This is a genomic window from Halopenitus persicus (genome assembly GCF_900107205.1).
GTDB lineage: Archaea > Halobacteriota > Halobacteria > Halobacteriales > Haloferacaceae > Halopenitus > Halopenitus persicus.
This window is the reverse complement of record NZ_FNPC01000010.1, coordinates 56,707-102,057: the sequence shown is the minus strand read 5'-3', so window position 1 is coordinate 102,057 and position 45,351 is coordinate 56,707. Positions and strand designations below refer to the sequence as shown.

General features: G+C 61.4%; 58 protein-coding genes and 2 tRNA genes (1 of these 60 only partly in view). 15 read left to right on the top strand and 45 right to left on the bottom strand.

What is annotated here, in order from left to right; all coding sequences use genetic code 11:
- From BLV25_RS14280 to BLV25_RS14270, 4 genes are all read right to left on the bottom strand, one after another.
- The coding region (locus BLV25_RS14280) for an outer membrane protein assembly factor BamB family protein (protein WP_092734545.1) at positions 1-953 on the bottom strand (953 nt) is incomplete at its 3' end.
- Between the two features lie 122 nt (positions 954-1,075).
- Positions 1,076-1,987 (bottom strand): DUF3267 domain-containing protein, encoded by a 912-nt coding sequence (locus BLV25_RS14275; protein WP_092734523.1) that lies wholly within the window; start codon positions 1,985-1,987, stop codon positions 1,076-1,078.
- 59 nt (positions 1,988-2,046) lie between these two features.
- Positions 2,047-2,220, bottom strand: coding sequence for a hypothetical protein (locus tag BLV25_RS17520; protein WP_176819503.1), 174 nt, complete (start codon positions 2,218-2,220; stop codon positions 2,047-2,049).
- A 167-nt stretch (positions 2,221-2,387) separates the two neighbouring features.
- Positions 2,388-2,669 carry a hypothetical protein gene (locus BLV25_RS14270; protein WP_092734520.1) on the bottom strand — a complete coding sequence of 94 codons (282 nt, stop codon included), beginning with the start codon at positions 2,667-2,669 and terminating at the stop codon, positions 2,388-2,390.
- Positions 2,670-3,321: 652 nt separating this feature from the next.
- On the opposite strand from BLV25_RS14270, the gene BLV25_RS14265 reads away from it, so the two are divergent.
- From BLV25_RS14265 to BLV25_RS14255, 3 genes are read left to right on the top strand one after another with little or no spacing between them, the layout of a single operon-like run.
- The gene (locus tag BLV25_RS14265) at positions 3,322-4,212 is read left to right on the top strand and encodes an ABC transporter permease (RefSeq protein WP_092734517.1); all 891 of its coding nucleotides are present in this window, start codon (positions 3,322-3,324) and stop codon (positions 4,210-4,212) included.
- Entirely contained in the window at positions 4,209-4,970 is a 762-nt protein-coding gene (locus BLV25_RS14260; protein ID WP_092734514.1) for an ABC transporter ATP-binding protein, read from the top strand. The genes BLV25_RS14265 and BLV25_RS14260 overlap by 4 nt, the downstream gene beginning before the upstream one ends.
- On the top strand, positions 4,967-5,542 hold the full coding sequence (locus tag BLV25_RS14255) for a hypothetical protein (RefSeq protein ID WP_143114468.1): 576 nt from the start codon (positions 4,967-4,969) through the stop codon (positions 5,540-5,542). Before BLV25_RS14260 ends, BLV25_RS14255 begins: the two co-directional genes overlap by 4 nt.
- Positions 5,543-5,692: 150 nt before the next feature.
- Here the strand turns inward: BLV25_RS14255 and BLV25_RS16980 are convergent, their stop codons facing one another.
- The 3 genes from BLV25_RS16980 to BLV25_RS14240 form a co-directional block, all read right to left on the bottom strand.
- The gene (locus tag BLV25_RS16980; protein WP_143114467.1) at positions 5,693-6,367 is read right to left on the bottom strand and encodes a hypothetical protein; all 675 of its coding nucleotides are present in this window, start codon (positions 6,365-6,367) and stop codon (positions 5,693-5,695) included.
- 68 nt (positions 6,368-6,435) lie between these two features.
- Positions 6,436-6,795 carry a hypothetical protein gene (locus BLV25_RS14245; protein ID WP_092734505.1) on the bottom strand — a complete coding sequence of 120 codons (360 nt, stop codon included), beginning with the start codon at positions 6,793-6,795 and terminating at the stop codon, positions 6,436-6,438.
- A gap of 153 nt (positions 6,796-6,948) precedes the next feature.
- The gene (locus BLV25_RS14240) at positions 6,949-7,155 is read right to left on the bottom strand and encodes a hypothetical protein (RefSeq protein ID WP_092734501.1); all 207 of its coding nucleotides are present in this window, start codon (positions 7,153-7,155) and stop codon (positions 6,949-6,951) included.
- A gap of 284 nt (positions 7,156-7,439) precedes the next feature.
- Between BLV25_RS14240 and BLV25_RS14235 the strand changes: the two genes are divergently transcribed.
- The 4 genes from BLV25_RS14235 (at position 7,440) to BLV25_RS14220 (ending at position 9,236) form a co-directional block, all read left to right on the top strand.
- Positions 7,440-7,709, top strand: coding sequence for a hypothetical protein (locus tag BLV25_RS14235; RefSeq protein WP_245710137.1), 270 nt, complete (start codon positions 7,440-7,442; stop codon positions 7,707-7,709).
- Positions 7,710-7,978: 269 nt separating this feature from the next.
- Positions 7,979-8,440 carry a hypothetical protein gene (locus BLV25_RS14230; protein WP_092734498.1) on the top strand — a complete coding sequence of 154 codons (462 nt, stop codon included), beginning with the start codon at positions 7,979-7,981 and terminating at the stop codon, positions 8,438-8,440.
- Positions 8,433-8,744 (top strand): DUF3784 domain-containing protein, encoded by a 312-nt coding sequence (locus BLV25_RS14225; protein WP_092734495.1) that lies wholly within the window; start codon positions 8,433-8,435, stop codon positions 8,742-8,744. Before BLV25_RS14230 ends, BLV25_RS14225 begins: the two co-directional genes overlap by 8 nt.
- A gap of 201 nt (positions 8,745-8,945) precedes the next feature.
- A complete protein-coding gene (locus tag BLV25_RS14220; protein ID WP_092734492.1) occupies positions 8,946-9,236 on the top strand; it encodes a hypothetical protein in 291 nt (96 codons plus the stop codon).
- A 1,591-nt stretch (positions 9,237-10,827) separates the two neighbouring features.
- On the opposite strand, the gene BLV25_RS14205 is transcribed toward BLV25_RS14220, so the two are convergent.
- Complete coding sequence (locus BLV25_RS14205; protein ID WP_092734489.1) at positions 10,828-11,535, bottom strand: YqjF family protein; 708 nt, start codon at positions 11,533-11,535, stop codon at positions 10,828-10,830.
- Positions 11,536-11,699: 164 nt separating this feature from the next.
- On the opposite strand from BLV25_RS14205, the gene BLV25_RS14200 reads away from it, so the two are divergent.
- The 6 genes from BLV25_RS14200 to BLV25_RS16965 all read left to right on the top strand — a co-directional run bounded on the left by BLV25_RS14200 (position 11,700) and on the right by BLV25_RS16965 (position 17,873).
- Positions 11,700-12,557: a CPBP family intramembrane glutamic endopeptidase gene (locus tag BLV25_RS14200; protein ID WP_092734486.1), complete on the top strand. Its 858-nt coding sequence runs from the start codon at positions 11,700-11,702 to the stop codon at positions 12,555-12,557.
- A 79-nt stretch (positions 12,558-12,636) separates the two neighbouring features.
- On the top strand, positions 12,637-13,086 hold the full coding sequence (locus BLV25_RS14195) for a DUF6653 family protein (protein ID WP_092734483.1): 450 nt from the start codon (positions 12,637-12,639) through the stop codon (positions 13,084-13,086).
- 696 nt (positions 13,087-13,782) lie between these two features.
- On the top strand, positions 13,783-15,072 hold the full coding sequence (locus tag BLV25_RS16975) for a hypothetical protein (protein WP_143114466.1): 1,290 nt from the start codon (positions 13,783-13,785) through the stop codon (positions 15,070-15,072).
- 477 nt (positions 15,073-15,549) lie between these two features.
- Positions 15,550-16,386, top strand: a complete 837-nt coding sequence (locus BLV25_RS14185; protein WP_092734477.1) for a ParA family protein — start codon at positions 15,550-15,552, stop codon at positions 16,384-16,386.
- Entirely contained in the window at positions 16,383-16,823 is a 441-nt protein-coding gene (locus BLV25_RS16970; RefSeq protein ID WP_143114465.1) for a hypothetical protein, read from the top strand. Before BLV25_RS14185 ends, BLV25_RS16970 begins: the two co-directional genes overlap by 4 nt.
- Positions 16,824-17,339: 516 nt before the next feature.
- Positions 17,340-17,873, top strand: a complete 534-nt coding sequence (locus tag BLV25_RS16965) for a hypothetical protein (protein ID WP_143040839.1) — start codon at positions 17,340-17,342, stop codon at positions 17,871-17,873.
- A 275-nt stretch (positions 17,874-18,148) separates the two neighbouring features.
- Here BLV25_RS16965 and BLV25_RS14175 read toward each other — a convergent pair whose 3' ends face one another.
- From BLV25_RS14175 to BLV25_RS14045, 27 genes are read right to left on the bottom strand one after another with little or no spacing between them, the layout of a single operon-like run.
- Positions 18,149-19,273 (bottom strand): tyrosine-type recombinase/integrase, encoded by a 1,125-nt coding sequence (locus BLV25_RS14175; protein ID WP_092734471.1) that lies wholly within the window; start codon positions 19,271-19,273, stop codon positions 18,149-18,151.
- Positions 19,270-19,890 carry a hypothetical protein gene (locus BLV25_RS16960; RefSeq protein ID WP_143114464.1) on the bottom strand — a complete coding sequence of 207 codons (621 nt, stop codon included), beginning with the start codon at positions 19,888-19,890 and terminating at the stop codon, positions 19,270-19,272. Before BLV25_RS16960 ends, BLV25_RS14175 begins: the two co-directional genes overlap by 4 nt.
- Before the next feature lie 52 nt (positions 19,891-19,942).
- Entirely contained in the window at positions 19,943-21,409 is a 1,467-nt protein-coding gene (gene secY / locus BLV25_RS14165) for a preprotein translocase subunit SecY (RefSeq protein WP_092734464.1), read from the bottom strand.
- Between the two features lie 2 nt (positions 21,410-21,411).
- Complete coding sequence (locus BLV25_RS14160) at positions 21,412-21,903, bottom strand: uL15m family ribosomal protein (protein WP_021074738.1); 492 nt, start codon at positions 21,901-21,903, stop codon at positions 21,412-21,414.
- Positions 21,900-22,364, bottom strand: coding sequence for a 50S ribosomal protein L30 (locus tag BLV25_RS14155; RefSeq protein ID WP_021074739.1), 465 nt, complete (start codon positions 22,362-22,364; stop codon positions 21,900-21,902). The genes BLV25_RS14160 and BLV25_RS14155 overlap by 4 nt, the downstream gene beginning before the upstream one ends.
- Positions 22,364-23,011 (bottom strand): 30S ribosomal protein S5, encoded by a 648-nt coding sequence (locus BLV25_RS14150; protein ID WP_021074740.1) that lies wholly within the window; start codon positions 23,009-23,011, stop codon positions 22,364-22,366. The genes BLV25_RS14155 and BLV25_RS14150 overlap by 1 nt, the downstream gene beginning before the upstream one ends.
- Positions 23,004-23,561: a 50S ribosomal protein L18 gene (locus BLV25_RS14145; RefSeq protein ID WP_092734461.1), complete on the bottom strand. Its 558-nt coding sequence runs from the start codon at positions 23,559-23,561 to the stop codon at positions 23,004-23,006. The genes BLV25_RS14150 and BLV25_RS14145 overlap by 8 nt, the downstream gene beginning before the upstream one ends.
- Positions 23,561-24,022, bottom strand: a complete 462-nt coding sequence (locus BLV25_RS14140) for a 50S ribosomal protein L19e (RefSeq protein WP_021074742.1) — start codon at positions 24,020-24,022, stop codon at positions 23,561-23,563. Before BLV25_RS14140 ends, BLV25_RS14145 begins: the two co-directional genes overlap by 1 nt.
- On the bottom strand, positions 24,019-24,717 hold the full coding sequence (locus tag BLV25_RS14135; RefSeq protein WP_021074743.1) for a 50S ribosomal protein L32e: 699 nt from the start codon (positions 24,715-24,717) through the stop codon (positions 24,019-24,021). Before BLV25_RS14135 ends, BLV25_RS14140 begins: the two co-directional genes overlap by 4 nt.
- Positions 24,718-25,254 (bottom strand): 50S ribosomal protein L6, encoded by a 537-nt coding sequence (locus BLV25_RS14130; protein ID WP_092734458.1) that lies wholly within the window; start codon positions 25,252-25,254, stop codon positions 24,718-24,720.
- A 4-nt stretch (positions 25,255-25,258) separates the two neighbouring features.
- Positions 25,259-25,651, bottom strand: coding sequence for a 30S ribosomal protein S8 (locus BLV25_RS14125; RefSeq protein WP_021074745.1), 393 nt, complete (start codon positions 25,649-25,651; stop codon positions 25,259-25,261).
- Between the two features lie 2 nt (positions 25,652-25,653).
- Positions 25,654-25,839: a 30S ribosomal protein S14 gene (locus tag BLV25_RS14120; RefSeq protein WP_021074746.1), complete on the bottom strand. Its 186-nt coding sequence runs from the start codon at positions 25,837-25,839 to the stop codon at positions 25,654-25,656.
- Complete coding sequence (locus tag BLV25_RS14115; RefSeq protein ID WP_021074747.1) at positions 25,836-26,348, bottom strand: 50S ribosomal protein L5; 513 nt, start codon at positions 26,346-26,348, stop codon at positions 25,836-25,838. Before BLV25_RS14115 ends, BLV25_RS14120 begins: the two co-directional genes overlap by 4 nt.
- Complete coding sequence (locus BLV25_RS14110) at positions 26,345-27,055, bottom strand: 30S ribosomal protein S4e (RefSeq protein ID WP_092734455.1); 711 nt, start codon at positions 27,053-27,055, stop codon at positions 26,345-26,347. The genes BLV25_RS14115 and BLV25_RS14110 overlap by 4 nt, the downstream gene beginning before the upstream one ends.
- Positions 27,052-27,408: a 50S ribosomal protein L24 gene (rplX, locus tag BLV25_RS14105; RefSeq protein WP_021074749.1), complete on the bottom strand. Its 357-nt coding sequence runs from the start codon at positions 27,406-27,408 to the stop codon at positions 27,052-27,054. The genes BLV25_RS14110 and rplX overlap by 4 nt, the downstream gene beginning before the upstream one ends.
- A 2-nt stretch (positions 27,409-27,410) precedes the next feature.
- The gene (locus tag BLV25_RS14100) at positions 27,411-27,809 is read right to left on the bottom strand and encodes a 50S ribosomal protein L14 (RefSeq protein WP_021074750.1); all 399 of its coding nucleotides are present in this window, start codon (positions 27,807-27,809) and stop codon (positions 27,411-27,413) included.
- Positions 27,809-28,153: a 30S ribosomal protein S17 gene (locus tag BLV25_RS14095; protein ID WP_039401920.1), complete on the bottom strand. Its 345-nt coding sequence runs from the start codon at positions 28,151-28,153 to the stop codon at positions 27,809-27,811. The genes BLV25_RS14100 and BLV25_RS14095 overlap by 1 nt, the downstream gene beginning before the upstream one ends.
- Positions 28,144-28,656, bottom strand: a complete 513-nt coding sequence (locus BLV25_RS14090) for a ribonuclease P protein component 1 (protein WP_021074752.1) — start codon at positions 28,654-28,656, stop codon at positions 28,144-28,146. The genes BLV25_RS14095 and BLV25_RS14090 overlap by 10 nt, the downstream gene beginning before the upstream one ends.
- 40 nt (positions 28,657-28,696) lie before the next feature.
- Positions 28,697-28,906 (bottom strand): 50S ribosomal protein L29, encoded by a 210-nt coding sequence (gene rpmC, locus BLV25_RS14085; RefSeq protein WP_021074753.1) that lies wholly within the window; start codon positions 28,904-28,906, stop codon positions 28,697-28,699.
- 2 nt (positions 28,907-28,908) lie between these two features.
- A complete protein-coding gene (locus BLV25_RS14080) occupies positions 28,909-29,907 on the bottom strand; it encodes a 30S ribosomal protein S3 (RefSeq protein WP_021074754.1) in 999 nt (332 codons plus the stop codon).
- Entirely contained in the window at positions 29,907-30,386 is a 480-nt protein-coding gene (locus BLV25_RS14075; RefSeq protein WP_021074755.1) for a 50S ribosomal protein L22, read from the bottom strand. Before BLV25_RS14075 ends, BLV25_RS14080 begins: the two co-directional genes overlap by 1 nt.
- A gap of 3 nt (positions 30,387-30,389) precedes the next feature.
- Positions 30,390-30,815 carry a 30S ribosomal protein S19 gene (locus BLV25_RS14070; protein WP_021074756.1) on the bottom strand — a complete coding sequence of 142 codons (426 nt, stop codon included), beginning with the start codon at positions 30,813-30,815 and terminating at the stop codon, positions 30,390-30,392.
- Positions 30,812-31,534 carry a 50S ribosomal protein L2 gene (locus tag BLV25_RS14065; RefSeq protein ID WP_092734452.1) on the bottom strand — a complete coding sequence of 241 codons (723 nt, stop codon included), beginning with the start codon at positions 31,532-31,534 and terminating at the stop codon, positions 30,812-30,814. The genes BLV25_RS14070 and BLV25_RS14065 overlap by 4 nt, the downstream gene beginning before the upstream one ends.
- The gene (locus tag BLV25_RS14060; protein ID WP_021074758.1) at positions 31,535-31,789 is read right to left on the bottom strand and encodes a 50S ribosomal protein L23; all 255 of its coding nucleotides are present in this window, start codon (positions 31,787-31,789) and stop codon (positions 31,535-31,537) included. It abuts the gene before it with no gap.
- Complete coding sequence (gene rpl4p, locus BLV25_RS14055; protein ID WP_021074759.1) at positions 31,786-32,532, bottom strand: 50S ribosomal protein L4; 747 nt, start codon at positions 32,530-32,532, stop codon at positions 31,786-31,788. Before rpl4p ends, BLV25_RS14060 begins: the two co-directional genes overlap by 4 nt.
- Before the next feature lie 3 nt (positions 32,533-32,535).
- Positions 32,536-33,552, bottom strand: coding sequence for a 50S ribosomal protein L3 (locus BLV25_RS14050; RefSeq protein WP_092734449.1), 1,017 nt, complete (start codon positions 33,550-33,552; stop codon positions 32,536-32,538).
- A 10-nt stretch (positions 33,553-33,562) separates the two neighbouring features.
- Entirely contained in the window at positions 33,563-34,414 is an 852-nt protein-coding gene (locus tag BLV25_RS14045; protein WP_049817772.1) for a putative RNA uridine N3 methyltransferase, read from the bottom strand.
- Positions 34,415-34,762: 348 nt separating this feature from the next.
- On the opposite strand from BLV25_RS14045, the gene BLV25_RS14040 reads away from it, so the two are divergent.
- Positions 34,763-34,833 (top strand) — tRNA-Gly (locus tag BLV25_RS14040).
- A 228-nt stretch (positions 34,834-35,061) separates the two neighbouring features.
- Here BLV25_RS14040 and BLV25_RS14035 read toward each other — a convergent pair.
- A tRNA-Leu gene (locus tag BLV25_RS14035) sits at positions 35,062-35,145 on the bottom strand.
- 81 nt (positions 35,146-35,226) lie between these two features.
- Here BLV25_RS14035 and BLV25_RS14030 point away from each other — a divergent pair.
- Entirely contained in the window at positions 35,227-35,535 is a 309-nt protein-coding gene (locus BLV25_RS14030; RefSeq protein WP_021074763.1) for a hypothetical protein, read from the top strand.
- A 42-nt stretch (positions 35,536-35,577) separates the two neighbouring features.
- Here the strand turns inward: BLV25_RS14030 and BLV25_RS14025 are convergent, their stop codons facing one another.
- From BLV25_RS14025 to BLV25_RS13985, 9 genes are all read right to left on the bottom strand, one after another.
- Complete coding sequence (locus tag BLV25_RS14025) at positions 35,578-36,072, bottom strand: phosphopantetheine adenylyltransferase (protein WP_021074764.1); 495 nt, start codon at positions 36,070-36,072, stop codon at positions 35,578-35,580.
- Between the two features lie 70 nt (positions 36,073-36,142).
- Positions 36,143-36,796, bottom strand: coding sequence for a winged helix-turn-helix domain-containing protein (locus BLV25_RS14020; protein ID WP_092734446.1), 654 nt, complete (start codon positions 36,794-36,796; stop codon positions 36,143-36,145).
- Positions 36,797-36,883: 87 nt separating this feature from the next.
- Positions 36,884-37,195, bottom strand: coding sequence for a divalent-cation tolerance protein CutA (cutA, locus tag BLV25_RS14015; protein WP_092734443.1), 312 nt, complete (start codon positions 37,193-37,195; stop codon positions 36,884-36,886).
- 8 nt (positions 37,196-37,203) lie between these two features.
- Entirely contained in the window at positions 37,204-37,392 is a 189-nt protein-coding gene (locus BLV25_RS14010; protein ID WP_021074767.1) for an HEWD family protein, read from the bottom strand.
- Positions 37,393-37,441: 49 nt separating this feature from the next.
- Entirely contained in the window at positions 37,442-37,645 is a 204-nt protein-coding gene (locus tag BLV25_RS14005; protein ID WP_021074768.1) for a hypothetical protein, read from the bottom strand.
- A 121-nt stretch (positions 37,646-37,766) separates the two neighbouring features.
- Positions 37,767-40,442: a hypothetical protein gene (locus BLV25_RS17515; protein ID WP_092734440.1), complete on the bottom strand. Its 2,676-nt coding sequence runs from the start codon at positions 40,440-40,442 to the stop codon at positions 37,767-37,769.
- Entirely contained in the window at positions 40,435-41,418 is a 984-nt protein-coding gene (locus BLV25_RS13995; protein ID WP_092734437.1) for a hypothetical protein, read from the bottom strand. The genes BLV25_RS17515 and BLV25_RS13995 overlap by 8 nt, the downstream gene beginning before the upstream one ends.
- Before the next feature lies 1 nt (position 41,419).
- Positions 41,420-44,644: a hypothetical protein gene (locus BLV25_RS13990; RefSeq protein WP_092734434.1), complete on the bottom strand. Its 3,225-nt coding sequence runs from the start codon at positions 44,642-44,644 to the stop codon at positions 41,420-41,422.
- Positions 44,645-45,351, bottom strand: partial view of an FtsZ/tubulin family protein gene (locus BLV25_RS13985; RefSeq protein ID WP_021074772.1) — the 3' portion only. The gene runs 520 nt beyond the window's last position; 707 of the gene's 1,227 nt are visible here — the last part of the coding sequence; the start codon falls outside the window, past its right edge; its stop codon occupies positions 44,645-44,647.

Here is a 45,351-nt window from a genome sequence, read left to right as displayed (position 1 = left end):
CTAATCCCGCGGGTTGCGCTTCCGGATTGCTGCCAGATCGTTGCGCCGTCATCGATCGAAAGAGCGACGATTTCCTGACTTCGTGTTCCGAGGAACGCGGTCCCATTGCTGACAGCGGGCGGTGTTCCGAGGCGGTCGCCAAAGGTACCGAGTGAGCGTACTCGCGTCCCGTCTGCCGGGTCGTGGACAGCAAGTGTTCCTTGGTCGGTAACGAGTAACTCGTCGTTGGCGACGACTGGCTCAGTGTCCGGATGGTCGAGTTCGGTTTCCCACAGCAAGGAACCATCTGCGGTGGAGAGCGCGCGGAGTACACCGGTATTGCCATCCTGTAGGTAGCCTGTGACGTAGACGCGGTCGTCATCGATTGCGGTTGTCCGCGCTGCGAGTGTCGGGTGGCCCCAGAGTCGATCGCCGGTTGTTGCGTCGTACGCGATGAGCCCGGTTTCGCCACGGCGTCCAGTGAGGGAGAGCGTGATGATCGAGGAACCAGCAGTAAGTGAACCCTCAGCGGGACGAGGGAGAGAGCGTGTCCACTCTTCGGAGCCATCGCTTCGGTTCAGCGCGACGATTTGTTGTTCTGCGGGGATGAGTAGGTGGTTGTCCGTTACTGTTGGTGTCGGACCTGTTTGAGCCGAAAATTCGTATTCCCACTCTTGGTCGCCAGTCTGTGCGTCGAGTGCGGTCGCATTAGCTCCGACGGAATATACCATTCCATCAGCGACGAGCGGTTCGATGCTTCCTGCGTCACCGGCGTCCCATGCTTGATTCCCTCGATCTGGAATGGCGACATCGGATGCGCCGGTGTTACGACTGTCGTGGGCTTGTTGTCGCCAGTCACCGGTGGGGTCGTTCGGGAGCGATTGATTCGACGTGCCGAAGCACCCAGCTATCGCGCCTACTGACGTGGCTGTCGCAGCGAGAAACGCTCGCCGTTGCATAGCGATGCCGTCCATTCGACTCTTACCTGGTGGTACGAACAGTCCGCCCAACAATAGATGTGTGGCGTCTACTAACTAATCAGAACGAGTGCCTCGGGACTTGATCCCGATGTTGTTCACCACTTGCGCGTCCTCGATCAATTATTCTTCGTCGATGTCTCATCAGGTGAGCGAGCGCGTCGATAGCTCCGCACAAATGCGTATAGCACCCCGACGGCTGCCCCAATACCGAGTACTCCAGAGCCGACACTCATCGAGATCTCGGTAGGCGTTGACGTGAATGAGAACAGGAAGCTGAAAGTGTCGGGCGTGCCGATCGTGAGTGAATCAACGCCGAAAGCATCTAGGACAAGCGGACCGCCAACTGCCAACAAGAGAAATACGCTGACAGCGGCGACGGCTGCGCCGGCGAGTGCATCCCAGACAACGGCAGTCACCGACAACGTTCCTCGACGGTCGCTTTCGCGGCCGAGTATCCGAACCCCCTTGGGATGGTCTTCGAGACGGACATCCGCGGGATAGGCAAGCAGCGTCATCGTCATCCAGAGGTCAGCAATCGCTCCAGCGGCGTTCGCGGCCAGCGGGACGATAAGCCAGCCCCACTCGAAGACCAGCATCGCCGGGACACCGATGGCGGTCAGCACAACTAGTGGCGTTATGAGGACGACGATGAACTGGTTACGAGTGAATTCGTGGTCAGTTGTGGCGTAGGCGTACGGGAGAATGAAATGTGCGATCCCGACGCCGTATTTCGCCTCGCCGCCGTAGTACCGGATGGCAAGGCCGTGCAGCCACTCGTGAGGAATGACGAAGACAGTCGCCAATACCAGAATAATGAGAACGTCAAGGGCGTTGGTCCACCAACTGATTCCGGATGCGAACCGGAATGACGCCGGATGCCCAGTACCGGCTTGGTAGAGGCCGCTTAGTGCGACCGCTGTAATAACGAAGCCGAGTGTGGTGAGCGCGGTCATCTGGATGGTAAGTCCGCGCGTCAATTGAAGATCCGCGAGTAGCGTCTCCGGATCACTGGTATCGGCCGAAGCCATACTATTGAATCACTTATCAATCGGTTAACTGTACGGGTCAGCAGATCTGTCTCGGCAGCTTACTGACCGGCAGTGTAGACTTCTGCCCAGAGATATGCGGTTCCAATAGCTGCGTAGAGGAGCCCCAAAACCATCGGTAGCCAGTCACTTTGTAGGGCGAACGATCCCGCTTGGAAAAGCCCTAAGCCGACCATTGCCACCCCAATAAGCGTCTTCAGCTGTTTCTGTTCCATATATTCAATGTGGTTGGCTTTATTGAAATTCTCAGCAGGTGCTACCTTCTGGCCCGGCCTCGGTCAGTACAGGCTATTCGCTGGGAGTGCACCGTTGCGTGTCCCAAACGACAGCATACGTTGAGCGGGTATCGGACGTAGCGCGGACGCGGGTCGGTTGGCGTCGTCTACGCTAGCGCGATCCCGGCACCGACAGCGATACTCGTCAGCGCGAGGCCTGCGAGCGCGACTGTTGTCCGGTCGTGGTGTCCATCGAGGGCGTCGTCGGAGTCGAACCCACTGAGGCCGGTCAGAACGCTGAGGCCGACAGCGACCGCGGAGAGGCCACCGGCGAGCGCCAGCGTCGTCCAGATTTCGAGTCCATTCTGTGCGACTTCTCGTGTAGCCGTCCCGGCGAGAAGGACGCCAGTTGCTATCGGGGCCGCGGCTGTCGCTTTGTTGGAGGGCATCAATTGGGTTTCCGACGCAATTCTCAAAGTTGTGACGATGCTGCTCCGCGGACAGCGGTCAGTACAGGTGATGCCAATGGAGTGAACTTATTTATGGTTGAGGATTTAGCAGTGACTATGGAAAACTTACCCAAAATCCGTCTCGGGGTGATTTGTCTATTGATAATTACCTATCTCGTGGCGTTAGTCGGGTATACATCCAATAATGATTCCCTGATGCACCTTGGTGTTATGTCCTTATTCGTAGCTATCCTTATCTCAGCAGGTTTTGTTGGATATACGAAAAACCGTGAACCGGAGCCGCACTCAAACGCATAAAATTTCGGTTGACATTCTCGCCAGTTTCGGTAGTCGGGGACGTTATCTATGCAGGCTTAAGCGAACGGATGTTTCAGTCCATAGCAGATCTGAAGGATAGGATTTCAACAGATCCGGAAGGTACTCACTCAGTACAGACAGGTCTAGCTCGTTATAGTACTGGCCAAGTACCGGGGAATGAGAGACTATGTAACAGCGGGATCTGCGTGATGGTTTCGATAGATGAGCAAGATGAGCGCCTCGGGGATTGACTTCAAGGCGGTTCACTGGATGGGTGAAAGATGAGATCTAATCTACAGAACACCTAAGGGGGACGGCTGGGGATGTCGGTTTAATGCGTTGGTCCCCGCTTGCACGCAAAGAAGCACGAACAGTTGTAACGTCGAAAGGCGTCTGGCTACTTGCCGTGCTTATGGTTCTTTGGGGGTATCGGCCCAGCTATATTGGGTGGGATGGTCTCGGTGCGAATATTACTGCCGGGTACGTCCAGATCGCCGGGACAGTGCTCCTTCCGTTAGGAGTGCTTCTTTTAACTTATCAGTCGATCGTCGGTGAACGCACCTCTGGAAGCGTGAAATTCATACTTGGACTTCCGCTGACGAGAACAGACATTCTTCTTGGGAAAGTGGCCGGACGAACAGCTGGTATCGCTGGCCCCGTCGCGGTCGCGTGCCTTGTTCTCGGTATTCTCGGATTGGTTGATCACGGCGTGTTCAATCCAATCTTGTTCCTTGGGATGGTTCTCAGCACGATTGTGTACGTCGGAGTTCTCGTGTCGATTGGGACGGCAGTATCGGCTGTCGCTAAGCGAACAGTCACAGCTGCCGGGACTGTGTTCGGCGTGATATTTCTGCCACTAGTGTTGTTCTGGACGCAGATCAGTACGGCTCTTTTCACGCAGGTGACTGGCACGCCCGTCAATCCGTATGAACCGCCAGCGTCCGGCCCGCTGTTTTTGCTGCTTCGCTTGTCTCCTGACGGCGCGTATCGTGTTGTCTCAAACTGGCTGCTCGGTGTCGGGAATTCCGCCAACACGTACAGTCACGTCCTCACAAAACTGGAGCCGCAGACACAGACGAATGCGTACGTCGTTGAAGCGACGTTCGCGCCTGGGACAGCACCACTGTATCTCAACGAAGCAGTTGGGCTACTCATTCTACTCGTGTGGGCAGTCGTGCCATTGGGATTCGCTCGATATTACTTCTCCCGGGGTGATGCTGTGTGAGTGATCCTGCGATACTGATCGAGGGACTGACGAAGCAGTACGGGTCAACAACAGCCGTTGACGATCTCACACTGACCGTTGCAAGCGATGAAATCTACGGGTTCCTCGGACCGAATGGCGCAGGGAAGTCAACGACGATCGGGATGCTGATGGACTATATTCGTCCGACGACAGGCTCAATTAGCGTTCTCGGCCAAGACCCACAACGCGATGTCATCGACGTTCATTCCCGCGTCGGTATTCTTCCAGATCGGTACAGTCTCTACGATAGGCTTTCTGCGCGTCAACATCTTGAATTGGTTATTGACACGAAACGAGTCAGTGAGTCACCAGCGGCGCTGTTAGACCGGGTTGGACTAAACGATGTTGACGGGCAGTCAGTCGGGACGTTCTCGCAGGGGATGGAACAACGACTGGCGCTTGCGATGGCCCTTGTCGGTGACCCTGATCTGCTCGTGTTGGACGAACCGTTTACTGGGTTGGACCCGCATGGCGTTCGTACCGTTCGAGAAATCGTTCATGAGGAGAACGACCGCGGTGCTGCTGTCTTTTTCTCCAGCCACGTACTCGGGCAAGTTGAGCTTGTGTGTGATCGGATCGGGATCCTTCACGAGGGACGCCGCGTGGTCGAAGGGACAATCGATTCCCTGCGTGCGGAAACACCCGTCGGCTCCGATGCGACAGTTGAAGAGATATTCGTCGCAGTGACGGGCGGGTCTGGACAATCCGACGAGCCCTCTTCGGAGACCACACAATGAAGCGACGAACGCTTCTCAGCGTTACAAGTGCGTCGATGGTTAGCCTCACAGGGTGTCTCGGCGCGACAGAGTACACTATCACGGACGTGAACGCAGAAACGACTACGCCACTCGGCATTTCGATAGAGATCGTCGAACCGAATGCCGTTATTGAACATCCGGCACAAATGGCGTTCAGCGTGACGAACAAACAGGAGTCCCCTATCGAGATCCGGAATACGGGGATTTGGCCGTTTGGTCTCTTGGAACTCGTCCCATCGCTTGACACGCAAGACGGCGGATCAGGGACGATACTCTGGACCGATCGATATGAAGAAAGCCGGTACGTTGATGCTGAGTCAAGACAGAGTTATGGAGTTGAGTCAACACCGCTCGTACGAACGCTCGATGCGGGTGAGACGGTCACAGAAACGTACGACGTACACGGCTCCGACATCATCGAAACTGGAACTATGTACGTCCGGGGTAGATTCGAGCCACCGATTCTTGAATATACAACAGAAGAGAACGAGGAATGGGATTCATTCTCACCGGAGATCACCGTCAAACTGGGAGAGCAAAGCCTGATCTAAGAGGTTTCAAATAGCCGTTAGGAAGTAGACGCGGATCGCAGTATCAGCAGGATTTGCATCCGGCTATGACAAGCACTGATGTTCGAGATTATCCGATGTTCCATATTCCGGTTGATGTGACGTTAGGTTCGATGTCATCTCGGTCGTCTGCTAGGCGTTGATGGAGTGTCGGTGGGGCCGATTGCTGGAATCGAGTGCGAACTTTAGATGTGCTTTCTGACGAACGACGAGTTCGGGAAGAACGCCCTTGACTGGGATTGTACGGCCTTGTTTGTGAACTGTATCGGCGCTTGGTTGAACATTCAGATCAAGCACGTCTCGTGGGTACTCGTCGATGAGTTCCGCCCAGTAACGTCGCTGGTGTTGGCGGAGCGTCGATTCGTCGTCTGAGTGGGCAGTCGTATCGGGGACATCACGATTGAATCTGAGAGAGCTGAGGTCACCTGCGGAAATTCGAACACTGGTTTCGACGACTTTGAGATCTAGTCCAGTTGTCTGGGGTGCGAGCCACGCCACAGTTTCGTAGATACGTGAGTCTAGCTCGGCATCCGTCAACCAGACGAGCACATCTGCGTCAGCGAGGTTGCCATAGAGGAATAGCATTCTCAGGTGGTTCAGGGCGCTTCCTTTGTTGCGGTCGAACTTGGCTTCGACTATCACGTCAACGAATTGGTCACCGTCGTATCCGCGTGCGATGATGTCAGCTCGGTAGCCGCCGTACTCGCCGTCGTATCGTACTTCTGGTTGTAGGTTCCAGAGTTCAACACCGATCGTCCGTTCAAATTGGTCTAGTGACTCCGTTGAAATCCTATCCTTCAGACACATTCTCGTCTGAAACAGCTGTTCACTAAATACTGCTCTTCTAGTGTTTCTCGGTGTGAGAACGTACAGCGTTACTGCTGGTAGCCTGAACGCGTGACATTGGTTTGGTTGCGAAGTTCGACAGCAAGACCGAGAACTCCGCCGAGGACGAACAGAACGGCGAGCAGGAACCACTCTCCGTCCAGATACTGTAGTGTCCCGATCACGATGAACCCACCATACACGAGTGGCTGGTAGAGTGGATGGCTTCGAACTCCAGTCACCGTTGACGCCAACAGCATCGGAACGACGATTATCCAGAGAGCGACGGAATACAGCGTCGGGGAGTTGTAGTACACAAACTCGAAATAGGTAGCCGCCACAATGAGGGTAGACATAACCAGCAGTGCCGCCGGACGGATCCGTTTCCGAAGGGTGTGGAGGGCAGTCATCCAGAACTCGATTCGCCGCTTAGATTTATATAGATTGTCTGTATTGACCGCAGATTAGTTGTAGGTTCACCGGCAGAGGATTTCAATAGAGCTGCTTTATTGAAATTCTTAGCAGGTGCTACATTTGCCCCGGCTCGGTTCAGTACAGTCCCATCATGTTGTAACAATACTGAATGCCTTGTTCAAAACTGGAGTAATAACGATAAATCCGATGAAGATTGCAATAACGTAGGAAATAAATTCGACACCAATCGTGACTGGGTCAGCGATCTCGCCCGTGTAGGTATTGTAGAGCGTGAAAATGGTCGCAGCAACTACGGCGTTTGGAAGGTGATCGGAGACCAACTTTCGTAACTCCATAAACGAGATTGTTCGGCGAATCTTCAAATTCGTATCGGTTAGGACCTAGTGCCAGAGAATGTATACGAGTCCTATGTAGCTTCCAACTTTGCACGACGCCCGAAACCAGTCCTCTTGTGAGGATTTCAACAGAGCCAATCTTCCGGCTCTGCTGAAATCCTATTCTTTAGATATGTTCTCAGCTGAAATAGTCGGTTGCTGAAGAGAGCGAATTTATCAGCGTCCTGCTCGTCGCGTTCCTCGTCGAAGAAAATATATGCCGATAAGGACGAGGGTTATAGATAATGAATAAAGTACGTCTCTATTATATATCGTTAGCCGTCTGTGGAGCTATTCTCGGAACGATGGGTCTTTCTAGCGTCGTCTCTGGAAGTATAGCTCTCATCCCAGTACTGCTCTCAATTGGCGGAATCGGAATAATTGTGGGAGTAGTCTACGAGGTATTCATCTCGTCGAACTCCATCGATACCGTCCCTGACGATAGGTTAGTGTGGTTTATGGTCTCTATGGCGGTGATCGGCGTTGTAGCTGGGATTTGGTCTCTGGTCGGATAGTACCAAGCGATAACTTCTCACCGATACTGAACGATTCGTGAGTCCCCTGTATTGACCACAGCCGGGTCAGAACGTGTCCTCTGTTGAGGACTTCAATAGCGCCAATTTTCCCTCTATACCCTTCAATCTTCGTCGGGTTCGTGGTTATTAGTGTAATTTTCGATAGAGAGTCCGACGCCCGTGGGGTATGAGTTTCTTATACGGAGTGCTCCTACAGTAGAGTTATCGAACGTGAACAGTATTCTGTGATACAGTCGTAGAATAGAGATATGATTCCAGGTCTCCGCACAGTACTCGTCGGTCGCTCCCGAAGCCGCTTCCAGTGGACGGTCGACGTACTCATTGCCCTCTTAGTTCTCGTTGGGACGTTCGGGGCGTACGCGCTTGATGTCTTTCAGGTGTCTGGTGGTGTGATTGTCCTGCCGGGGGCGGCGACACTCGTCGGATTCGTCGTCGCCGTTGGTGTCGGCGCTCGACGGAGTGGGTTGCTCGTGGCGTGGGTCAGCCTGTTCGCAGCCTACATCGGATTTCAAGCCGAGTGGGCGTTCTTGGGGCTTTCGAGCCACTCGCTCGGCGGGAAACTCGCGTTCCTCTTTGATCCGGTCGGACTAGCGGTGCTCGGCGTTGCAAGCCTCATCATCGGTACCGTTGGCTTTGCCGTCGGGTCTCTCGGTCGATTGGGTATCGAGCAATTCAGAAACCGAACAGGGTCTCAACAGTCCCATGAGTGAACACGCAGTAACCACTATTGCAGCGGGAGTTTTCGTCGGTATTCTCGGTGTCCTGATCAAGTACGTCGGTGTGATGGAGTTGATCGCTGGATACGACCCTGAGACGGTGACAGATGAGGAAGGTCTAGCTGATTTTATTGGAACGAATGCACTCTACGTGGCCGTTTTGACGATCGGCGTCGGGATACTGGAACTCCGAGCCGCGACTGCCGACAGCGGGTGGTACTGGATCGTGTTCATACTCGCCGTCGCTGCTATCGCTGTCCGGATGATTCGCGGTGCTCGACGTTTTGAATCAACTTGAACAACTCTGTTGAACTCCGAGTAGTCCGATACATTCTATACCGAAACAGTCGTTCGGTGGACATACAGATCTAAGGCTCTGTTGAGATCCTCAGAAAGTGATATGTTATGACCCGGTGAGGGTCAATACGAGGAGAGAGATACTATAGACTACTTTTCAGTCATCCGGACGCTTTATCGGGTCGAACTCTTGCCTGTACGTATGGGGATATTCCAGCGGATGGTGTTTCGTAAGCCAGATGGACGAAGGAAAGGACTCATCTTTGTGTCCTTATCGTCCATCTGCCTCCTTGCGTGGGTGTACACTGGTATCGTACTCAATAGTTCCCACTTCTTCCTCTTTACTGGTCTCGCGCTTGGATTCTCTGGGTTCGCCGAATCGCTGCCCCCGGAGCGACGACGGTCAGCCGGGATACTTCGAATAGTAGCCGTTGGTATTCTCGTTATGTTCCTCGGTCTCCTCGCATCAGTTCCTGAATTACTATTCGAGTAGGGACAGTGCTCGGTTTGGGTAGGTGTCTGAAGTATTTCGGTGGTATTCTGAGACGGTCGGGAGCTCTGTACCTTTCAGTGACCAGTTGTTTCAAGCGAGCATATGTCTCACGAATAGGATTTCAACAGAGCCAGATCAACAAAAAGAGACATCCCCTCGCCGATGATAATTATGTGTATGGACATTCTACGAGGTCTGTACCGACGGCTAGACAATCGAGTACGTGGCCTCTCTCGTGTCTCTTACGCTCTTCTTGTTGGTTTGGTCTCCGCTGTGGGCGTATTCGCTGTGAGACTCCTACTGCCGGGTGATGGAAGTTTTGGACCAGTAGTAATGGGAATCACAATGGCTGTCGTCTACTACGCCTTTGACCCGAATAACAAGAGCTGATGTCAACCGCCTCAGGGTCAAGTGGTTCGAGACGCGGAGCGTCTCGTCATCACGGAAGACTTCGTCTTCCGAACGACCCCGAGGCTTGTCAGTGGAGTCCCGTTCTACCCGAGTAGTTCGGCAGGCGTGAAGTATTACGAGAATCCCCTTACTGGATCTACTGGGATGTCGTTCTGAAGAGCCGGTGATCAATATCCCACGCAAGGGCCAAGCTTAGAAGTACGGCGAGTACACCGAGTAAATTGAATGGTGACCGTTGTGTGAGAGAGAGCGGGATTCCAAACGCGAATAGCGTCCATCGGATTGCCTTTCGGTTGTTTCTGGATCGGTAGTGAGAGATGATTGATGGTACAAGCAAGATGCCACTGATGAGGCCGACTATGACGGGTGTCCGGACAGTTATCTCTTCTACCGATAGTGTCGGGACTTGAGTGACAACGATAGCTCCGACGGCTATGAATACGGTGAGGGCACCGGACCTCAAGAGAGTGGATCTACTTGGTGGCACGTACAAGTAACCGGAAGAATTTCCAACGACATAGAGATTTCCTTGAGGGCCTCTTTCGTACCAAAGTGGTCATATGTGCTGTGTTGAGCGATTCCTCTGTAGGTGTGGCAACTCTTCTTTGATACTCTGAAGTCCACCAAACGCTACGATCTATAGTATAAGACCTGTATAGCTCAAAGTGGGTTTTAATCGTTAGCCGATTTCTGTATCCGTCAGTTCTTATGCTCTCCTGCCGGCAGTATTCCTGTCGGTCCGGTGCCCGCTCCCCACACCCCCTCTCTCCATCCCTGCTCCCCCCTCTTGCTATCGGTGAATCAGATAGAGAACAGATGGATAATGGAGTCTGCGGGCAGATTCCTCAACTGGTGAGTTAGTCTGCGTACGGTGTGGCCAGGATAGATTGTAACTCGTTCACTCTGAGCCTGAATGACGCCGCAACTCATTGAGAAGTGTCGGGAGAATAATCCCGATTCCGAAAAGTGCCCCAAGCTCCAGTAACTCGTTTTCTGCGAATGTTTGAACGAGGTACCATGCTGTGAGCCCGAGAAACATGAACACGAGCGTGATCTTCGTTTCGGGGGCCAACAAGGGATCACGAGTCACGTACCGAACACCCCGCACTGCCTCTACGTGTTATGGCGCCATAGTTCTCTAAACTCTCTTTTTGTCGATCCCACAGAGATGTGAACGCGGTTAAACGCGTGCCGCTTGCAGGCGCTTGCTTCGTGAGGCAACCACGTCCAAGCCTGGGCTGTAATAGTATACCGGCTCCTCGTCTGGCATCTGGAATCCGTGTGCCGAAAGTAGCGTGTTCGTTTGAATCTCGGCGGCGGCAGGGTACAATGTCCACGGTTCGTGTTCCACATCGGTGTATCGGAGGCTCCCATCTTGGGCTTCGGTGTAGAACCGATACCGTTCAACCAGAAACTCTCCGAACGGATCGGTCGGCGCCGAAAATGGCTCGTCGACTGGCCAGTACGTTCCCTCGTACCGGGCGGGACGGGCTCCTGGATGACGACGATGGCTCCTGAATCTGACTCGTCCGTCAGTCCAGGTCAGTGAGATACGTGCGTAGTAGTATGGAAGGTGATGGAAGACACGTGCCCCGAGGACGCTCGTAATCCCTTGTGCATCGAGGCTGAAGAAGTAGACTGCCGGAACGTCGTCGTCGTGAGTGACGTACGTCCTGACGTTGAGTTCCGGGAGTTGGATGCCAAGCGGTTCGGGTACTCCTTTTGGCCGAACGGCGACGTTGGTGAATGGGACGATCGACAGCCACGCTGACCCATCGTGCTCATCGGGTTCTAGTTGATCTGGGAGATGGGCAGTCATCACAGCCGGATCGATTGGCCAGTTCTCGAATAAGAGATGGCGCCAACTCATCTCCAGGGGAACGACCATACATAAATTCCGTAGCGCTGACGCAAATACCTTTGTTGCGGACGAACCAATTACCTACACAGAATACAGAGTTACCGTGGAGCCTCGTTACTTGAGACGGGTTTCAAGCGAGCCAGTTATTCTTTTTTGTGCTGGGGGCGTGTTGTTCAGGATAGTGATGTCGAATGCCAAGTCCTGATAGAACCCGTCTCGCGCTGTTTGTCAGTATCCTCGGTGTCTTTGCCGTCGTGCTCTATGTCGTCTCCGGAACCACCGCGATGAGTCCGATCGCGCTTGCGCCAGCATATATGTTCTCACCGATGATCGCAGGCCTCATTGTTTGTGTCCGCCGGGATATTTCGCTGTCGGCAGTTGGTCTGCGAATCGGCCGTGTTCGATGGCTTGCTGTAGCTGCCGTGGTTGCCCTGCCACTCGTGGGATTGACGCTTCTCATCGCGGTGGCCGTCCCTGGTGTCGGGTTTGATCCGGCTGCCAATCCGACGCCGGGGCTCGGATTGCCGTCGGGAGTGCTTGGTGTGGTGGCGACATTCGGGCTTGTGCTTGGACTCGGGGCGACCGTGAACGCGGTGTTTGCCTTTGGCGAGGAGTTCGGCTGGCGGGGGTATCTGCTGTGGGAGTTGGCTCCGTGGGGGTTCTGGAAAGCCTCAGCTGCTATCGGTGCGCTCTGGGGTGTCTGGCACGCGCCGGTCATCGTTGCCGGCTACAACTATCCTTCGTTCCCCGTAATCGGCGTCGTTGCTATGACGATTGCCTGTCTCTCGTTTTCGCCAGTCTATACGTACCTTGTCATCCGCTCGGAGTCCGTGCTTGCAGCGGCGTTACTCCACGGGGTGTTCAACGGATCTGCCGGTCTCGTTATTGCGTATGCCGTCACGGACAATGCTGTGCTGAGTGAATTAGTCGCCAGCCCGGTCGGGGTTGCCGGTGTTATCGCGTTCGGACTCGCTGCTGTCGGAATCGCGCTGTCCGGAGCCCCGTCGTTGACGCGTGAGTTCGCCCACGACACGGCCAGGTCTGCATAGATTCACGACAAGTGACGGTCGAAGACGGGTACCCGGGACGCGTACTCAGGTATTTGTGATCTGAGAACCGTACGTGTGTATGGAATCGGTTGGCGAGTTCAGCGAGACGTTCTGGAATCGGCATTCGAACCCGAAAAGCGGGTGGAGCCGAATGCTCGTCTTCCCCGTGCTTCTGTATGCCGTGTATCAGCGACGATGGAGAGTCGCCGGTGCTGCTGTCGTCTTCACCGCCCTCAATCCGATTCTGTTCTCCCCGCCGACGGATGACCAGGCGTGGATGACGCGCGTGGTACTGGCCGAACGGTGGTGGACGACAGAGTATGGACAGCCGATCTTTGAGCTGTCCTATCCAAACGTCCTCAACGTCCTCAATATCCCTGTGGCTGGATACGCATTCATCGCTGCATATCGGCAGCGCCCACGTCACACTATGCTCGCAGGTGTTGTTTCGATGGCGCTGAAACTGTGGTATGTCGCGGCACTCGTCCGTCGATACGATGCGGAGAAAGAGAAAACACGAGGCAAATGAGTCATCCGACTGACTGTTTGACCGTCCCCAGAATTATCGTCACAAGCCCCCGTGCTCAGTATATAGTAACAGTCGGCTCTGTTGAAATCCTATTCTTCAGACATATTCTCGCCTGAAACAGCCAGTCGCCGAGAGCTGCTTACTGATACACCCGTTCGAAAACAGATTGTACAGCGATTATGGCAACGACGACAATTGTAAACCTCAACAACAACCCAAAATTCGTCAATGTCCGAAGGGCGACAAGAACAGCAAGGGCTACCACAGCAGAGGCGACCAGCTTCTGATTCTCGTGGGAAACCATATCGCAAATCCAGAGAATCGAGCAAAGTACCTACCGAAAAGTGGTCCCCTGTACTGACCGATCCGTGAGTCCGCTGTGTTGAGCGATTCCTCTATAGGTGTGGCAACTCTTCTATAGCACTCTAAAATCCACCGAACGCTACGATCCACGGTATAAGACTTGAATAGCTCAAAGCGGATTTTAATCGTTAGCCGATTTCTTTATCCGCCGGTTCTCATATGCTCTTGCGGGCAGTATTACAGTCGGCCCGTTGCCCGCATTCCCGACCCCCACGTTTCCCACACTCTCCCCCCTTTTCATCGGTGGTTCACTCGTAGTCGTGACGAGCGTCAACTGCCGCTGTGTTCCCACATATGGCTTATCCTTTTAAGCGAATGACGGTTACCGTCTATATGTCGACTGGACCCCCGTTCACCCCGGATGACTCCGGGGCCGATTGGGATGACTGGCGCGAGAAGACAAGACGGTTAGACTATCCTGGGAGAGACATCCGTACTATATTCCCAGAACAGCCCCGTGGAACTGTCCACGAGCTAAAGTCCCAACCGGCAGACTTTGGAGACTTCAACCCGAATCCGGACGATCCAGACCCAAATGTCTGGCCGCTACAAGGATTTGATCCCGGGTATCCGGCTGACGTGGATGAACTGTTCTTGATCCAGAATTCGTTTCCAGCGCCGCACGTTGCGTGGGTGACCGAGGAGTACCTACAAGCGCGATATGGTTATAATCCGATCCGCCAAGAGATAGACGTAGAAGAACTCCCACCGTGGGCCCGTCCTGAGCGAACTCCGGCAGACGGGACCGTCGAAATCAACGCGACGAATGATTACACCCAACCGGTTTCCCTGACCACAGATCGGAAACAGGCACTACAGCGACTGGCGCACTTATGGAATGGTGACGAAGTGCGTGGCCAGCACTTGTTACTGGACAAGTGTCCTGACTGGATGGCTCTATTTGGAGATCTTGATCAGGGAGATCTGCGGCGATTGGTGGTTGATCCGCAGGCTGACCCTAAGCTCGCTGCAGCCTTTGGTGAATATGACTGGTACGAGCAGGAGCAATCTACCTATCTGAAGCCGGTACGAATCCTGCGGAAGAAAATCTGGTACGCACCGACCCAACGCTGTCGTACCCTGATCAATCGACATTCTGACTTCCCGGAGCTACGTGGTGACCTGAACGAAGGACTAGTTCACCGATTCTCTGTTGGGCTGACAGCACTCCAGGAAGTCTGCCGCGGTCGAAAGGTTGAGACATATTATGATCTCGCTGGCTACAAAGTTGATATTCTCAGCCAGGATGAAGACGATCAATTATATGCCGGTGAGGTGATGACTGGTCATCATAACTGGAAGCTCCATCGGCGAACGTATGAGAAATTACGCGACTTGAGCAGACGAGGAGTCATTCCGTATGTGGTGTTTGATTCGCGGAAAACCGCATACCGCATCTTCAATCACTGGCACAAGAAGGGTCTTGGTCAACTCCCACGCGGTCCCTTCAACTCTGACTTCAAAATTGCTGATGGTCAAAAACAAATCCGACAGGCGTATCAAGCCCAGGAGCACGACTGGGCTGTTTCGGATTGGGAGACAACTACCACGCTGTGGCGGAACACGCTCGGCCGGGATGGCCCTGGAATTGATGCTGATCGCGTAACCTCAATTTCCTGGTAATTCTACTTCCGCACGTTTCGTTCTACCCTCTGAATGGGGTCTATAGTATGTATTATACTGGTTTTCAGGAAGCTCTGCGTTCCACTATATTCGGGGGGTACACCCCATTCCGCACTTGGTTTCAACTCCGGAAGATGCTCCCTCTCACCGGTTCTATCAGTAATAGTTCACAATATTTGTATTAAGAATTCCTCAACAATGGGTGACAGAGGTGGAATTGGGTTGTTATAATTATAGTGTGTTTTCTATAGATCTCCACGATGGCGCGGTGATAACAACTTCTAAGTAGAAAGTCGATTTGTTGGTCATATTTCTTCCCCGTTCAACTCGTTATTTCGGGCTTGTTTAGTCCAACTGGTGCTTGTTGGTAGTTGGTATAACCTATTAGTTTAACTACTCAGTATAACCTGTTAGTCTAACTATTCAGTATAACTTGTTAGTCTAACTTTTAAAAGTGTCTGGGTCTTATTCGTGTCTATGCTCACGTATACTACGTACTCCGAGGCGGGGGGAGTCGGGAAGACGACCCTCACGGCGAACCTAGCCGACGCCCATACCCAACAAGGGCGAGATGTACTTGTTATCGACCTGGATCCACAGCAAGGATCGCTGACGTACCTACTTGGCATCCCAGCATCCCGTGATGATGGTGAAGCTGATAATATCGCTCGGCACCTCATTGATCGCCCGAAAGGTGAGTTCAGTGATCTGATCCAAGACACTCCGTATGACTTCGATGTCATCCCATCACACGATATGCTTGAGAACTTGCCACAACTGCTCACGAAGGCGCAGGAAATAGCCGAGGATCTCGATGAGGAGTTTGCTCCGAACGATCAACTACGGCAAGTCCTTTCTGCTGCCGGTATCCCGGACAAGTACGATACGGTTATTGTAGATCCACCGGCAACAGCTGGACCCCAGTTGTATAACGCTGTGTCAGCAACACGCTCGTTGGTACTTCCTGTGGAACCAACAGGGAAAGGGATACAATCAGTTGAGGGCCTTGAGGATATGGTAGTGAATCTTGAAGATACGCTCGGTTTCAACGTAGGCATTCTTGCAGTTGTTCCGAATGGGATTGGTAGCACATCCAACCAAGAACAGTATCTTGCCGAGATTCAGGACCTCGGGTACGACGCACCTGTCGCGCTACGTGATCGGTCCTCTCTCTTTGAGGGGTGCTGGGATCAACAATGTACTGCGTTTTACTACGTCGGTTATCACCGATCTGGGCGGCGCGACTACGAGGTCGAGACATTAGATAAACTACGTGACCTTGCAGCACACATCGAAGAGGTGGGAGATCAATGACGGACGGAATGAAATCAGGAGCAGGCAGTGACCCGTTTGCTACTGATACCGACGACGACGAAAAGCAATCAAAAGAATCCGAAGAACCGAATGAAGATGTGGGTGGGACAGCCGGTTCGTCTCCGCAGCCGAACGTCGGTACTGACTCTTCGCCTGATCAAGAACTACAGCCGACTTCAACGGAAGAGAGTGTGGAAGATCTACCCTATATCTTCGACCGATCGAGCGTCAAAAGTGAGCGGAAAGCAACTCAGTACTTTCTACGCGAGGAGACACAAGCAACTGAGAAAGATGCCTTACGAGCCGTTGAACAGGAGCTTGGGTCCGATGTCTCTCTTATTGATCTTCGAGAGGCTTTGGTTCGAGTTGGGGCTGAACATCTCGATGAAGTTGCTGATGAACTCCGCGAGTGGGGCTACCGATTCCGCGAAGAGTAGAAGAGACAATTAGCACGAAGATTACAGAGTGATTCACTAGAGCGACTCTATTGAAATCCTCAGCAGTTGGAGTCTTCCACACATTCAATTACCCAGTATAGGGGGCTCATAGATCGCTCACTACAGGGTTCACGGCTACTCTCGAGCTTCCCAAAGCGCAATCAAGACTGCCGCAAGACCGATCCCAGTTTTTTCCCATCCCATAAACCACGAAGTGGCTACCAACGACACAACGACGACTACAAGTCCTATCCAAGAAATTTGTCTGCTTGGCGTCTCCAGTCGGTTACTCATACTTCTGCGTCAGGTCGCCGGTAGTATTTTGACGGCGTGAACGCATTCGTTCACATGGGGCCATCAGAATATCAGCGTCCGGGAGCGATCTTAACCCGGCAACAACGCGACTATCTCCGAGGGAACGTTGACAAGTCAGGTGATGCTGACCGAGCGTTCCGGTACAAAATCAGGAAACGGCTCCGGGCCGCTATCCACGATCTATCACTCATCTATGAGCAAATGCCAACACGCGAACTTCGAACAACGTTTGAAGACGAGCACAGACCAGAGAAACCTGGAGATGATCCTATACCTGGGTATGCTCCGCGGGATACGTACGGGATGGTAGGGCATGGGTATGAAGACGAGCTAGGAATTCCACGTGAAGGTGATCTTGCCTCTGGCTTCCCTGGTGGAAAAAGTATTATTGAAGCTACTCTTGAACATCTTGTCGAATCTAATCCTGACCATTCGAAAGCGAACCCGGCGATGCAGCGGTCATTACGTGATTCTGTTGCGTGCCTGTGTAGGGCAGCTACTGCCGCACAGATCCGGCCTGAACTTGTCCTTGAAGAGGGATACAATACGTTCCTGCAAGATTATGAACAGATGGACTGGGTAGGGTATGTTCGGAGAGACACTGAAGGCACAAAGTATGGTGAAGCACTGGAAATAATCCGATCACCGGGGAAAATCAATTTGAAAAGACAGCATATCCGAGCTATTAAACAGCGTGGAAGAACAGTAGAGGATTTGGTGGAGCGGTATGATTAACTCTGGTTTCATCTGGGCTAAACCAAATTTGGTTCTGTGAACGACAGTACTGATCGCTATCCGTCGTTGACTTCTGCACTTTGGTCAAGCTCTTTCGCCCCACCTTTGCTTGGCGTTTCCATCTTCATCGGTCGTTGTAGCTCCCTTATCTGCAATCTGGATGAATTTGGCGTCGCCATCATCTCCCGTTTCTGTACACTCATACGTCACTCCTAGTGCGGGACGAGCAATATCCTAACGCTTGGGAAACTGCGCCGTTAACGGCGCAGAAGATGTCATCGCATCGCTTTCTGATAGTCTACTGCTATCTGGTCGTCATCATCTTCAACATATTCCATTGTCTGCTCAATACGAGCATGACCGGCGATTCTTCTCACCTGATGAAGACCCAATGACTCACAATCGTTCACCCAGTGTGAAATTGCAGATCGTCGGATGCGATGGGTGGTTACAAACCACTCTTTGACTTCGTCATCTGGATCAGGATTAGGTGGGCGTAGCGGTCGCTGGACCTCTGCGTTCCGAGCTGCTTTCTTGACGACATCATTGATCTGGGGACCAGACATCTCATCGTTATGAGTTGTGACGAGGATATTCCCAGAATCCGGCATAGCTTCTGCCGAAAATGCGTGCCGGATTCTTTCACACCACCGTTTTAACTGGAACCTGAACTCCTCTGGGAAGTACACATCACGGCGAATCAATCCGCTGTTTTCTTTCACGCTTAATTTTGCGCTCCTAACATCAATACTGCATTCTTCCCAGTCGATATTCTCAATCTTTAGGCGCGACAGTTCCACACTACGACATCCGGTATACCAGTTTAGCCGGACTGCGATCTCGTTTCGAAGCTTTGCTTGAGGCGTTTTCCCCGGGACGGCATCAAACAGAGACTCCACCTGTTCCGGCTTGAGTGCTAGGACCTCACTCGTACCTTCCCGCAATTCATCACTATTGCTCGCAGTGAGGTCATGCTGGATCTTGTACTCGGCTTTATTTTCATAGATGTTATAATCATCCTTCAGATCAATCGTATTACTATCCTCACAAGGATGTCCATTAACGAGCTCAAGCTGATCGTCTCTGGCGTCATTCGCAACGATGCTGTAAAACGATTGTACTGACCGATAGTACGAACCAACAGTCGTATCGGCCAGATTAGAATTCAATTGGATATACCCTCTGACATCCTCGGTAGTGGCAGCAAGGGGGTCGATGTCGTTCGATTCGCAGAAGGCTAACCAGTATCGTACTTCACGCCGACGTGTATTGACCGTCGAATCCTTTGTCCGGTCTTTTTGCTCCCGTAAGCTTTCGAGGTACCGTCCGAGTAGCTCTTCCATTTCCCCCGAAATCTGTTTGTCTGCGGGACTCGCGTACTGGCCTTTGTCGTTTCTCATAGCCGCATCCAGTGACGGGTACCATCAATGATCGCGCTGTGCACGTTCTCTGTCGTGCTGTTTTCGAGATAACAGAGTGCCTCTTTGACGAGGTATGTTGGTTCCCTTATTTCGGATGAGAGCCTTTGAGCACTCCCATCAATAGAGAGATGGGAGATTTCTTGGCGTGCTTCCATTATGTACAAAATAAATTCTCGTGGACTTCGTTCACCAATCCCACCCATACCTTCGAGTACATCGTTGGGAATATCATTAGGGTATGTCGGAAGGCGGGGGAGAAGATCCATAGCGAGTTCTTCTATGTCTTCGTCCTCTCCCTCGTCTGCTTGAGTCACAGAGATCGTATCGATCTTGTTTTCAACAGAGGTCACGGAGCGTTGGAGATCATCGATTTGATCCAGAAGTGGTGAGAGATCAACGTCGGCCTGGCCAGTATTCCCAGAGAGATTATTGATCGCTTTCTTTGGGATATACTCGTCATTAATCTCCTTGTCGACCGCACGACGAACGAGTGATGAAAGATTTTCATCATCATTCAAACTGTCCAGCCACTCCTCTTTCTTACTGGAAGTGACTCTCACGTTGAGTTTGACCTTCTTGTGAGCCCCGTCTGGCATACCGGCGGCTACACGGACTTACTAAATAAACGCTGGGGACACATTGTGGTCCCTATTCGCCGAACATCTGGCGCATCATCGGGTGCATCTCCATCAGCTGCTCCTCGGCGATCTCCTCGTAGAGCTTGTAGGTGATCGAGACCGCAAGCAGCAGCCCGGTTCCGGAGACGCCGCCGACGGTGCCGAGCATGTTCGCCATCACGGCCAGCAGCCCGACGAGCGCGCCGCCGATGACGGTGACCTGCGGAATGTACCGCTCCATCACCTTTTCGACGACCTGCGGGTTGCGGCGGAACCCGGGGATCTGCATCCCGGAGTTCTGGATCTGCTGGGCGGTCGCCTCCGGGCCCATCCCGGTGGTCTCCACCCAGAAGATGGCGAAGATCGCGCCGCCGACGATCATGAACGTCAGGTCGATCGCGATCCGGATCGCGATCATCCACGGCTCCGCGGCCGTCTCGCCGAGGAACCACATCCACTGTTGGGGCTGTTGGATCGGGTTGACGTAGTAGAAGAACCCGGAGACGGGTTGGCCCTGATCGCCGTAGACGCCCAGCCAGGCGGGCATCCCCTGCCACGTCCGGTTGAGGATCTGCCCGAGGAACTGGACGTTCGCCTGCAGCGCGCGAACGAGGATCATCGGAAGGACGGACGCGTAGATGAGCTTCACCGGGAAGCGACCCCGGGCCCCCTTCACGCGAGCGTGCGAGAGGGGGATCTCCACCCGGACCGACTCCGCGTACACGACCACGACGAAGATGAACACCGTGGTGAACAGCGCGAGGAGGTTCCCGGGCTCGAAGAGGAGACTCTGGAGTCCGTCGGCGGTGAACACCGACCCGATCGTCAGATCCCCGAAGAGGATCCCGTACCAGCCGGCGAAGAAGCCGACCTGGCCGACCGCCGACCAGCTGAAGAACCCGCCGACGATCTGCTGGCTGACCGCGGCGATGATGAACAGGCCCACGCCGGACCCGACGCCCCACTTGCTGACGATCTCGTCCATGAACAGGATGAGCACGCCGCCGACGAACACCTGCGCGAAGATGATCAGCTGCACGGCGAACGTGCTGACCCCGAGCGCGCTCGCGACCGTCGTGTCGACCGGCAGGAAGTTGCCCGTAAAGACCATCGGCGCGGCCGTCAGGGCCGTCACGATGATCACGAGCAGCTTCTGGAGGCCCTGATAGAGGACCTGGTCGCGGGGGTCGTTCGTGTCGAGGCCGAGCAGGTTCGCGCCGCCCAGCAGCTGCAGGACGATCGACGCCGTGACGATCGGCCCGATGCCGACCTGCAGCAGCGACCCGTGTTCGCCGGCCAGTATCGACCGGAACTGGCCGAAGAAGTCGCTGCTCTGGCCGGCCATCAACCCGAACGGGTTGATGTTGGTGAGGAAGAAGTACACCATCAGGATCGCGGCCGTCCACGCCAGCTTCCGCTTGAACGGGACGTGGCCCTCCGGACGCCGGACCGTCGGCATCCGCGTGAGCACTGGTTCGGCGGCGTCCTTCCAGCTCATGGTTACGCGTCGTCGTCCTCGGCGTCGGATGTGTCTTCTGATTCGGCTTCCGCGGCGCGCTCGGAGAGGACGGCCTCGCCGCCCGCCTCCTCGATCAACTCGCGCGCGCCGGCGGTGAAGGCGTCGGCCGTCACGCGGAGCTGCCCGCGGACCTGGCCGCCGCCGAGCACCTTGACGACGTCCGCCTCGTGACCGTCCTCGGCCACGTCACGCGCGTCGATGACGACCGTGTCGCCGTCCTCCTCGGCGAGGCCGTCCGCGACGTACAGCGCCGCGTCCTCGTCGAGCTTCTGGACGGTGACCTCTCGGACGTCGTCCTGCGCGCCGTCGGGACGCTTGAAGCCGTACTTCCCGAGCGGCTCGTAGTTGTGATACTCGTGTTTCGACCGTCCCGCCGCGCCGCGGCCGCCACGGTGGCCGGCGCCGCGCCGGTTCTTGTGGGTGCCGCCGCCGTGGGTTCGGGACCCGCGCTGGCGGTTCTTCTTGTCCGTCATCGCATCGCCTCCAGCAGCGAATCGATCTCCTCGGTGGAATGGCGTCCGAGTTCGCCGCCCTCGATCACCGGGTGTTTGACGCCGTCGTGGCCGCCCCGCGGCGGGTGCAGCCGAACGGCCGGCGAGAGACCCTGATCGCGCAGCGTCGTCTCCTCGGCGATGAGCGCGTCGGCGAGCGACTCGACGTCGTCGTAGTCGGTGTGCTCGGCGACCCACTCGTCGTCGACGTCCGCGGAGCCCTCGAGGGGCTCGCCGCGTCGTTCGATCGTCTCGGCGACCGCCTCGTGGCTCGGCTCGCCGAACGCGACGAAGTCGTTGACCTTGGTGATCATTCCGCTGTACGCGTCGGTCTCCGGGACGAACGTGGCGTGGTTGACGCGACCGATGTTGAGCATCTCGAGGGTGTCCTTCACCTCGTAGTTCATGTTCACGTCGCCACGCAGTTGCACGATCGCCTGCATCACTCGCTCACCTCGTCGTAGTGGACCTCGCGTGCGTGCTGGGGGGTTCGCGACTGCGCCGCGTTCTCCAGCGCGTTGAACGTCGCCTTCGCGAGGTTGACCGTCGTTCGCGTGTTGCCGTTCGAGCTCGTCCAGGCGTCCTGGACGCCCGCCAGCTCGAGGATGTGTCGAACCGTCGGCGCGGCGGCGAGCCCGAGCCCCTGCGGGGCGGGCTTGATCTCGACGGTGACCGAGCCGGCCTTCCCCTCGGCACGTCGCGTCAGGGAGTTCGTGCCGCCGGGCTGGTCCTCCCACGAGCCCGAGCCGCGGTCGACCTTGATCACGTTCAGCTTCGCGACCTCGATCGCCTTCTGGATCGCGCCGCCGACCTGTTCGTCGCGGGCCTGCGCGTACCCGAGATAGCCGTCGCGGTTCCCCACGACGACGACACATCGGAACTTCACGCGGCGCCCCGAGTCGGTCATCCGCTGTACCATGTTGATGTCGAGGACCTCGTCCTCCAGCCCCGGCAGGAGCTGGTCGACGAGTTCGGGTTCCTTGAGCGGGAGCCCGGACTGCAGCGCCTGCTCCATCGAGGAAACCTCGCCCTCCTGTACCTTGCGGCCGAGCCGCGTTCGCGGTTCCCAGCCGTCGTTGTTTCTACTCATAGTCCTCCTGGATCGTGGCGAGCACGTCGTCGAAGTGCTCGGGTAGTTCGGCCGCGTCGAAGTCCCCGCTGTAGAGCGGCTCCTCGAGCTGCTCGGCGTACTCGGCGATGTGCTCGCCGCGATTGCGCGACCAGTCGGCCAGCACGCTCTCGCTGTGGGGGATCTCCAGTCCCGCGTCGATCGCTCCTTCCTGTACTGCGAACACCTTGTTGCCGGGCGTCGCCGTGTTGAGACCGATGTCGAGAACGGCTTCCTCGAAGCCGTCCGCGACGGCGCGTCCGCCGAGGAGGTATCCCGTGAGGTACGCGCTGGGAAGGTTCCCCGTCGGAGCCTCCCAGCCGTACGCATCGAGATCCTCGCTCGAGGACGCGACGTGAGTCTCATCGCCGTTCGGTCCGGGGGTAACCAGCTGCGCCCTGACGTGAGCGTTGCTCACCCGGGCGACCAGGCGAGGCTTGCCCGATTTCAGCAGGCGCAACCTCTGGTGGTAATCCGTCCGAACCTCGCGACGACGGCGCATCGGCACCGTGTATCGTGGTCCTGTTGCCATCAGTCGCTCACCTCGTATCCGTACTGCGTTTCGATGTACGCCTCGAGCCGAGCGACGTCGTCGAAGTCGCCGCCGCTGGCCTTGTTATACAGCGTCCGGTACTCCGAGGGATCGAGGACCTCCTCCTCGTCCCGGAGCTCCTTGAGACGTGCGCGCTGTGCGCGGATGCGCGCCATCCAGTCGTCCTTGTCGCTTTTGCGAGCGCCGGATTTGCCCTTGCGGGAACCGGCACCGGTCCGGTGACCGTACGAGCGCTTCTCGTCGCGCTCGCGGGCCCGGCCGCGGGAGTTGGACTTGGCGTCCGTGGCGCGGATCGTGCCCTGGTCGATCAGGTCACGAACGTCCTCGCGCGTGATCGCGTCCGCGATCTCCTCCTGTGCCTCGGGGTCGAACCAGACGCGGCCCTTCCCGACGTCGAGTTCGTCGGCGGCGAGCCGCTTCTGTGCGCTCAGATCCGTCATTCTTCGACCTCCACTTCGACGTAGGTCGGGTTGAGCACGCGGATCTCCTCCTGCTCGGCGACCTCCTCGATCCGCTCACGCTTGCGCGCGCCGACGGAGCCGGCGATGCGGACCGCCTGGGTGTCGCCGTCGACGCCCTCGAGGTCGTCCGTGTTGTGCACGCGGACCTCCTCGAAGCCGCTCGGGTGCAGGCCACGGGCCGCGGTCGGCGAGCGGAAGCCCGCCTCGACGGTGTCGCCCTTGCCCTTGATCCCGCGGCGCTGCTTCGAGAGGTTGCCGCGCGGTTTCCGCCAGGAGGTGGGAACGCGCTTCTTCTTGTGGTAGTCCTGTCGGTTGAACTGCGGTTTGCCCTCGCGGTGCTTCTGCGCCAGCGAGCGCGCCGTCTCGTCGTCGAGATCCGGCGTCTTGTCGGCGTGACCGCGGGGCTGCAGCTCGGTCTCGACGTCGGCTTCGGCCTCCTCGGCCGATTCCTCGTCGGTTTCCTCCTCGATCTCGGCTTCCGTCTCCGAGTCGACCTCGAGCCCGCCGACGTCGGCTTTGATACGCGCGGCGAGCGCGTTGCCGACGCCGTCGACCTCGGCCAGCTCGGACTGGGAAGCGGCCTTCACGTCCTCGACCGTCTCGTAGCCGGCCGCGCGAAGCGCGTCCGCCTTCGAGGGGCCGACGCCGCTGATGTCCTCGAGTTCGTCTGCCATTTAGACGCCACCTGCCTTGGGTTTCTCGACGATGTACACGCCGTCCTGGAAGACGCGCGTGTCCTTGTCGGAAACGCGGGTTAGCTGTTCGATGTCGGCGGCGGTCTGTCCGACGTCCTCCTTGGAGGGGCCGGAGAGCGTGATCTCCTCGCCGTCGACCTGTACGTCCGTGTCGCCGCGGACCGGCGTCCGTCGGGCCGCCTTCTCACCGAGGAAGTTCTCGATGACCACGTCGTCGCCCTCCACCGTGACCTGCATCGGGAAGTGGGCGTAGAAGACCTCCATCTTGTACTCCCAGCCCTCGGTCACGCCGTGGATCATGTTGGCGACGTGGCTCTCGAAGGTGCCGACGGTCGCGTTCGTCTTCGCGTCCTCGGCGTCGGCCGCGATGACGACCGCGCCGTCATCGACCGTGACCTCGACGTCGGGGTACCAAAGGCGGCGCGTGACGCTGCCGTTCGGTCCCTCGACCGTGAGGTCGAGATGGTCGATCTCCGCGGAGACGTCGTCCGGAATGTCGATTTCGACTCTGTTCATAGTTTCAGTATACGTATGCGATCACTTGGCCACCGATGCCCTGGTCGCGGGCCTCGTAGTGGCTCATCACGCCGTGGCTCGTCGTCACGATGAGTGCCCCGTAGTCACGGGCGGGGAGGAATCGCTTCTCCCACTTCTCGAACTCGTCGGCGCCCGCCGAGTAGCGGGGCTTGACGACGCCACATTCGTTGATCGCGCCTTTCAGTTCGACCTCGAAGCGTCCCGACTTGCCGTCGTCGACGAACTCGAACTCGTCGACGTACCCGCGGTCGTAAAAGACCTCGAGGACGGAGCCGATGACGTTGGAGGCGGGCTCTACCGTGTACGACAGATGCCCGACGCGCTCGGCGTTGTCGAGTCCGGCCAGCGCGTCGGAGAGTGGATCGTTGCCTGCCATCGTTAGCTGTACTTCCTGAATCCCATGTCTCGGGCGACCTCGCGGAAACACTGTCGGCAGAGGTTGATGTCGTACTTCCCGACGAGCCCCTGCTTGCGGCCGCAGCGGCGGCACTCGACCTGTTGGGTCGTGCGCTTGGCGGCGTGTTCGCCCGTTTCCTGTTCGGTTTCTGTCTCTGTCTCGCTCATTCTTCGACCTCCACCTCGAAGGTGGACTCGAGGAACTCCCGCGCGTCGGCGGGCGTCATCTGGTGTGACGACGGGATCGATCGCGTGACCGTGTCCCGCTTGGCGACGCGGTAGCCCGGGCGCACGATCGTCACCGTCACGTCGAGCCCGTAGATGCCGACGTTCGGGTCGTACTCCTGACTCGGGAAGTCGGTGTGGTCGTCGACCCCGAAGCTCAGGTTGCCGCGGTCGTCGAACTGCGAGCTCGAGAGCTCGGTCAGCTCGAGCGCGGTCTCGAGGAACGCCTCGGCGTCCTCGCCGCGGAGCGTCACCTTGGTGCCGATCGGGTCGCCCTGGCGGATGTCGAACTCGCCGACCGTCCGCTTTGCCGTCGTGCGGACTGACTGCTGGTCGGTGATCGCCTCGATGATGTCCTCCGCGTCAGCGAGGGGTTCACCGCCCTCGCCGACGCCCATGTGGACGACGACCTTCTCGATGTAGGGTTCCCGCATCTCCTGTGCGGCGCTCATTCCCCGTCACCTCCGGTGAAGTTCTCGTCGATGACGACGACGTACTCCTCGACCGTCTCGTAGGCGTCGTCGTCGGTCGCGACGGTCACGGCGTTGTCGCCGGACCCGAGCGTCACGTCGATCGTCTCGATCGTGCCGATCTGGCCGGCGTGCTGGCCGGCGACCGCGGTCACGAGCGCGCCCTCCTCGTAGCCGAAGTGGGCGACGATCTCCTTCGACTCGTTGTCGACGACGATCGAGTCCTTCGGGCTGTACTGGCCGGCGTCCTCGGCGTCGAGGTGCAGCGTCGTGCCGTCGTGCAGCGTGAGCTGGATGTCGCCCCCGTTCACCGTCGTCTTGGAGACGATCTTGCCGAGGCGGCTGTCCGCCGCGTCCGCGTCGATCGGCGTCAGCGCGAGCCGACCCCCCTCGTCGGGGAAGACGCGGTAGTACTCCTCGCGTTCGGCGAACGCCAGGATGTCGAACATCCCGATCGGCCGCTCCTCGTCGGAGACGGCGTCGCCGTTCACCAACACGGAATCCTGATTGAGCGCGTAGCGCGCCTCCTTGCGGGTGTCCACGTACTCGAGGACGTCCCGCAACAGGATCAAAAGCGGCACGCCGGACTCGCCGTGCGGGCCGGCGCCCGCCTTGACGGTGAACGTGTCCGTCTTGCGTTCGACCGGCCAGGAGTTCGGTACTGCCAGTCGTTTCTGATGGTTCGTCATTCGTTATCCTCCCGGAGCCGCGCCTCGCGGCGGTCGTCCTCCAGGTTCAGGTCCGTCACGCGGACGTTGCTCGCCGGAAGCGGGCGAGGAACCTCCTCGCCGTCGGACTTCTCGACGGTGACGTCCTCGACCGTGATGGTCTCGGCGCGGAGGTCGACGTCGACGACCTCTCCCTCCTCGCCGGCGTGATCGCCGCGCAGGATCTCGACCGTATCGCCCGCGTTGACGCGGACGTTCCGCTGGTCGTACTCCGCGCGAAGCTCGTCGGTGAGCGTCGCCCGAACCCGTCGCTGCCGCTCGTGGAGCGGGGCGTTCTCCGTCTGGTTTCGTTGTTTGCGTGGCTGTCGCGTCATGGTTAGACGATCATCGTCGCGGTGGACGCGATGCTGCCGAAGCGCTCGGCGACCTCGCGGGCGATGGGGCCTTTGATCTCCGTGCCCCGCGGCTCCTCGAGGTCGTCGATGACGACGGCGGCGTTGTCCTCGAAGCGGACGCGGGTGCCGTTGGGTCGGCGGATCGCCTTCCGCTGTCGGACGACCACCGCCTCGAGCACCTGGCGTCGCATCTCCGGGGTCCCCTTCGTGACCGAGACGGTCACCTTGTCGCCGATCCCCGCTTTGGGGTGGCGGTTCTTCGTGCCGGAGTACCCCTGCACGCTGATGACCTTGAGCTCGCGCGCTCCCGTGTTGTCGGCACACGTGATGAGCGAGCCCTTCTCGAGTCCCTGCGTGACGTCGGCTTTCAGCGCCTCCATCAGGCATCACCGTCCAGCACTTCGACGACGACGTGGGATTTGGTCTTCGAGAGGGGTCGCGTCTCCGCGATCGTTACTTCGTCACCGACTTCGAGGGGATCGAGCACGCCCGGCACGTGGGCCGGGATGCGCGAGCGACGCTTCATGTACCGATCGTATTTCGGCACGAAGACGTCGTATTCCCGCTCGACGATGACGGTCTTTGTCATGTCCGTCGACACGACCGTTCCCTCACGGGTCTGGCCGCGGACGGACAGCTGTCCGTAGAACGGACACTTCTCGTAGTCGTACTCCTCCGGGTTGTCAGGTTCCGGAGGCATTGGGACGTCAATTCCTATCGCCATACTGAGACACCTCGTTCGGTGCGTTCGGCGGGTCGTGAGAGCAGTGTATCGCCATCCACCGTAACGTAGACCACGTCCTCGCACTCGCCGAGGGAGCGGCTCGCCGCCCCGTCGCCGGCGGGGGACTCCCCCGCGGCGGCCGGGTCGGACGGACGGGACTGACGGGGGCGGACCCCCGCAGTATCCGGTCCGAGTTCGAACGTGGACCCCGGGACCTTGCGGTCGCCGGCGGCTTCATCTGTGGGCGCATCGTCCGGCGTCGCGGACCGCGACCGGGCGTCGCCGGACGGGCCGACGCGCGGTCGATCGACGATTCCGAATTCGAAGGTCGTTCCGGACTTGGGAACGCGCTTGTCGCCCGAGGCCGTGCGAACGCTGAGGGTTCGCTGGCTCTCGTCGACGACACGACCCGCGAGGCCGACGCTGTCGGCGTTGCGGGCGTCGGCCACCCGGACCGGGAGGCCGACGAGTTCGTGTCGCGTGAGGGTTTCGGGCGTGAGCATCGTCGATCGTTTCGTTGTGGTTTCGTGTGTGTTCGGGTCGCTACTCGTCGAGGTCGCCTTCCTCGCCCTGGATCGTCTTGATCCGGGCGATCGTCCGCTTCAGCTCGCCGACGCGGCCCGGGCTCTCGGGCATCCCGCCGGCGGCCTGCTGGGCCTTCAGGTTGAGCAGCTCGGTCTCGAGCTCCTCGAGCTCGACCTCGCGTTCGGCCGCGGTCATGTCGCGGATCTCGTCGGGGTAGAGGATCGCCATCGTTAGGCCTCCTCCTCGTCGTCAGCGGTCGTTTCCTCGGCGTCCGACTCCGCATCGGACTCCTCGGACTCCGCCGCGGACTCCATCTCGTCGACGAGCGCCTCGGCTTCCGCCTCGACGTCCTCGTCGAGCTCTTCGACGTCCTCGTCGGGAGTTGCCGTGTCGACCGGCTCCGCGGGCGCCGTGTCGGTCGCCTCGGCGGAGGTCTCCTGGGTCTCCTCGATGACCTCCTCGACGATCTCCTCGTCGAGGTCCTCCTCGGCGCCCTCCTCGACGCCCTCAGGTTCGCCGGTCGGAACCTCGACGTCCTCGTCGGCCCCGACGTCCGGGATCTCCTCGGGTTCCTCCTCGAGGAGGGACTCGACGCCCTCCTCCTCGACGGTCTGTTCGACCTCCGGCGCCTCGACGTCCTCGCGGACGCCGAAGTCGTCGGGCAGCTCCGCGCCCGGGGGAATGATCTTGACGGTCACGCCGATCGTCCCGAGCTTCATCACGGCGACGCCCTGTCCCTCGTCGACGACGTCCTCGGCGGGCTCGCCGTTGTGTTTGATGTAGCCGCGGTTGAACTTCTCCACGCGCGAGCGCGCTCCGGTGACCTTGCCGGACAGGACGATCTCGGCGCCGAGCGCGCCGGATTCCATGATCCGGTCGATCGTCGTGTGGCCGGCCTTCCGGAAGTACCAGCCGCGCTCGAGGGCGTTCGCGAGGCGGTCGGCGACGATCCGGGCGTTGAGGTCCGGCTCGTCGACCTCCTGGACGTCGATCTGCGGGTCGTCCATGTCGAACCGATCCTCGAGCGTCGAGGTGATCTTTCGGATGTTCTTGCCGCCCTTGCCGATGACCATTCCGGGCTTCTCGGCTTTGAGGACGATCTGGGTACCCATCGGCGTCTTGGCGATGTCCATCCCGCCGTAGCCGGCACGACCGAGCTCGTCCGCGAAGAACTCGTCGATCTGGGCCCGCTGTAGGCCGTTCTCGATGAATTGATGTTCGTCTGCCATTATTCGGTGTCCTCCGCGGCCGCCTCGGCCTCCTCGATGATGAGCTCGACGTCACAGAGCGTCGTGTTCCACGGCGAGGCACGGCCGAACGCACGGGGCTGGCGCCCCGGCCGCTCGCCGACCTTGTGGGGCGCGACGTGCGTGACGACCATTTGGTCGCCCTCGAAGCCCTGCTCGGTCGCGTTGTTCTTGACGTTCTCCAGGAGCTTGAGGAAGTCCTTGGAGGCCTTCTCCGGGTAGCGCCCGGCGTCCCAGCCGTCGATGTCGGAGCGGTGCCCGACGCCGCTGTTGTGCTGGCGGAACGGGACCGACTGCTCCTCGTCGATGACGGCCTGCAGGTACGTCTCGGCCTCCGAGACGGTCTTCCCCTTGATCTCACGGGAGATCGCCTTGCTGTGCTTCAGGCTGATCGGCCGCTCGCGGAGCATCCCCTTGGCGGTTGTCTCCGGGTCGGCCTCGATGCTGTAGTTGATTCCCATGGGTTACTTGAGAGGCACGAACTTCGAGGACCGGGTCGCGCCGATGCCGGCCTGTCCGTGTTCGACCGACGTTCGGGTGAGCTGGAACTCGCCGAGGTAATGACCGATCATCTCCGGCCGTACTCGGACGCGCTCGAAGCTCTGGCCGGTGTAGACCTCGAAGGTCAGCCCGACGAACTCGGGCAGGATCGGCATGTCACGGAGGTGGGTCCGAATCGGATCGTCGGCCGTCCCCTCCTCGGTGCGCTGGCGGGCGGTCTCGAGCAGCTTGCGCTGTTCGGTGCCCAGTCCTCGTTCGATGGTTCGCCGCTGGCGTGCGGGAAGCAGTTCCGCGACCTCGTCGAGATCGAGTTCCTGCAGCTCCTCGAGCGTGTGACCGCGGTAGGCGAACTCCTCGCCCTCGCGGCCGATGCGGTATTCCGTGCTCATTTGTTGCTCCCGCGTCCGGTGCGTTTGGACGCGATGTCGCCGACCTTCCGTCCCGGCGGGGCGTCCCGCGAGACGGACTTCGGCTGTCCGGGGTGCTGTCGGCCGCCGCCACCGAACGGGTGGTCGACGGCGTTCATCGCGACGCCCCGAACGCGCGGGTACTTCGTCCCGCGCGCCTTCATCTTGTGATGCTTGTTGCCGGCCTTCACGAACGGCTTCTCCGTGCGGCCGCCGCCGGCGACCACGCCGATCGTGGCGCGCGCCTGCGGGTTGAGCCGCTTGACCTGACCGCTCGGCAGCTGGACGACCGCGACGTCGCGGTCGTGGGTCATCAGGGTGGCCGAGACGCCCGATGCACGGGCGAACTTGCCGCCGTCGCCCGGCTGGCTCTCGACGTTACAGACGGGAACGCCCTCGGGGATCTCCGCGAGGGGCAGCGTGTTCCCGGGCTTGATCTCCGCGCTCACGCCGATCTGGATCGTCTCGCCGGTCGAGACGCCCTCGGGCGCGAGCACGAGCCGCCGGTCGCCGTCCTCGAACTCGACTTCCGCGAGCGGGGCCGAACGGGCCGGGTCGTGCTCGATGCCGACGACCTCGCCATCGATGGTGCCGGTCGACTCGTTCTGTTTGTGCGACAGTTCCGCCTTGTAGCGGTGCGAGGGGGCCCGGAACGTCGGGCCGCCGCGTCCGCGTCGTTGTCCCTGAATTCGTCGTCCCATCTAGAACACCCCGATTCGGGAGGCGACCTCGGTGGCGTCGTCCTCGGCGGACAGCGTCACCGTGGCCTTCTTGGTTCCCTTCGGCGTTATCTGCGTGTTCACGTTCGTGACCGTGACGTCGTAGCGGTCCTCGACGGAGTCGCGGACGTCGCCCTTCGTCGCGTCGATGTGAACGAGGAACTGGAGCTTGTTGTCGAAGTCCATCTCGTCCATCGCCTTCTCCGTGACGATCGGGTGCTCGATGATCGTGCTCATCGGTCGGCCACCTCCGCGATCGCGCTCTCGGTCCAGACGGTGAGCCGTCCCGGATGGGTTCCGGGCGCGAGGTCCTCCGCGCTCACCGTCGCCGCGGTCGCGACGTCGACGCCCGCGAGGTTTCGCGCGGCGCGCGAGGGCTCCTCGGCGGTGACGACGAGCAGCGACTTGGGCTGTTTGTACTTCCGACCGCGGGTCTTCCCGCGACCGGCGCGGACCGACCGCCCCTCCTCGGCGCGCTCGACGTCCGCGTCGGCGCCGACCGCCTCGAGGAACGCGAGCGCCTCCTGGGTCTTCTCGAGGTCCTCGAACTCGTCGGCGACGACGAGCGGGAGCTCGAGGTCCTCGTCGAACGCGTGGCCGCGCTCGGCGACGGTCTCGGCGTCCGCGGTGGCCGCGATGGCCGAGCGGACGGCGAGCTTCCGTTCCTTGTCGTTGAGGTCCTTCGACTGGTCCTTCTCGGCCTTCGGCGGGTGGGCACGGCGTCCGGAGACGGCGCTGGGAACGCGGCGTGCCTGGCCGTTCTCCTGTGGGATGTGTGCCATCCCGCGGCCGGAGCCGGGCGATTCGGCCGGGGTTCGAAGCCCGGCGAACTCGTCGGCGCCGTACGCCTGCTTTCGGTTGGCCTGTGCGACGGAGACCGCTCGCCGGATGAGGTCCGGGCGGAACGCGGTCTCGAAGACGGCGGGCAGCTCAAGGCTCCCCGCGTCCTCGCCGTCCAGGTCTCGTACTGTTGCCTTCATGGGTTATCCCTGGTTGGATGCGGTGGATACGTACCGGACCTCGGGGTCGAGGCGCGGTTGGTCGTTCGGTCGGATCGCCGGACGGAATCGGATCAGTCGCTTGTCCGGCCCCGGGACCGAGCCCTTGACGAGCGCGTACGACCCGTCGACCTCGCCGTAGTTGACGAAGCCGCCGTCGACGGAGGCCTCGTCGCCCTCGCCGAAGTCGATCAGGCGCTTGTTGAGCTCGGTGCGCTGGTGGTACCCGGTCTGTCCCTGTTGGGGAACCGTCGAGCGGACCCGGGAGGGGTTCCACGGACCGAGGTTTCCGATCCGGCGGCGCCATCCCTGGCGGGCGTGTTTGCCCTTCCGCTTTTGGACGCCCCATCGCTTGACGGGGCCCTGGGTTCCCTTGCCCTTCGTGACGCCGGAGACGTCGGCGTACTCGCCGGCGCGGAAGACGTCGCCGAACTCGTGGGCGCCGCCGTCCGAGACGAGATCGAGGGCGAACTCGGCGCGCTCGTCGATCGAGCCGCCGCCGACGCGGGTTTCCATCACGTCGGGTTCCTTCTTCGGGACGTTGGAGAGCTCGTCCGGGGCGGTGTGGGTGATGACGCGAACGTCGTCGACGTCGCCCGCCTCCAGGAGCGCGTCCAGCTCCTCGGCGTCCTCCTCGAAGGTGTCTTCGGCCGGCAGGTCGAGCGTCCGGTCGAGCTCGTCGTGGAACTCGCTCGTCCAGACCTCCGTCACCGGCTGCTTTCCGTACGGCGTGTCCTCGTAGGCGCGCAGGGCCACCGCGTACATCGGCGGCGTCTCCACCACGGTGACGGGAACGGACTCCTCCATTCCCTCACGCGGCGAGTTGGCCTCGTCGTTGACCATGACGACGTGGGTCATTCCGGCCTTGTAGCCGGCGAACCCTTGGAGCGCGGGCGCTCCGTCGTCGTCGGGCCACGAGCGGATGCGGGGCACCTCGCTCGACGCGCGTTTGCGCGGTCCGAAGCCCAGCGAGCCTTTGCGTGGTCGGCTTGGTTGTGGCATGTGTTTACTCCTACTCCGTGAGTGTGAGGGACGCGAGGGACGCGAACATCGCTTCCTCCGTTCGCACCACCTTGCTTCCCTGCTGCGGGATCGTGTTGAGCCAGAGGTCGAACCCCGGATCGGGTTCGACGGGGCCGCCGGCTGCGGCCGTGACGTCCTCGGGGCGGACCCCGAGGATCTCCGGAAGCCCTCTGCCGGGCGCGCCGAAGGCGACGACCGGATCGTCCGCCTCCTGCACCCGCGGGGCGAGTTCGGCGAGCCGCGACACGGAGAGCGGCTCCCCGTGTCGTGACGTCGCGATGGCGAGCCCGCCGTCGGCGAGCACCTCCGGAAGGTCCGCGCCAACGACCTGGAAACCGTCCTCCGGCTTCCCGGTGATGCGGGCGCGGACCGGTTCTCTCGAAGAGATCCTGATGGTGACGCGCTCCCCCCGCTCGACCGACAGTCCGTCGGGAACGAGCAGGGAGATCGGGTGTTCCCCCAGCGGGGAATTGACCCGAACGCGGCCGTCAGGTCCGACCTCGGTCACGAGTCCCTGTGTTGACGACTCGTCCCCGTCGGGGGGCGAGCCGGTCCGTGACGGGACACGAAGCGGCGGGAGCACGCCGACGTACGCCAGCTCGTCGCGACGCCCCCAGAGATCCGTTCGGAGCTCGGGGGGCGTCGCGGCGTACCGGAGCACGGTTTCGACGAACTCGCCGCCCCGACGTCGTTCGCCTTCCCGATCGGGAAAGACGACGAGCCGGGTCGCCGAGAAGACCGCAGCCGCGCGGGCTACGGTGCCGAGCTTGCGAGTCGCCTCGCGTTCGTCCTCGGCCTCTCGAACGATCGAGGACGGCACACAGAGCGTGAGTCCGTCCATGGATCGTCCCGTCACCAGACTGTACCCCGTATTCCTGATCCGAGCGTAAAAGGGTAGCGGTCGGAGTTCGGGACTGTGGGCCGTTCACACGCCTGTTGAGAGGCGTTGCCGGGGATCGCGACCGTGGCGATCGGTCGCAGGTTCGGGTGCGTGATGCGGCCGACGGACGTGTCGGGATGGCGCCTCCCGAGCCACTACGAAATGGGAATACAGGAGTGATTGCGCGTGTGTTGTCGGATTTCGTCACGTTTCCGTCGGGCGATCCGGGTGACTGGTAGCGCGGACCGAGGGCGACGTGGAACGGAACGCTTTTATTTATAACCCGAGTTAGGATCGAATGCGAAGCACGCACCGGTAGTGTAGTGGTATCACGCAACCTTGCCATGGTTGCAACCCGCGTTCAAATCGCGGCCGGTGCACTCACCTTCCGACGCGATCGTTTTCGGCGGTTTCCTTCCGCGAAGTAGTCTCCCATAGCTGACCGGGCGGCTGGATACGTCCGAGTTCCTGGCGGTTCTGCCGTTCTCATCGACCGCCGGTCAGGACGCGCGGGACCGGATTTGAACCTCAGTCACTCCGCTTCGCTCCGTTCCCTGGTTCAAATCCTCGGCGCGCACCTGCTGCTCGCGACGTTGTTCACAGCAGGATGCGCGGGACCGGATTTGAACCGGCGGACCCCTACGGGATAGCGTCCTAAGCGCTACGCCGTTTCCGTGCTTGGCTACCCGCGCGCGCCGTGAGGTACTCGCAGGCTCCTCAAGAACCTGTCGAACCGCGGGATCATTTATATATCGCACGCCGCTAGGGGGCGTATGTACCGGGCGAGCGACCACGTCGCCAACGAGGAGTGGGTCGATCGGATCGGCGAGGCGACCGACGCCCTCGACCTCGACGAGACCGTGCACACGACGGCCGTGGACCTCTTCCTCTCGAACGTCCCCGACGCCGAGCGGTCGAAGGCGACCGTCGCCGCCGCCAGCCTCTACGCCGCGGCGCTGATCCGCGGGCAGGAGCGTCCGCAGTCCGCGGTCGCGGACGCGATGTCGGTGACGCGACTCAGCGTTCACACGCACTGGAAAACGGTCCTCGAGGAGGCCGGGTTCACGCCGCCGAGCTGGTGACGGGAACGAACCGATGCGGATGGCGGCCGGGGCCGAGCCGAGTCACTTCGGTCGGGTCGCCTCGCGTCCCTGGCGGTCCGGCGTGAGGTTCCCGTGCTCGTCGATCTCGCCCTTGACGATCCGGGTCGAGGAGATGCGCTCGCCGTCCTCGGCCGGGACGTGGTCGACGACCACCACCTCGAGGGGGTCGTGGCCGGCCTCGCGACGGATCTCGTTGATCCGCTCCCCGCCGTCCTTCGTCTCCGGGGAGACGATCAACGCGTCGAACTGCGGCTCGGTGGCGATGCCCGTCGGTTCCGTGAGCTCGCGCACCGTGTACTCGCGGTCGTACTCCGCGGCGAGCGGCTCGAGCTCGGCCTCGAGGTCGCGTCGTCGCTCCGCGAACGGGCGGACGTACCGCTCGACGTGGCGCGTCTTCGGCGCGAGATCGTCGCTCGTCAGCCCAACGGTCACGTCCCCGAGCTCGAAGGCGCGCTCGAACAGCTTCCGGTGGCCGTCGTGGATCGGATCGAACGTGCCACCTAACGCGACGTCCATACCCGCTCGTCGCGTCGGCGCACCTTAAAAGGTCTCGAACCGTCCCCGGCGGTCAGGTCGAGCCGCGGCGCTAGGCCGTCTCGTCGGTGCCGGCCGCGTCGTCGTCCGCATCGGCGCCCGCGTCAGCGTTCCCGTCGTCCGCTCCGGTCTCCGACGCCGCATCGCCGCTCTCGACGGAGATCTGCACCGGCTCGCTGTCGGCTGCGTCCGGCTCGTCGCCGAGCCGCTGGTCGAGGTTGAAGACCGTGTTCAGTTCCGACTGGACCTGTCCGACCACGCTGCGGACGAGCTCGCTCGGGGCGATCGCCTCGTACTCGTAGGGATTGTTCCCGGCGCCCTCGCTTTCCCGTTTGCCGCGCTCGACCGTTCCCTCCTCGTGAAGCTCCGCGAGCGCCTCCCGGACCGTGCTCGGGTACAGGCCGGTCCCGTCGGCGATCTCGTCGCTGGTGCTGTGCGGATGGTCGCGGAGGTAGACGTAGATCCGGGCGCGCGTCTCGGTGTCGAGCACCCACGACAGCAGGTCGACGATCCCCTCGTCGAACTCCTGAACCGCCTTGTCGGCACCCTCGCCGAGCTTCTCGCGCGTCTTGCGGATCTCCTCGCGAGTGCGGTCCGTCGGGGAGGAATCCGCGTCGTCAGCGATGTCCGCGTCGTCAGCGATGTCCGCGTCGCCGTCGTCGATGCCCGCGTCGTCGTCCGGGGCCGTATCCTCGTTGGGAGCCATTGTCTATCCGTACTCGCCGCTCGGCGGGGAAAAGGGTTTCTCGTCGTTTCGAATGGGACGGAAACGACGGTCGGGGCGGCGTCGCCGTCACTCCTCGACCGCCACGCTCTCGTCGACCCAGGCCGCGAAGGGGGCGTTCACGTCGGCGGCGTCGAAGCGCTCGATGCAGGGCACGTCGTGGGGATGAAGCTCCCGGATCCGGTCGCCGAGCGCGTCCGCGGCGTCGTCGGCCGTCTTGATCAGCAGGATCGTCTCCTCGTCGGCGACGACGTCGCCGTCCCACCGGTAGGTGGATCGACACGGGACGCGGTTCACGCAGGCCGCGAGCCGCTCCTCGACGATCGTCTCGGCGATCCGGGACGCGTGGTCCCGCGGCGCGGTGACGTACAGCGTCGACATTCGTCCGGTCACGAGTCGTGATCGTCCTCGACGTCGGCGTCCTCGAAGGGAACGAACTCGCCGTTGATGTCCCACTCGTGGATACAGAAGGCGTCGCCGACGTCCTCGGCGCGCCAGGTTTCCCGGTCGTCGTCCCAGCGTTCGGTCCGGCCGCAGTTCTCGCAGGTTCGCTCGGTCGGGGTTCGCAGTGCGGACATATACCCGTCACAGGGGGACGCTCCTCAAAAAGCGTGTCTCCTCGCTCGTTCAGGTCGCGTCCTCGACGATCCCGAGCCACTCCACAAGCTCCGCGAAGAGGAACGGCCGAACCGCACAGATCACGCCGAAGGATGCGACCAGCACGCCCTGTATCGGCCAGGACATCATCACCACGACCCCGACGCCACAGACCCCGATCCCGAGAAGTCGAGTTAACGCACTGTAGACTCGAACGCGCCGTTGCGTGACCATCCCTCGTCGCCGCGTCCTCCTTCGGTCGGCGACTACAAAGCCTCGTCGCTCGCGTTCCACGGCAGCCGGGAAAGCGGTCGAGAAGACCGGATGGCTCCGGAAACGCCGACGGCGACCGACGCTACAACAGGAAGTCGCCCGCCGTGGCTTCCCGCGACTCCTGGATGAAGGTCCGCGCGTTGAGGACCTCCCGAACCACGAACAGGAGGAAGAGGACGGCGAACAGGACCGTCGCGCCGTAGAGCGCGTACCGGAGGATCGTCAGCTCGGTGCCGACGTCGCTGCGGGTCTGCGCGACCGCCTCGGCCTCGCCGGTCGCGCCGGCCGCACGGAACGCGTTCTCGGCCGCCTGCAGATCACCGGAGACGCTCGCGGCGTGGGCGTTGACCTCGTCGATCCGTGCCGGGTTCAACACGAGCGGCTGCCCGAGGACCGTCAGCGTGGCGTTGTCTGTGAAGGACTCGTGGGCGTTCATCGCCTCCGTGCGACGGTTCACGCCGGTCGAGACCTGCTGTTGGTACTCCTCGAAGCTCGACTCGGCGGTCGACTCGTACTCCGCGGCCCGGTCGCCGTTCCCGCGCTGGCGGGCCAGCTCGGCCAGGTTGTCGCTCGCGAAGTGTCGCTCGAGCGCGGTCGCGTCGTCGCTTTCGAGGACCGACTCGTAGTGTGACTGCTGCTCGTCGACGATCGACGCGACCGGGTCGGCGGACGCCTCGGCCGACCTGGTGAACGCGGCCGCCGTCTCCTCGTCCTCGATGTTCGCCGCGTACTGTTCGATCATGTTCCGCGCGATGAGCGCGCTTATCACCTCGCGCTGGGCGGCCTCGTAGTTCCCTTCCGACTGGAGCTGCTGGGCGGATTCGACGGAGTCGATGAGCACGACCGTGCTCTGGCCGACCGCCAGCGTCCGCTGGATGTCGCCGTTCGAGAAGGACTCGCCCTCGCGCAGGCGGCTCTCCATCGACTCGAGCGCGCCGGTCGTCGACTCCGCGGTCGTCGCCTGCCACCCGCCCGCGCCGGCCTGCTCGTCGAGGTCGCTGATGATCGCCTCCGGCGAGAGGAGCCTGGCGACCGCCGAGACAGTGATGGTCTCCGTCTCGACGCCGGTGGCCGACACCTCGAAGGTCCAGGTGTACTCCTGATACGCCTCGGCGTCCGTGTCGAACCGGAGCTGGTAGACCAGCGGCGCGGCCTCGCCGGCCGAGATCGAGCCGGGCGGCTGCTCGGTCACCTCGAGCCATCGGTCCGGGCCGTCGACGCGCTCGATCTCGACGTTCGAGAGGTCGTTGTACCCCAGCGCCTCGCCGACGTCGATCGTCCGCGTGCGCCGTTCGGTGATCGTCACCTCGCCGAAGCCGACGTCCGACTCGCCGACCGCGAGGTCGGTGCCGTGGTCGACCTCGAACTCCTGGCTGATCGTCTCGGTGCCCGCGTCCGCGGTCTCGACCCGAACGTCCAGCGTGTAGGTGCCCTCCGGCGTGCTCGGGTCCGCCGCCAGCTGCACCGTCGCGTCGCCGGACGACTGCCCCTGGACGGTGCTCGAGACGTCGGTGACGCGCGCCTGGATCCGCGAGTCGCTCACCGACGCGTCGACCGACTGGACGTCCATCTCCAGGTCGCCGCCGTTGTCGAACCGGACGGTCGTCTCCGCCTGCTGGGCCGAGACCGTCCGCGGCTCGTCGAACTCGAAGGTGTTTATCAGTGCGTCGACGTTCTCGAGGGTCGCCGGATAGATCACCCGCGCCTCGAAGGTGGTCGACGTGGCGGGACTGTCGCTATCGACGCCCGACAGGTCCGTCGTGAACCGGAGCGTCTCGTGTTGGGGCGCGTCGGAGTTGGCGGAGATCGTCACCTCGGCGGTGTCCGACCCGCCGGCGCTCGTCGAGAAGCCGCTCGTGTCGAAGGAGATCGAGCCGTCGGCGTCCGACCCGCCGGACGTCTGCAGGCCGTCGAGACCGGTGAACCCGCCCTGCTCGGACACCTCGAAGGAGGTGGTCGTGCTCGACCCGACGAGCACGTCCCCGACGTCGACGGTGCCGCCCGGAACGCCCGCGACCGGGGGCTTGCTGACGTCGACGTCGAAGCTGAAGCCGCCGCCCGACGTTCCGAGGTTGTCCTGCACCGTTCCGGTCACCTGCGTCGTCCCCGTCGGCGCGTTCCGGTCGACGGTCACCTCGAGGTCGATCGTTCCCTCGCGGTTGCCGTCGATCCGCGAGGGCATCGACTCGACGGAGACGGAGATTCCGCTGGGCGTATCGAAGGAGACGTCCTCCGGAACCATCGCGCCGTTTCCGGTGTTCGGGACGTCAAGCGACACGCTCCGCGTCTGGGCACCGCTGCTCGTGAACACGACGTCGACCGGCGCGTCGCTGACGCGAACGCTCCCGAACTGCGGTTCGGCCTCGGTGACGGTCAGATCGAGGGGTTCCGTCGTCGCGGTACTGCCGTCGCTGTAGTAGAGGCCGACGGATTCGCTGTAGGTTCCCCCGGACGCGCTCTGGTCAGCGGTCGCGGTGTAGGAGACCGTGTACTGCTCTCCGGCGCTCACGCTGAAGGGGAGCCGATCGTCGAACGCGAAGGAGACGTCACCTGTCGACGGTTCGTCGGCGTTCGTGATCGTGCCGTTCGACGGCGCCGTAAACGTGAACTGCATCGTGGTCGACTCCGACCCGCTGTCGATCGCGGCGTCGACCGTGACGCTGCCGGAAGCGGCGCCGGCCGGCACCGCGAAGCCGACGAGCACCGCGAGGGCGACGGCCACGACCGCGAGCCGGCGGCAGTCGCTCGCCTCAGGCATCGTCCACCTCCAGGGGCGTCACGATCTCGTCGAGGGCGCTCGTGTGGACGTCGCTGCCCCAGACGGAGATCCGCCAGACTACGCCGGCGGCGACGGCGACGAAGAGGCCGGCGTAGAGGAACGCGAGGATCGCGCTCGCGGCGCCGGCCGAGACCATCGCGGTGAACGCCCGGCTCTCGAGCTGTGCGGCCCCGCTCGCGTCCTCGCTCAACCCGTGTTCCTCGGCGATCGCGGCGGCCTCGCTGGCGTCCCCGTGGGCGCTCATCGCCGCGGTGTACTCGCTCACCGCCCCGAAGGGACCGGAGAGGACGTAGTCGGTGGGTCCCTCGCAGGCGGCGCCGCATCCCTCGAGGTACGCGTTCGCGTCGCTCACGAGCGCGTCGTGCCGCTGCATATCGCTCTCGTACTCGGCCAGCAGCTGGTCGCGCTCGAGCTGGGCGTCGGCGAAGCGCTCCGACTCGCCGGCGCCGTCGAACGCGCGGACCGACGCGTTGAGCAGCTCCAGCCGTCGCGGCGTCGACTCTGCCTGCTGGGCCTGCTCGTAGAGGACCTCCGCCTGCGTCGCGTAGAACCGCTCCAGCGCGACCGTTCCGAGCCCGGCGTAGGTCTCCCCGCCGGCCTCCGAGAGCTGATCGAGATGGCGTTGCGCCTCGTCGGCGTGGTCGACGCTCGCCACGGGGTCGTCCTGTGCGGTCGCGTAGGCCTCCTGGAACGCCAGGATCGCGTTCAGGAGGTGATGCATTCGGGCGTCCATCTCGCCGTCGAACTCCTCGGTCGTCTGGAGCTCGACGACCGCCTGGCTCCGCGCCAGGTCGAGTTCGGTGTACTCCGTCAGCGCCTCCGTGTCCCGGAGATCGTTCAGCTGGTTGAGGTACTCGTCGGCGGAGCCGTGGTCCGCCGAGGCCCCCGTGGCGGCGAGCGCGGTCAGCGCGAGCAGCGATACGCCGATGACGATGAGTGATCTTCGCGTTGCCATATCAGAACACCGTTTCCTCCAGTCGGTCCACGAGCGCGGGGTGGTCGAACACGCGCCGGACCGCGTCGAGCATCCAGGTCGCCACCACGAACTGGACGCGCTTCTCGGTCCGCGTCTCCCCGGGGTTGCTCGACAGGTGGTCTTTGATCCGGTCGTACTGTTCGCGGACCGGCGAGACGGTCGAGACCTCCCCGCGCCGCTCGCTCAGGAACGCCTCGGTCTCCTCGAGCCGGTCCGCCGTCCGCCCGCGGTGGTCGGCCCGCTCGGCCGCCACCACCGCGATCAGCTCCTCGAGCATCTCCGTTCGCTGGTCGTCGCCCCGGCCCGCGCGACCGCTGGGTCGCCGGTCGGAGCCGCGTTCGGACCGTCGGCCGGACCCGCGTCCCGAACGTCGGTCGGCCCGTCCCCGCCGGTCCTCGCTGCCGTCGCCGGCGCCGCGGTCCCCGTCCTCGAGGACCGACGGGTCGCCCTCCCAGCGGATGCGTTCGTTACGCAGCGAGGAACACGCGCCGAACAGGTCGACGTTCTGCTTCGTCGTCATCGCGTCGCGCGTGTACTCGATCGCGTCCGCGACCGCCGAGAGGACGGCCTCGGTCACCTCGTCGGGGTCGACGCCGTGTTCGACGAACAGCAGCCCCTGGTCGGGGAACTCCGAGAGGAGGTCCAGCGTCGCCGTGAGCACGCTTCCGTAGTAGTACTGGATCGCGCCGTCGCGGTTCGACCGGGTCAGGTCCGCGATCTCCTCGTTGAGCTCGTCGATCCGGGACCGGTACGGCGCGAGATCGAAGTCGAAGCTCCCGTCGATCGAGACGCGCCGCGGCTCGTCGGGCACCACCTCGACCGATTTCTCGTCGACGTCGACGATCGCGTCGGAGGTGAACGACGCCGTGACCCTGTACTCCCCGATCACGAGGTCGTCGATCGTCACCTCCCCGTCCTCGTCGCTGCGCGTTTCCGTGCCGCCGTCGTTGGCCCGCGGGAACTCCCCGGTCGGACGAACCGACACGGGGACGTTGCCCGCGGCCCGGCCGTCGATGCTGGTTTCGACGGTGAGCGTGCCGGTCTTCGGCTCCAACCCGATCGACCGCTGGAGGCCCGTCTCGGCGGACTCGTAGCGGTCGTGTTCGACCTCGAGGGTCACCGAATCGGCGTCGACCGACGGCGGCAGCTCCAGGGTCGTCGTTCCGTCGCGGTCGGTCCGCAGCTCGTCGCCGTTGACGTCGGTGGTGATGACGTCCTCGGGCGTCCGGCAGCGGATCTCCGCGTCCACGATGCGTTGGTCCTCATCGCGGGCGCTGTGCACGGTGATCGTCCCCTGCTGGGGCGGCACCTGTATCCGGATCGACTCCTGGCCGCGCGGGAGCGTCGTGCCCGTGTCGCTCCCGTCGACGCTCACGTAGTACTGTTGGGCCGGGATCTGGACCTCGCCGCTTCCGGCGATCTGCTTCTTCTGCGGGTTCATCGCGTTCGCCATCCGACCGCTCGGCTCGAAGACGACGGTTCGCGTCGTGTCCACCGGGTCGCCGTTGGCGTCGACGAGGTCGACCGAGACCCGCATCATACTGTTTCCGCCGCCGGCCGATCCGGCCCGCCCGCGACCGCCGGAGCCGTTCGAGTCGCTCGAGCCGGTCAGCTTGAACACGCCGATCCCGCCGATCACGACCACGACGAGGAACCCGATGATGATCTGTCCGAGCGTGGAGCCGAGGAAGAACGACGTTGCCGTTCCGATCAGCCCGACTCCGCCGCCGACGACGCCGGTCACGGGCTCGACGCCGGTGTCGGCGCTCACCGACCCGCCGATCGACGCGGCGGCGGTCGCGTTCTCCTCGGTGACGATCAGCAGATCGTGTCCGCTGCCGGTGAGTTCGTAGCCCGCCTCGGGGAACGCGAGCTTCCCGTTCTCCACGTCGGTGGGGACGTCCTCGACCAGGACGAACTCGCGTGACCCGTTGTGCTCCCACGAGACGTAGACGTCGACCGCCTGCGACGATGCGTCGCTGCCGTTCCTGGCGCTCTCATTGCTGCCCCCGTCCGTTCCGCTCACCCCGAGCGCGTCGCCGAGTCCGTCGACGGTGACGGTGGAGGTGTTCGCGTCCACGCTCGCGTCGAGCACCCTGTCATCGACCGAGACCGTATCCGATCCGATCGTCCCGCCGTCGCCCTCGATCGTAACCGTCGCGTTAGAGCCGGGTGCGCCCAACACGAGGTTCTCGGCGGAGAATCGGACCTCCCCGCCGGTCTCGGCGGTGAGGCGGCGCGTCGTGGTCGGGGACCGGTCGCCGATCGTTCCCTCGATCGTGACGACGTACTCGTTCCCGCTAACGATCAGCGGGTGCAGAACCGTGATCTCGCCGCTGGCCAGTGACACACGTGGATCGCCCGCGATCCCCGACGGCGACACCGTGACCGGGCTGCCGACTCGAGGCGCGTCGGCGGCGTCAGCGGCGCCGATCTCGACGTCCTCGCCGGTCCCGATCAGCGTCTCGAAGTCCGACGAGCGGTCGAAGCGCAGCCGGTCCGGTTCGTCCCCGCCCTCGGACTCGATCAGGGTCGCGTTGACGTCGGCACTTTGGTCGCCCGCCTCGAGGGAGAACGGGAGGTCGCCCTCGAGTCCGACCGACTCCTCGATCGGCACGACGAGCCGGTGCTGATCGTCGAACTGGGCACCGTCGCTCGTGAGGGCGACGTACCGCAGGTCACCCTCGCCGTCGCCGAGCGGTTCTCCGTCGGCGCCGCGTTCGACCGTCACCGTGGCGTCCGAGAGGTCGCCGAAGGAGCGGTCGGTCAGATCGACGTCGTAGGTGTAGGTCCCGTTCTCCTCCTCTCCCTCGACGTTCTCGTACTCGGCGTCCGCGACCGTGACGGTCACGCTCGTGTCGTTGCCCTCGAAGGCGTCCGCCGAGACGGAGACCTCGAGGGTCGTTCCGTCGAGCGCGAACGAGAGGTTCGACCCCCGGTACGTGTTGTTCGCCTCCACGGCTGCCGGTTCCGGCACGCCCACCGGCTCGATGGCCGCCGGTTCGGAGACGTCCGCCGCGTCGATGGCCACGGCGTCGGCCGTCCCGACCGACGATCCGGTCGATCCGGCCGCCGTGCGGGAGGTGGGCACCCGATCGCCGGCGTCGACGCCGAGCGCCGCTCCGGCGACCGGCGCGGCCGACAGCGCCGCGACGAGCAGGAGGGTGAACGCGACCGCGTCGATGCGTGTCCGGGTCCGCGTCATTCACTCCTCCAGGAACCTGATGTACTCGTCGAGGTTCTCCTCGATCCGGTCCATCTCCTCGGCCGCGATCGACGCGTTGCCGAGCCGCCGGCCCCGCTCGAGCCGCGTCTTGTGCGTCTCGAAGGCGTCCCAGGAGCGGTCGAGCAGCGGCTCCAGGTCGAAGCCCCCCAACAGCAGGAGGACGTCGACCTTGCCGCGGGCGCCGTCCGCGATGGAGACCGTCGACATCCCCGGCGCGTCGATCCCCCGCTCGCGCTTCCAGGACTCGAAGGCGGAGTTGACCGCGTTCTCGCTGAAGTCCTCGTCGTCGGCGAGCCCGCGGGGAACCCGAACGATGGCGAACGCCGTCTTCGTCGTCGAGACGTCCATCGGGACGAAGGCGTTCTCCGCGGCCTTCTCGAACATGTACTCGATGTCGTAGACGTTCGCGTTCATGTCCGTCGCGATGGCGGGCGTGAAGTGGTAGGCGCCGATCTGGGAGGGCACGCTCACGTAGTCCTGCACGTCGATCACGCCCTGGGTCTCCCGGCCCGCGCTGATCATCAGGTCGAACGCCTCGATCAGCCGCTCGTTGACGACGTCGTTCGGATGGCCGTGGGGGTCGTCGTCGCCGCCCATCTGGGCGATGTGGGTGTTCGCGCCGAGCAGGACCATGTCCGCGTTCTGGGTCCCGTCGGGCATTCGAAGCAGCCGGGAGAGGCCACAGA

What these genes read in the sequence shown, in the direction of transcription:
- BLV25_RS14275 (WP_092734523.1), bottom strand. Translation starts at nt 1,987, where the DNA reads ATGGCTTCGGCCGATACCAGTGATCCGGAGACGCTACTCGCGGATCTT.
- BLV25_RS17520 (WP_176819503.1), bottom strand. Translation starts at nt 2,220, where the DNA reads ATGGAACAGAAACAGCTGAAGACGCTTATTGGGGTGGCAATGGTCGGC.
- BLV25_RS14270 (WP_092734520.1), bottom strand. Translation starts at nt 2,669, where the DNA reads ATGCCCTCCAACAAAGCGACAGCCGCGGCCCCGATAGCAACTGGCGTC.
- BLV25_RS14265 (WP_092734517.1), top strand. Translation starts at nt 3,322, where the DNA reads ATGCGTTGGTCCCCGCTTGCACGCAAAGAAGCACGAACAGTTGTAACG.
- BLV25_RS14255 (WP_143114468.1), top strand. Translation starts at nt 4,967, where the DNA reads ATGAAGCGACGAACGCTTCTCAGCGTTACAAGTGCGTCGATGGTTAGC.
- BLV25_RS16980 (WP_143114467.1), bottom strand. Translation starts at nt 6,367, where the DNA reads ATGTGTCTGAAGGATAGGATTTCAACGGAGTCACTAGACCAATTTGAA.
- BLV25_RS14245 (WP_092734505.1), bottom strand. Translation starts at nt 6,795, where the DNA reads ATGACTGCCCTCCACACCCTTCGGAAACGGATCCGTCCGGCGGCACTG.
- BLV25_RS14240 (WP_092734501.1), bottom strand. Translation starts at nt 7,155, where the DNA reads ATGGAGTTACGAAAGTTGGTCTCCGATCACCTTCCAAACGCCGTAGTT.
- BLV25_RS14235 (WP_245710137.1), top strand. Translation starts at nt 7,440, where the DNA reads ATGAATAAAGTACGTCTCTATTATATATCGTTAGCCGTCTGTGGAGCT.
- BLV25_RS14230 (WP_092734498.1), top strand. Translation starts at nt 7,979, where the DNA reads ATGATTCCAGGTCTCCGCACAGTACTCGTCGGTCGCTCCCGAAGCCGC.
- BLV25_RS14225 (WP_092734495.1), top strand. Translation starts at nt 8,433, where the DNA reads ATGAGTGAACACGCAGTAACCACTATTGCAGCGGGAGTTTTCGTCGGT.
- BLV25_RS14220 (WP_092734492.1), top strand. Translation starts at nt 8,946, where the DNA reads ATGGGGATATTCCAGCGGATGGTGTTTCGTAAGCCAGATGGACGAAGG.
- BLV25_RS14205 (WP_092734489.1), bottom strand. Translation starts at nt 11,535, where the DNA reads ATGGTCGTTCCCCTGGAGATGAGTTGGCGCCATCTCTTATTCGAGAAC.
- BLV25_RS14200 (WP_092734486.1), top strand. Translation starts at nt 11,700, where the DNA reads ATGCCAAGTCCTGATAGAACCCGTCTCGCGCTGTTTGTCAGTATCCTC.
- BLV25_RS14195 (WP_092734483.1), top strand. Translation starts at nt 12,637, where the DNA reads ATGGAATCGGTTGGCGAGTTCAGCGAGACGTTCTGGAATCGGCATTCG.
- BLV25_RS16975 (WP_143114466.1), top strand. Translation starts at nt 13,783, where the DNA reads ATGTCGACTGGACCCCCGTTCACCCCGGATGACTCCGGGGCCGATTGG.
- BLV25_RS14185 (WP_092734477.1), top strand. Translation starts at nt 15,550, where the DNA reads ATGCTCACGTATACTACGTACTCCGAGGCGGGGGGAGTCGGGAAGACG.
- BLV25_RS16970 (WP_143114465.1), top strand. Translation starts at nt 16,383, where the DNA reads ATGACGGACGGAATGAAATCAGGAGCAGGCAGTGACCCGTTTGCTACT.
- BLV25_RS16965 (WP_143040839.1), top strand. Translation starts at nt 17,340, where the DNA reads ATGCCAACACGCGAACTTCGAACAACGTTTGAAGACGAGCACAGACCA.
- BLV25_RS14175 (WP_092734471.1), bottom strand. Translation starts at nt 19,273, where the DNA reads ATGAGAAACGACAAAGGCCAGTACGCGAGTCCCGCAGACAAACAGATT.
- BLV25_RS16960 (WP_143114464.1), bottom strand. Translation starts at nt 19,890, where the DNA reads ATGCCAGACGGGGCTCACAAGAAGGTCAAACTCAACGTGAGAGTCACT.
- secY (WP_092734464.1), bottom strand. Translation starts at nt 21,409, where the DNA reads ATGAGCTGGAAGGACGCCGCCGAACCAGTGCTCACGCGGATGCCGACG.
- BLV25_RS14160 (WP_021074738.1), bottom strand. Translation starts at nt 21,903, where the DNA reads ATGACGGACAAGAAGAACCGCCAGCGCGGGTCCCGAACCCACGGCGGC.
- BLV25_RS14155 (WP_021074739.1), bottom strand. Translation starts at nt 22,364, where the DNA reads ATGCAGGCGATCGTGCAACTGCGTGGCGACGTGAACATGAACTACGAG.
- BLV25_RS14150 (WP_021074740.1), bottom strand. Translation starts at nt 23,011, where the DNA reads ATGAGTAGAAACAACGACGGCTGGGAACCGCGAACGCGGCTCGGCCGC.
- BLV25_RS14145 (WP_092734461.1), bottom strand. Translation starts at nt 23,561, where the DNA reads ATGGCAACAGGACCACGATACACGGTGCCGATGCGCCGTCGTCGCGAG.
- BLV25_RS14140 (WP_021074742.1), bottom strand. Translation starts at nt 24,022, where the DNA reads ATGACGGATCTGAGCGCACAGAAGCGGCTCGCCGCCGACGAACTCGAC.
- BLV25_RS14135 (WP_021074743.1), bottom strand. Translation starts at nt 24,717, where the DNA reads ATGGCAGACGAACTCGAGGACATCAGCGGCGTCGGCCCCTCGAAGGCG.
- BLV25_RS14130 (WP_092734458.1), bottom strand. Translation starts at nt 25,254, where the DNA reads ATGAACAGAGTCGAAATCGACATTCCGGACGACGTCTCCGCGGAGATC.
- BLV25_RS14125 (WP_021074745.1), bottom strand. Translation starts at nt 25,651, where the DNA reads ATGGCAGGCAACGATCCACTCTCCGACGCGCTGGCCGGACTCGACAAC.
- BLV25_RS14120 (WP_021074746.1), bottom strand. Translation starts at nt 25,839, where the DNA reads ATGAGCGAGACAGAGACAGAAACCGAACAGGAAACGGGCGAACACGCC.
- BLV25_RS14115 (WP_021074747.1), bottom strand. Translation starts at nt 26,348, where the DNA reads ATGAGCGCCGCACAGGAGATGCGGGAACCCTACATCGAGAAGGTCGTC.
- BLV25_RS14110 (WP_092734455.1), bottom strand. Translation starts at nt 27,055, where the DNA reads ATGACGAACCATCAGAAACGACTGGCAGTACCGAACTCCTGGCCGGTC.
- rplX (WP_021074749.1), bottom strand. Translation starts at nt 27,408, where the DNA reads ATGACGCGACAGCCACGCAAACAACGAAACCAGACGGAGAACGCCCCG.
- BLV25_RS14100 (WP_021074750.1), bottom strand. Translation starts at nt 27,809, where the DNA reads ATGGAGGCGCTGAAAGCCGACGTCACGCAGGGACTCGAGAAGGGCTCG.
- BLV25_RS14095 (WP_039401920.1), bottom strand. Translation starts at nt 28,153, where the DNA reads ATGGCGATAGGAATTGACGTCCCAATGCCTCCGGAACCTGACAACCCG.
- BLV25_RS14090 (WP_021074752.1), bottom strand. Translation starts at nt 28,656, where the DNA reads ATGCTCACGCCCGAAACCCTCACGCGACACGAACTCGTCGGCCTCCCG.
- rpmC (WP_021074753.1), bottom strand. Translation starts at nt 28,906, where the DNA reads ATGGCGATCCTCTACCCCGACGAGATCCGCGACATGACCGCGGCCGAA.
- BLV25_RS14080 (WP_021074754.1), bottom strand. Translation starts at nt 29,907, where the DNA reads ATGGCAGACGAACATCAATTCATCGAGAACGGCCTACAGCGGGCCCAG.
- BLV25_RS14075 (WP_021074755.1), bottom strand. Translation starts at nt 30,386, where the DNA reads ATGGGAATCAACTACAGCATCGAGGCCGACCCGGAGACAACCGCCAAG.
- BLV25_RS14070 (WP_021074756.1), bottom strand. Translation starts at nt 30,815, where the DNA reads ATGAGCACGGAATACCGCATCGGCCGCGAGGGCGAGGAGTTCGCCTAC.
- BLV25_RS14065 (WP_092734452.1), bottom strand. Translation starts at nt 31,534, where the DNA reads ATGGGACGACGAATTCAGGGACAACGACGCGGACGCGGCGGCCCGACG.
- BLV25_RS14060 (WP_021074758.1), bottom strand. Translation starts at nt 31,789, where the DNA reads ATGAGCACGATCATCGAGCACCCGATCGTCACGGAGAAGGCGATGGAC.
- rpl4p (WP_021074759.1), bottom strand. Translation starts at nt 32,532, where the DNA reads ATGAAGGCAACAGTACGAGACCTGGACGGCGAGGACGCGGGGAGCCTT.
- BLV25_RS14050 (WP_092734449.1), bottom strand. Translation starts at nt 33,552, where the DNA reads ATGCCACAACCAAGCCGACCACGCAAAGGCTCGCTGGGCTTCGGACCG.
- BLV25_RS14045 (WP_049817772.1), bottom strand. Translation starts at nt 34,414, where the DNA reads ATGGACGGACTCACGCTCTGTGTGCCGTCCTCGATCGTTCGAGAGGCC.
- BLV25_RS14030 (WP_021074763.1), top strand. Translation starts at nt 35,227, where the DNA reads ATGTACCGGGCGAGCGACCACGTCGCCAACGAGGAGTGGGTCGATCGG.
- BLV25_RS14025 (WP_021074764.1), bottom strand. Translation starts at nt 36,072, where the DNA reads ATGGACGTCGCGTTAGGTGGCACGTTCGATCCGATCCACGACGGCCAC.
- BLV25_RS14020 (WP_092734446.1), bottom strand. Translation starts at nt 36,796, where the DNA reads ATGGCTCCCAACGAGGATACGGCCCCGGACGACGACGCGGGCATCGAC.
- cutA (WP_092734443.1), bottom strand. Translation starts at nt 37,195, where the DNA reads ATGTCGACGCTGTACGTCACCGCGCCGCGGGACCACGCGTCCCGGATC.
- BLV25_RS14010 (WP_021074767.1), bottom strand. Translation starts at nt 37,392, where the DNA reads ATGTCCGCACTGCGAACCCCGACCGAGCGAACCTGCGAGAACTGCGGC.
- BLV25_RS14005 (WP_021074768.1), bottom strand. Translation starts at nt 37,645, where the DNA reads ATGGTCACGCAACGGCGCGTTCGAGTCTACAGTGCGTTAACTCGACTT.
- BLV25_RS17515 (WP_092734440.1), bottom strand. Translation starts at nt 40,442, where the DNA reads ATGCCTGAGGCGAGCGACTGCCGCCGGCTCGCGGTCGTGGCCGTCGCC.
- BLV25_RS13995 (WP_092734437.1), bottom strand. Translation starts at nt 41,418, where the DNA reads ATGGCAACGCGAAGATCACTCATCGTCATCGGCGTATCGCTGCTCGCG.
- BLV25_RS13990 (WP_092734434.1), bottom strand. Translation starts at nt 44,644, where the DNA reads ATGACGCGGACCCGGACACGCATCGACGCGGTCGCGTTCACCCTCCTG.